Annotated in this window: 68 protein-coding genes and 1 pseudogene (1 of these 69 cut by a window edge); 46 read left to right on the top strand and 23 right to left on the bottom strand. The window is 62.6% G+C overall.

Features of this window, described 5'->3' with window-relative positions:
* The 6 genes and pseudogenes from FXB41_RS22655 to FXB41_RS22630 form a co-directional block, all read left to right on the top strand.
* Positions 1-440, top strand: partial view of an AraC family transcriptional regulator gene (locus FXB41_RS22655; RefSeq protein WP_219683257.1) — the final stretch only. The gene continues 517 nt to the left of window position 1, outside the view; only the last 440 of its 957 coding nucleotides appear in the window; its start codon lies off the left edge, out of view; it ends in the stop codon at positions 438-440.
* Positions 441-570: 130 nt separating this feature from the next.
* Positions 571-1278 carry a nitroreductase family protein gene (locus tag FXB41_RS22650; RefSeq protein WP_246649048.1) on the top strand — a complete coding sequence of 236 codons (708 nt, stop codon included), beginning with the start codon at positions 571-573 and terminating at the stop codon, positions 1276-1278.
* A gap of 34 nt (positions 1279-1312) precedes the next feature.
* Positions 1313-1858 carry a carboxymuconolactone decarboxylase family protein gene (locus FXB41_RS22645; protein ID WP_219683256.1) on the top strand — a complete coding sequence of 182 codons (546 nt, stop codon included), beginning with the start codon at positions 1313-1315 and terminating at the stop codon, positions 1856-1858.
* Between the two features lie 40 nt (positions 1859-1898).
* Complete coding sequence (locus FXB41_RS22640) at positions 1899-2597, top strand: FMN-dependent NADH-azoreductase (protein WP_246649045.1); 699 nt, start codon at positions 1899-1901, stop codon at positions 2595-2597.
* An 87-nt stretch (positions 2598-2684) separates the two neighbouring features.
* Positions 2685-3176, top strand: coding sequence for a DUF3788 domain-containing protein (locus FXB41_RS22635; RefSeq protein ID WP_219683255.1), 492 nt, complete (start codon positions 2685-2687; stop codon positions 3174-3176).
* A gap of 179 nt (positions 3177-3355) precedes the next feature.
* Positions 3356-4101: pseudogene (locus tag FXB41_RS22630) on the top strand (NADP-dependent oxidoreductase).
* 462 nt (positions 4102-4563) lie between these two features.
* Here FXB41_RS22630 and FXB41_RS22625 read toward each other — a convergent pair.
* Positions 4564-5460, bottom strand: a complete 897-nt coding sequence (locus FXB41_RS22625) for a LysR family transcriptional regulator (RefSeq protein WP_219683254.1) — start codon at positions 5458-5460, stop codon at positions 4564-4566.
* Between the two features lie 246 nt (positions 5461-5706).
* Between FXB41_RS22625 and FXB41_RS22620 the strand changes: the two genes are divergently transcribed.
* The 8 genes from FXB41_RS22620 (at position 5707) to FXB41_RS22585 (ending at position 14679) form a co-directional block, all read left to right on the top strand.
* Positions 5707-6459, top strand: a complete 753-nt coding sequence (locus FXB41_RS22620; protein ID WP_219683253.1) for a sulfite exporter TauE/SafE family protein — start codon at positions 5707-5709, stop codon at positions 6457-6459.
* Between the two features lie 75 nt (positions 6460-6534).
* The gene (locus FXB41_RS22615) at positions 6535-7071 is read left to right on the top strand and encodes a peroxiredoxin-like family protein (RefSeq protein WP_219683338.1); all 537 of its coding nucleotides are present in this window, start codon (positions 6535-6537) and stop codon (positions 7069-7071) included.
* A 1135-nt stretch (positions 7072-8206) separates the two neighbouring features.
* Positions 8207-9121 carry a LysR family transcriptional regulator gene (locus FXB41_RS22610; protein WP_219683252.1) on the top strand — a complete coding sequence of 305 codons (915 nt, stop codon included), beginning with the start codon at positions 8207-8209 and terminating at the stop codon, positions 9119-9121.
* Positions 9122-9285: 164 nt separating this feature from the next.
* Entirely contained in the window at positions 9286-10698 is a 1413-nt protein-coding gene (locus FXB41_RS22605; protein WP_219683251.1) for an MFS transporter, read from the top strand.
* Positions 10699-10908: 210 nt separating this feature from the next.
* On the top strand, positions 10909-11613 hold the full coding sequence (locus tag FXB41_RS22600) for a haloacid dehalogenase type II (RefSeq protein WP_219683250.1): 705 nt from the start codon (positions 10909-10911) through the stop codon (positions 11611-11613).
* Positions 11600-12832, top strand: a complete 1233-nt coding sequence (locus FXB41_RS22595) for a CaiB/BaiF CoA transferase family protein (RefSeq protein WP_219683249.1) — start codon at positions 11600-11602, stop codon at positions 12830-12832. Before FXB41_RS22600 ends, FXB41_RS22595 begins: the two co-directional genes overlap by 14 nt.
* Before the next feature lie 12 nt (positions 12833-12844).
* Complete coding sequence (locus FXB41_RS22590; protein WP_219683248.1) at positions 12845-13261, top strand: PaaI family thioesterase; 417 nt, start codon at positions 12845-12847, stop codon at positions 13259-13261.
* On the top strand, positions 13258-14679 hold the full coding sequence (locus tag FXB41_RS22585; RefSeq protein ID WP_219683247.1) for an FAD-binding oxidoreductase: 1422 nt from the start codon (positions 13258-13260) through the stop codon (positions 14677-14679). Before FXB41_RS22590 ends, FXB41_RS22585 begins: the two co-directional genes overlap by 4 nt.
* Before the next feature lie 361 nt (positions 14680-15040).
* Here FXB41_RS22585 and FXB41_RS22580 read toward each other — a convergent pair whose 3' ends face one another.
* Positions 15041-15433: a VOC family protein gene (locus tag FXB41_RS22580; protein WP_007592186.1), complete on the bottom strand. Its 393-nt coding sequence runs from the start codon at positions 15431-15433 to the stop codon at positions 15041-15043.
* A 119-nt stretch (positions 15434-15552) separates the two neighbouring features.
* Here FXB41_RS22580 and FXB41_RS42170 point away from each other — a divergent pair, with 119 nt between their 5' ends.
* From FXB41_RS42170 to FXB41_RS22560, 4 genes are all read left to right on the top strand, one after another.
* Positions 15553-15705, top strand: a complete 153-nt coding sequence (locus FXB41_RS42170) for an integrase (RefSeq protein ID WP_035992850.1) — start codon at positions 15553-15555, stop codon at positions 15703-15705.
* Positions 15705-16088, top strand: coding sequence for a hypothetical protein (locus FXB41_RS22570; RefSeq protein ID WP_007592184.1), 384 nt, complete (start codon positions 15705-15707; stop codon positions 16086-16088). Before FXB41_RS42170 ends, FXB41_RS22570 begins: the two co-directional genes overlap by 1 nt.
* 76 nt (positions 16089-16164) lie before the next feature.
* The gene (locus FXB41_RS22565; protein WP_007592181.1) at positions 16165-16575 is read left to right on the top strand and encodes an SMI1/KNR4 family protein; all 411 of its coding nucleotides are present in this window, start codon (positions 16165-16167) and stop codon (positions 16573-16575) included.
* Between the two features lie 60 nt (positions 16576-16635).
* Entirely contained in the window at positions 16636-17565 is a 930-nt protein-coding gene (locus tag FXB41_RS22560) for an SDR family oxidoreductase (RefSeq protein ID WP_246649042.1), read from the top strand.
* A gap of 122 nt (positions 17566-17687) precedes the next feature.
* On the opposite strand, the gene FXB41_RS22555 is transcribed toward FXB41_RS22560, so the two are convergent.
* From FXB41_RS22555 to FXB41_RS22535, 5 genes are all read right to left on the bottom strand, one after another.
* Positions 17688-18320, bottom strand: a complete 633-nt coding sequence (locus tag FXB41_RS22555; RefSeq protein WP_219683246.1) for a class I SAM-dependent methyltransferase — start codon at positions 18318-18320, stop codon at positions 17688-17690.
* Between the two features lie 11 nt (positions 18321-18331).
* The gene (locus FXB41_RS22550; RefSeq protein ID WP_219683245.1) at positions 18332-18742 is read right to left on the bottom strand and encodes a nuclear transport factor 2 family protein; all 411 of its coding nucleotides are present in this window, start codon (positions 18740-18742) and stop codon (positions 18332-18334) included.
* Between the two features lie 70 nt (positions 18743-18812).
* Positions 18813-19412, bottom strand: coding sequence for an NADPH-dependent F420 reductase (locus FXB41_RS22545; protein ID WP_219683244.1), 600 nt, complete (start codon positions 19410-19412; stop codon positions 18813-18815).
* A gap of 32 nt (positions 19413-19444) precedes the next feature.
* The gene (locus FXB41_RS22540) at positions 19445-20197 is read right to left on the bottom strand and encodes a glucose 1-dehydrogenase (RefSeq protein ID WP_219683243.1); all 753 of its coding nucleotides are present in this window, start codon (positions 20195-20197) and stop codon (positions 19445-19447) included.
* A gap of 56 nt (positions 20198-20253) precedes the next feature.
* Entirely contained in the window at positions 20254-20988 is a 735-nt protein-coding gene (locus tag FXB41_RS22535) for an SDR family NAD(P)-dependent oxidoreductase (RefSeq protein WP_018459185.1), read from the bottom strand.
* Between the two features lie 262 nt (positions 20989-21250).
* Here FXB41_RS22535 and FXB41_RS22530 point away from each other — a divergent pair, with 262 nt between their 5' ends.
* The 3 genes from FXB41_RS22530 (at position 21251) to FXB41_RS22520 (ending at position 22937) form a co-directional block, all read left to right on the top strand.
* Complete coding sequence (locus FXB41_RS22530; RefSeq protein WP_219683242.1) at positions 21251-22147, top strand: LysR family transcriptional regulator; 897 nt, start codon at positions 21251-21253, stop codon at positions 22145-22147.
* A 106-nt stretch (positions 22148-22253) separates the two neighbouring features.
* Complete coding sequence (locus FXB41_RS22525; protein ID WP_007592169.1) at positions 22254-22496, top strand: type II toxin-antitoxin system Phd/YefM family antitoxin; 243 nt, start codon at positions 22254-22256, stop codon at positions 22494-22496.
* A 3-nt stretch (positions 22497-22499) separates the two neighbouring features.
* A complete protein-coding gene (locus FXB41_RS22520; RefSeq protein ID WP_219683241.1) occupies positions 22500-22937 on the top strand; it encodes a type II toxin-antitoxin system VapC family toxin in 438 nt (145 codons plus the stop codon).
* A 49-nt stretch (positions 22938-22986) separates the two neighbouring features.
* Here the strand turns inward: FXB41_RS22520 and FXB41_RS22515 are convergent, their stop codons facing one another.
* Positions 22987-23892: a LysR family transcriptional regulator gene (locus FXB41_RS22515; protein WP_219683240.1), complete on the bottom strand. Its 906-nt coding sequence runs from the start codon at positions 23890-23892 to the stop codon at positions 22987-22989.
* Between the two features lie 111 nt (positions 23893-24003).
* Here FXB41_RS22515 and FXB41_RS22510 point away from each other — a divergent pair, with 111 nt between their 5' ends.
* The 3 genes from FXB41_RS22510 (at position 24004) to FXB41_RS22500 (ending at position 26023) form a co-directional block, all read left to right on the top strand.
* A complete protein-coding gene (locus FXB41_RS22510; protein ID WP_219683239.1) occupies positions 24004-24648 on the top strand; it encodes a DsbA family protein in 645 nt (214 codons plus the stop codon).
* 72 nt (positions 24649-24720) lie between these two features.
* Positions 24721-25617, top strand: a complete 897-nt coding sequence (locus FXB41_RS22505) for an MBL fold metallo-hydrolase (RefSeq protein ID WP_219683238.1) — start codon at positions 24721-24723, stop codon at positions 25615-25617.
* A gap of 1 nt (position 25618) precedes the next feature.
* Complete coding sequence (locus FXB41_RS22500; RefSeq protein WP_219683237.1) at positions 25619-26023, top strand: nuclear transport factor 2 family protein; 405 nt, start codon at positions 25619-25621, stop codon at positions 26021-26023.
* 75 nt (positions 26024-26098) lie between these two features.
* Here the strand turns inward: FXB41_RS22500 and FXB41_RS22495 are convergent, their stop codons facing one another.
* Positions 26099-26743 carry an NADPH-dependent F420 reductase gene (locus FXB41_RS22495; protein WP_007592158.1) on the bottom strand — a complete coding sequence of 215 codons (645 nt, stop codon included), beginning with the start codon at positions 26741-26743 and terminating at the stop codon, positions 26099-26101.
* Between the two features lie 141 nt (positions 26744-26884).
* On the bottom strand, positions 26885-27331 hold the full coding sequence (locus FXB41_RS22490) for an Rrf2 family transcriptional regulator (RefSeq protein WP_219683236.1): 447 nt from the start codon (positions 27329-27331) through the stop codon (positions 26885-26887).
* On the opposite strand from FXB41_RS22490, the gene FXB41_RS22485 reads away from it, so the two are divergent.
* Both FXB41_RS22485 and FXB41_RS22480 read left to right on the top strand, forming a co-directional pair.
* Positions 27330-27554: a hypothetical protein gene (locus FXB41_RS22485; protein ID WP_219683235.1), complete on the top strand. Its 225-nt coding sequence runs from the start codon at positions 27330-27332 to the stop codon at positions 27552-27554. The two genes, FXB41_RS22490 and FXB41_RS22485, sit on opposite strands and share 2 nt — an antisense overlap.
* Positions 27555-27709: 155 nt before the next feature.
* Entirely contained in the window at positions 27710-28168 is a 459-nt protein-coding gene (locus tag FXB41_RS22480) for a suppressor of fused domain protein (RefSeq protein ID WP_219683234.1), read from the top strand.
* A 71-nt stretch (positions 28169-28239) separates the two neighbouring features.
* Here the strand turns inward: FXB41_RS22480 and FXB41_RS22475 are convergent, their stop codons facing one another.
* On the bottom strand, positions 28240-28587 hold the full coding sequence (locus tag FXB41_RS22475) for a hypothetical protein (RefSeq protein ID WP_007592152.1): 348 nt from the start codon (positions 28585-28587) through the stop codon (positions 28240-28242).
* 323 nt (positions 28588-28910) lie between these two features.
* Between FXB41_RS22475 and FXB41_RS22470 the strand changes: the two genes are divergently transcribed.
* The 3 genes from FXB41_RS22470 (at position 28911) to FXB41_RS22460 (ending at position 32090) form a co-directional block, all read left to right on the top strand.
* On the top strand, positions 28911-29792 hold the full coding sequence (locus FXB41_RS22470) for an AraC family transcriptional regulator (protein ID WP_007592151.1): 882 nt from the start codon (positions 28911-28913) through the stop codon (positions 29790-29792).
* 168 nt (positions 29793-29960) lie between these two features.
* Positions 29961-30719 carry an SDR family oxidoreductase gene (locus FXB41_RS22465; RefSeq protein ID WP_007592149.1) on the top strand — a complete coding sequence of 253 codons (759 nt, stop codon included), beginning with the start codon at positions 29961-29963 and terminating at the stop codon, positions 30717-30719.
* 111 nt (positions 30720-30830) lie between these two features.
* On the top strand, positions 30831-32090 hold the full coding sequence (locus FXB41_RS22460) for a serine hydrolase domain-containing protein (RefSeq protein ID WP_219683233.1): 1260 nt from the start codon (positions 30831-30833) through the stop codon (positions 32088-32090).
* A gap of 7 nt (positions 32091-32097) precedes the next feature.
* Here the strand turns inward: FXB41_RS22460 and FXB41_RS40920 are convergent, their stop codons facing one another.
* Together FXB41_RS40920 and FXB41_RS40915 are read right to left on the bottom strand one after the other, a co-directional pair.
* Complete coding sequence (locus tag FXB41_RS40920) at positions 32098-32601, bottom strand: carboxylesterase family protein (protein WP_246649037.1); 504 nt, start codon at positions 32599-32601, stop codon at positions 32098-32100.
* A gap of 99 nt (positions 32602-32700) precedes the next feature.
* Positions 32701-33648: a carboxylesterase/lipase family protein gene (locus tag FXB41_RS40915; protein ID WP_246649036.1), complete on the bottom strand. Its 948-nt coding sequence runs from the start codon at positions 33646-33648 to the stop codon at positions 32701-32703.
* Positions 33649-33896: 248 nt separating this feature from the next.
* Between FXB41_RS40915 and FXB41_RS22450 the strand changes: the two genes are divergently transcribed.
* From FXB41_RS22450 to FXB41_RS22440, 3 genes are read left to right on the top strand one after another with little or no spacing between them, the layout of a single operon-like run.
* On the top strand, positions 33897-34694 hold the full coding sequence (locus FXB41_RS22450) for an AraC family transcriptional regulator (protein ID WP_219683232.1): 798 nt from the start codon (positions 33897-33899) through the stop codon (positions 34692-34694).
* Between the two features lie 56 nt (positions 34695-34750).
* A complete protein-coding gene (locus tag FXB41_RS22445; RefSeq protein WP_219683231.1) occupies positions 34751-35413 on the top strand; it encodes an SRPBCC family protein in 663 nt (220 codons plus the stop codon).
* On the top strand, positions 35413-35775 hold the full coding sequence (locus FXB41_RS22440; RefSeq protein WP_007592142.1) for an ArsR/SmtB family transcription factor: 363 nt from the start codon (positions 35413-35415) through the stop codon (positions 35773-35775). Before FXB41_RS22445 ends, FXB41_RS22440 begins: the two co-directional genes overlap by 1 nt.
* A 38-nt stretch (positions 35776-35813) precedes the next feature.
* On the opposite strand, the gene FXB41_RS22435 is transcribed toward FXB41_RS22440, so the two are convergent.
* The 3 genes from FXB41_RS22435 to FXB41_RS22425 form a co-directional block, all read right to left on the bottom strand.
* Positions 35814-36218, bottom strand: a complete 405-nt coding sequence (locus FXB41_RS22435) for an MAPEG family protein (protein ID WP_219683230.1) — start codon at positions 36216-36218, stop codon at positions 35814-35816.
* 24 nt (positions 36219-36242) lie between these two features.
* A complete protein-coding gene (locus FXB41_RS22430; protein WP_219683229.1) occupies positions 36243-36656 on the bottom strand; it encodes a GFA family protein in 414 nt (137 codons plus the stop codon).
* A 77-nt stretch (positions 36657-36733) separates the two neighbouring features.
* Positions 36734-37231: a peptide deformylase gene (locus tag FXB41_RS22425; protein WP_219683228.1), complete on the bottom strand. Its 498-nt coding sequence runs from the start codon at positions 37229-37231 to the stop codon at positions 36734-36736.
* A gap of 76 nt (positions 37232-37307) precedes the next feature.
* Here FXB41_RS22425 and FXB41_RS22420 point away from each other — a divergent pair, with 76 nt between their 5' ends.
* The 3 genes from FXB41_RS22420 (at position 37308) to FXB41_RS22410 (ending at position 40068) form a co-directional block, all read left to right on the top strand.
* Positions 37308-37892, top strand: coding sequence for a TetR/AcrR family transcriptional regulator (locus FXB41_RS22420; RefSeq protein WP_219683227.1), 585 nt, complete (start codon positions 37308-37310; stop codon positions 37890-37892).
* Positions 37893-37997: 105 nt separating this feature from the next.
* Entirely contained in the window at positions 37998-38576 is a 579-nt protein-coding gene (locus tag FXB41_RS22415; RefSeq protein ID WP_219683226.1) for a DUF308 domain-containing protein, read from the top strand.
* Between the two features lie 271 nt (positions 38577-38847).
* Positions 38848-40068, top strand: coding sequence for an MFS transporter (locus tag FXB41_RS22410; protein ID WP_219683225.1), 1221 nt, complete (start codon positions 38848-38850; stop codon positions 40066-40068).
* Between the two features lie 22 nt (positions 40069-40090).
* Here the strand turns inward: FXB41_RS22410 and FXB41_RS22405 are convergent, their stop codons facing one another.
* From FXB41_RS22405 to FXB41_RS22395, 3 genes are all read right to left on the bottom strand, one after another.
* On the bottom strand, positions 40091-40477 hold the full coding sequence (locus tag FXB41_RS22405; RefSeq protein WP_007592129.1) for an ester cyclase: 387 nt from the start codon (positions 40475-40477) through the stop codon (positions 40091-40093).
* 57 nt (positions 40478-40534) lie between these two features.
* Positions 40535-41407, bottom strand: coding sequence for a bifunctional helix-turn-helix transcriptional regulator/GNAT family N-acetyltransferase (locus FXB41_RS22400; protein ID WP_035992844.1), 873 nt, complete (start codon positions 41405-41407; stop codon positions 40535-40537).
* Positions 41408-41481: 74 nt separating this feature from the next.
* Positions 41482-41835, bottom strand: a complete 354-nt coding sequence (locus FXB41_RS22395) for an MmcQ/YjbR family DNA-binding protein (RefSeq protein ID WP_007592125.1) — start codon at positions 41833-41835, stop codon at positions 41482-41484.
* Positions 41836-42006: 171 nt separating this feature from the next.
* On the opposite strand from FXB41_RS22395, the gene FXB41_RS22390 reads away from it, so the two are divergent.
* The 10 genes from FXB41_RS22390 (at position 42007) to FXB41_RS22345 (ending at position 49092) form a co-directional block, all read left to right on the top strand.
* The gene (locus FXB41_RS22390) at positions 42007-43671 is read left to right on the top strand and encodes an acetolactate synthase large subunit (RefSeq protein ID WP_219683224.1); all 1665 of its coding nucleotides are present in this window, start codon (positions 42007-42009) and stop codon (positions 43669-43671) included.
* 182 nt (positions 43672-43853) lie between these two features.
* Positions 43854-44201: a Lin0512 family protein gene (locus FXB41_RS22385; protein ID WP_007592122.1), complete on the top strand. Its 348-nt coding sequence runs from the start codon at positions 43854-43856 to the stop codon at positions 44199-44201.
* Between the two features lie 4 nt (positions 44202-44205).
* On the top strand, positions 44206-44898 hold the full coding sequence (locus tag FXB41_RS22380) for a GNAT family N-acetyltransferase (protein WP_007592119.1): 693 nt from the start codon (positions 44206-44208) through the stop codon (positions 44896-44898).
* 75 nt (positions 44899-44973) lie between these two features.
* Positions 44974-46158 (top strand): serine hydrolase domain-containing protein, encoded by a 1185-nt coding sequence (locus FXB41_RS22375; protein WP_219683223.1) that lies wholly within the window; start codon positions 44974-44976, stop codon positions 46156-46158.
* A 99-nt stretch (positions 46159-46257) separates the two neighbouring features.
* Positions 46258-46467 carry a YgaP family membrane protein gene (locus FXB41_RS22370; protein WP_007592115.1) on the top strand — a complete coding sequence of 70 codons (210 nt, stop codon included), beginning with the start codon at positions 46258-46260 and terminating at the stop codon, positions 46465-46467.
* Complete coding sequence (locus FXB41_RS22365) at positions 46464-46985, top strand: RNA polymerase sigma factor (protein ID WP_007592113.1); 522 nt, start codon at positions 46464-46466, stop codon at positions 46983-46985. The genes FXB41_RS22370 and FXB41_RS22365 overlap by 4 nt, the downstream gene beginning before the upstream one ends.
* Positions 46986-46988: 3 nt before the next feature.
* Complete coding sequence (locus FXB41_RS22360) at positions 46989-47336, top strand: carboxymuconolactone decarboxylase family protein (RefSeq protein ID WP_007592111.1); 348 nt, start codon at positions 46989-46991, stop codon at positions 47334-47336.
* 34 nt (positions 47337-47370) lie between these two features.
* A complete protein-coding gene (locus FXB41_RS22355) occupies positions 47371-48036 on the top strand; it encodes a DUF429 domain-containing protein (RefSeq protein WP_219683222.1) in 666 nt (221 codons plus the stop codon).
* 114 nt (positions 48037-48150) lie between these two features.
* Complete coding sequence (locus FXB41_RS22350) at positions 48151-48294, top strand: hypothetical protein (protein ID WP_007592105.1); 144 nt, start codon at positions 48151-48153, stop codon at positions 48292-48294.
* Positions 48295-48387: 93 nt separating this feature from the next.
* Positions 48388-49092: a glutathione S-transferase family protein gene (locus tag FXB41_RS22345; RefSeq protein ID WP_035994942.1), complete on the top strand. Its 705-nt coding sequence runs from the start codon at positions 48388-48390 to the stop codon at positions 49090-49092.
* Between the two features lie 2 nt (positions 49093-49094).
* Here FXB41_RS22345 and FXB41_RS22340 read toward each other — a convergent pair whose 3' ends face one another.
* The 3 genes from FXB41_RS22340 to FXB41_RS22330 all read right to left on the bottom strand — a co-directional run bounded on the left by FXB41_RS22340 (position 49095) and on the right by FXB41_RS22330 (position 51103).
* Complete coding sequence (locus FXB41_RS22340) at positions 49095-49877, bottom strand: sulfite exporter TauE/SafE family protein (protein WP_219683221.1); 783 nt, start codon at positions 49875-49877, stop codon at positions 49095-49097.
* 3 nt (positions 49878-49880) lie between these two features.
* On the bottom strand, positions 49881-50513 hold the full coding sequence (locus FXB41_RS22335; protein ID WP_007592099.1) for a TetR/AcrR family transcriptional regulator: 633 nt from the start codon (positions 50511-50513) through the stop codon (positions 49881-49883).
* Positions 50514-50731: 218 nt separating this feature from the next.
* Positions 50732-51103, bottom strand: coding sequence for a tRNA-binding protein (locus FXB41_RS22330; protein ID WP_007592097.1), 372 nt, complete (start codon positions 51101-51103; stop codon positions 50732-50734).
* A 105-nt stretch (positions 51104-51208) separates the two neighbouring features.
* Between FXB41_RS22330 and FXB41_RS22325 the strand changes: the two genes are divergently transcribed.
* Positions 51209-51583: an ArsC family reductase gene (locus FXB41_RS22325; protein WP_007592095.1), complete on the top strand. Its 375-nt coding sequence runs from the start codon at positions 51209-51211 to the stop codon at positions 51581-51583.
* A 3-nt stretch (positions 51584-51586) separates the two neighbouring features.
* On the opposite strand, the gene FXB41_RS22320 is transcribed toward FXB41_RS22325, so the two are convergent.
* Positions 51587-52270: a hypothetical protein gene (locus FXB41_RS22320; RefSeq protein WP_219683220.1), complete on the bottom strand. Its 684-nt coding sequence runs from the start codon at positions 52268-52270 to the stop codon at positions 51587-51589.
* Positions 52271-52315: the final 45 nt, after the last annotated feature.

Genomic DNA, 52315 nt, shown 5'->3' with positions numbered 1-52315 from the left:
GGGCGGGAGGGCGCGCCATTCTCAACGCGCTCTCTTCGGTCCTATTCACTCTCGTCCTGCGCGCCGCGAGCGAATCCGGAAAATCGGCCGAGGGCTTGTTGGCCGTGGCTGGCAATCCGCGACTGGCTCCAGCCGTTGCGGCGATGTTCGCGGATCCAGCGCGGCCTTGGAAACTGCCCGATCTGGCCGATTTGTGCGGGATGTCGCGCGCTACGTTCATGCGCCAGTTCCAGGACAAGCTGGGTCGCTCCGCCCTCGATTTGTTGACCGATCTCCGCATGAGTCTGGCCGCCAACGAGTTGAAGAAGCCAGGGATCAGCACTGAGGCCGTGGCCGAGACCGTTGGGTATCAATCCGTTTCGGCATTCCGGCATGTCTTCGCCGAAAGGATGGGGATGACGCCGGGGGAGTGGCGGCGACTGGCGCACAATGGCGAGTAAGGCGGGCGCCTTGGGATCCAGAAGGCGCGGTTTGATCCTTTCGCGCATCACCTTGAGCCAATCCAGTCTCGAAATTATCACTCGTCCCCGTAAATTAGGCTCCGTAATCACTTGATGAGGGAGCCATCCAATGAACTGCGTCAGCCTTGCCACCACCGGACCCGCAACCCGCGCAGCCGTCGAAATCATCGGGGAGACCGGGAAGAGCGAAAACGCTTTCGCGACGAACGCCGTCATCGAAACGATCCTGAGCCGCAGTGCCGCCAAGTACTATGACCCTACCGCCACGCTGAGCGACGACCAAATCCGCGACCTGGTGCGTATCGGCACGTCCGCGCCGACCTCCTTCCACCTGCAGAACTGGCGCTTCATCGCCGTACGCTCGTCAGAAGCCAAGGCACGGCTGCGTCCGATCGCCTGGAATCAGCCCGCGATCACCGACGCGGCTGTGACCTTCATCATCATCGGTAGGCTGGCCGATGCCAGCACCGTCCCCGACCGGCTGGCGCCCGTGGTGGAAGCCGGCATCATGCCGGCGCACATGGTGCCGGAGTGGGAAATCCCAGCTCGCGGTCTGTATGACAATCAGCCGCAGCGCCAGCGCGACGAAGCCGTGCGCTCCGCGACCTTTGGCAGCGCGGCGATCATCTACGCGGCCCGTTCGCTGGGCCTGGGTTCAACGCCAATGATCGGTTTCGACTCCGATGCGGTGCACGGCGAGTTCGGCCTGGCCGAAGACGAAGTGCCGGTCATGCTGTTGACCGTTGGGCCGGAGCGAGCTGGCAACTGGCCGCAGAAGCCACGCTTGCCCGTGGTTGATGTCCTGGACTTTGCATAATCAATCATCAACTCGAGAGCTTATGGAGACAATGATGTCAAGAATTGCCGCTCTGAAGCCGGAACAGGTGCCGCCTGAATCGAAACCGACTCTCGACGCGTTCACTAAGAACATCGGGTTCACCCCAAATATGATGGCTGCCTTCGCGCAGAGTCCGATCGCGTTCAACTCCTGGGCAACCCTGCTCGGATCCCTGAGCAAAGTGCTCGACGTAAAGACGCGAGACAGCATCGGGCTCGCCGTTTCCGAAGTGAACGGCTGCAACTACTGCCTGACGGTTCACAGCTTTACAGCCGAACATATGGCCAAGCTGGAGGCCGATGACATCATTCTGGCCCGAAGGGGTCACGCCAAGGATCGGAAGCGGGACGCTGCCGTCCAGTTCGCACGCAAAGTCATTGAGACCCGCGGCCACGTCCACGACGCTGATCTGAAAGCCGTCCGCGATGCTGGCTACACCGATGCGAACATCATCGAGATCGTCGCGCTTGTGGCCATGTACTCGCTGACGAACTTCTTCAACAACGTGTTCGATCACGAGAAGGACTTTCCCGCCGTTACGCCGGCCGGCTCGATCTGAGCTCGGTCCCGCACCCTCGTGAAGCTATTGGAACAATCACATGAACATCCTGCATATTGATGTCAGTCCGCGCCTGGAATCGCATAGCCGCCAGCTTTCAGCGGCGATCGTCGAAAGGCTTCTCGAGGTTGCGCCCGGGGCGGGCATCACTCGGCGTGATTTAGGGACTGAACCCTTGCCTCACGCCATGGCTGATTACGCGGTCGCATTGTCGTCGCCGGCCGCCTTGGCGGCCCCACCGAAGGGCGCTCTGGATGTTTCCGAAGCGCTTGTTCAGGAAGTCGAAGCGGCGGATGTGATTGTCATCGGGACGCCCATGCACAACTTTACTATTCCCTCGGTTCTGAAAGCGTGGATCGATCAAATCTTGCGCGTCGATCGCACGATGATGTCGACGCCCGCCGGGAAGGTCGGAATGCTCCCGGACCGTCCGGTGTTTATCGGCGTCGCTTCCGGTGGCGTCTTTTCCGGGGACCGAGCAAACCAACCCGATTTTCTCGCGCCTTATCTGTCTCTGGCATTTGGCTGCATTGGGCTAAAAGCCCTGCAATTTCTCTCGGTACAAGCCACCGGGTTCATTGACCGGGAGCAGGCCACATTCGCTCGAAAGAAGGCCCTGGCAGAGATCGATCTGACGGTCATACGAGAACTTCGACCTCTCGATGATGGCCTGCGGTGCTCTCCGACATCGGTAGACCGTATCGCAATGCAGACGCCCTGCTTGGGAGCGTCGCGCTAGCAGCATTCTGAGGGCGCGCCGCAAGTTCATGACACGCGCGCATCATAACCTCCGGCCTCCGCCGGCCTATCAAGACGAGGTCTTTCGATGATGTTACGTACAGGTACGAGAGTAACAGCCGCTGGCGAGACACTTCCCCAAATCGGCGACAGGATCATCGACAAATCAGCACCGCCCGATGACGGCACCGTCCGCGAATGGATCGGACCAGATGCGTTCGAGTATTGGGCCGAGCTGCGGAACTGGATTGACGAATTCTACCCTGGAGTTTTCGCGCCGGACTGGCTCTACGGGGGCAAGAACCGCGGTTGGTCCCTGCGCTACAAGAAGACCAAGGCGTTCTGCACCTTGGTGCCGGAATACAAGCGGGTTTCGGCCGTGGTGGTCATGGGCGGAGCAGAACGAGAGAAGTTTGAGGAGCGGCGTTATGTCTGGCGCCCGCAATTGGTCAAGCTCTACGATGAAGCCACAACATACATAGACGGGAAATGGCTGACGATTGCCATCTCGTCGGAAAATGATCTGCATGATGTGACAGAGCTTTTGGCTATGAAGCGCCCGCCACCGTCGCGCGGGTGAAGTTCACGAAAATGCTGGTTCGCCGCGCGATGGCTCCTAGGAATGCGAGCGGCGGTCTCGCCGATATCACACAGCAATTCGACATCAAGCTCGTCGCGGAAGGCATCGAACTGGCGACTAATTGAGTGAGAGATCGAAATGACCTCCGCGCCTGCAACATAACTTGAGGAGACAATTCGATGAAAGCAATTGTGGTAACAGACCAGGCTACGGGAGCGGCCGGGATGCAGCTGGTGGAGCGGCCTGAGCCGCAGGCGGCGATAAATGATGTCGTCGTACAGGTCCCGCGGCGGGGTTCGTCAACACCGAACTGGAGTGGCCTTCGACCTGGGCAGATCGGGCTTTCCGCGACCGGACGCCGTCGATCCTCGGTCACGAACTGGCCGGTGTGATCACCGCGCTAGGCTACGGCACCACGGGGCTGTCAATCGGTCAACGGGTATTCGGCCTCTCGGACTGGCATCGCGCGGCCGGTGCCGTCGGTTCGATGGTGACGCAGCTTGCCCGAGAGGCGGGTGCCTATGTCATCGGCACTGGACGCGCCGCCGACCGCCAGAAGGCTCTCGACTTCGGTGCAAATGAATTCGTCGATCTTGTGAATGACACCCTGGAGGACGTCGGCGGCGTCGATCTCGTGTTTGACGTCATTGGCGGGGATATGCAGAAGCGGTCGGCAGCGCTGATCCGTGCAGGCGGCACGCTTGTGACAGTCGTCGGACCGACGGATATTCGACCTGCCGATGGCTTAGCAATCGACTTCGTCGTCGAGGCTGATCGTGCCCAACTGACCGAGATCGTTCAGCGAGTGCGGGATGAAAGACTGCAGACAAATATCGGCAAGGTTTCATCCTTGGACGACGCGGTCGCCACGTTCAATTCGACTGAGCGGCACGCGGGGAAAACGATCATCCGCGTTCGCTCGTGACGTCCGCCGGAGTCAAAGCTGCACAATGTCGTCCGCAAAAGCAGGCGCACATAGGCTTTCGAAGAGTCGATCGAATTGCTGGACCTAAACGGGCCGGACTCGATGCCAGCTGGTGGATGGGCTTGGCGCATCGAGCCATGACGCCGCTGTCTTCCCGTCACCATCTCGGATCTTTGCTGGCTGTGTGCCTTCCACACCGCCGCAGCGAAGCGCACTCATTCGATAGCGTCTTATCAAACGCAAGAGGGCTGATCTTGAATCAAGGGCGAGAAGCAACAAGCACGATGGGTCCGTAGGCCGCGTGCGATAAGCGGTGATGGTATCTTTTCGCGCTGGCCGCACGACGCGCTGCGTGACCGAGGAAGCGAAGAATCGAGCAGGAAAGTCGTGGAGCATGGCATTTTTCATGGCATAGACTGCCTAGCGCCTCTAGATTGTTGATAAATACGCATAATTTTGTTTTTATAATCGAGCGGCAACCTCCGGCTCCATAAGCTTTTGCGCGAGCAAGCCGGCGTGCGGCGTGAGCGCAGAGAAATCACGCGCGCAAAGATAAAGTTTCCTAAGCGCCCAGGGTTCTTGCAGCGGTACTATCGTCAAACCAGGATGCCTCAAATCTTTTGCTGACGCCTCCGATAAGATTGCGATCCCTACACCTGATTCAACCATCATCGCGATGTTCTCGATCCGCCTGAGTTGAATGCGATAGTAAATCTGACGACCTAGACGGGCTGCGCGCTCTCCTAAATGAGCTTCCAGCGCCGCATCGGACAAGCCGACGAACGGCTCACCAACGATTTCCGCAAAGGGTATCGATCGTTGATCGCTGATGCGATGCGTTTCACTCGCCACAACGACGAGTTGGTCTTGCGCGATTAGGCGAGTTTGCAATGCTGTCAAATCTGCGATGTCGGCCACAATTCCCAAATCAGCACGACCTTCTGCGATGGCCAGTGCAATCTCAGTGCTTGGCCGTTCATGGAGATCGATAGAAAGATCCCCATAGGCTACCAAGAACTGGCCGAGTTGATGCGGTAGAAAAGCAGCCAACCCAGCCGTGTTGGACAACAGCCTGATGCGCCCTTTCAGGCCAGTGCCATAGGTGCGCAGTTCTCCACGCATCTGCTCGACTTGGTCCAGGATCAAGCGGGCATGGCGAACGAGGGCGTTACCGGCCGCAGTCGTAGTGACCCCACGCCTATTTCGTTCCAGGAGCTGCGCGCCAAGCGAAGATTCCATTCCGGAAATGCGTTCGCTCACGGAAGCGAGCGCCAAGTTCATGGTCTCTGAGCCTTTGGTGAGGCTGCCTTGCTCCACCACGGTCAGGAACAACCGCATGTCCGTCAAATCGAAGCGCATTCTTTTCCTTCGTCCCTGCCGAAGCCACCCATCGGAAATGGCCAATTGTGACGTTCGGCCGGTGCGCGTACTCTACATCATGCGACGCCATTTTTGTCGATTTGTGACGAGAACACAAGCGATTGGAGAGTGGCGTCTCGGCGAGAACGGGGATTTATCACCAGCCCATCAGGCGATATTAGCGCGGATGCCATCGGCCTGCACGAAGTCTTCAACCGCAATACGGCCCAGACCGAGTGGCTCAGAATGAGTGATTATCTTTCGTCGCATGTTCTGGCTATCGCGCTGACGTTTTTCGTCGCCGGGTTCGTCAAGGGGGTGGCCGGCATGGGCCTGCCAACCGTGGCTATGGGCGTCCTCAGTGCGATCATGTCGCCAGTCAGCGCCGCTTCGCTGCTGGTCATTCCATCCTTTGTCACCAATTTTTGGCAGCTCTTTACGGGGCCGAATTTCCTGGCGCTGATGAAAAGACTTTGGGTGATGATGCTCGGCATCATGGTTGGCACACTCGCCGGCTCATGGCTTCTGATGAGCGCCAATACGGTATTCGCAAGTGTTGGATTGGGTGCCGCCCTGATTGTCTATGCGGTGCACGGCTTGTCTGCGAAGCCATTGTCGGTTCCTGCGCGCTTCGAGGGTCTATTGGCGCCTGTCATTGGGTTGACAACCGGGTTGATCAATGGAGGAACCGGGGTTTTCACGCTTCCCGCCGTTCCCTATCTTCAGGCTCTCGGGCTTTCCAAAGACGATCTTATCCAGGCTCTGGGGCTGTCGTTCACAGTGTCAACAATTGCACTTGCAGCGGGCTTGGCTCGTGGCGGCGCTTTCCATCTTGGAAATGTTACCTTGTCCGCCCTCGCGGTCATTCCTGCGTTGCTGGGCATGCAGGTCGGGACAATGGTCCGCGAGCGCATAAGCGCCGCAACCTTTCGACGCTGGTTCCTTATTCTCCTCGCAGTTCTTGGCCTTGAACTGGCCGTTCATCCATTCTTCCTCTGAGGCAGAATGACGATGCCCCAGATCGTAAGCCCGTCCGTTCCATCAGGTTCACTGAATCTCCGCGAAGGAATTTCCATGCTCGTACCACGCCAGAATGCCCCGGAGCTGATCATCGAAACTCTTGACCATGGACGGTTCAATCTCGCTACGGAAAAACCAGAGCGCCTGACTCTCGTCTGCTTTTATCGCGGTCTGCACTGCCCCATTTGCGCAAACTACCTGAAGGAGTTGGAGCGCCTGACGCCTGCTTTTGCTCAGCGCGGCGTCGAAACGATCGCCGTCAGCTCAGACGGGGAAGTGCGGGCACGCCGGATGGCGGAAAAGATCGCGGCAAAGAACCTGCGAGTTGGTTACGGTTTGGAATTAAGAGCGGCCCGCGAATGGGGTCTCTATATCTCGGCTTCGCGCGGGAAAAGCTCAATCGACATACAGGAGCCGCCGAAGTTTTCGGAGCCCGGCGTTTTTTTGATCGAACCCGATCAGACGATCTACTATCTTTCAGTACAGTCGATGCCGTTCGTTCGACCAAATTTCGGTGAGATGGTGCAAGCCGTCGATTACATCATCAAAAATGACTACCCGGCGAGAGGCGAATACACAGGGCCGGTCTGAACACGTCTCTGAAGGTTGGCGACACTGGAACAATAAACACCGATGCGACCGCAACTCGGGTTCCGTTCAGGACCACGGACGGCGAGGCGCAGATCGTTGCAGATATTCTACTCCAGGGTGATGCGCGATGCGCTAAATGGCCGGTTCGAATTTGAAGGCGGATCTCGCGAGCGAAACACAGCGATCACGCGGGACCATCTTGCTAATTGCCTGGACATCAGCGCGGTATTGCTTGCGCCATCGATTCATCCTCTGCCTCGGCACCCTGGGATCAGGTTGAACCTGGCAGCATCGCGGCGCTGGGAGGATCGGCCGGTCCGCTTCGAGGTCTTCCGGATTGCATCCTTTCCGCGGAGAACTTTTGCTTTCGGGCACAAGGACACTGCAACGAGCAGGCAAGGTTGCGTTCGGCAGTAGAAATTGGGAGCTATTCAACAGCCTCGATTCCATGCTCTCCGGTGAAAAATGCGATGTTTTGATCTATGCGTCCGATCCAGTGCGTCCTGTCAATCCACCCAGTGTCACCTGGGCGGCTCGATATCTTGGTTCATCAGTCGCGAAAAATCGAGCCCACAAACACGGAATGATGTACCGCCCGGAGAGTGCTCTGAAGTATCCCCTCGATAACAAAGGGAATTGGATCCTGTTTTGGGAAGTCGATAGCCTGCGTCTGCTTGAGTCTCCGATCAGGATTTCCAGCCGCCGGGAATCCGAAAACCAAAGCGGTATCTGACCGAGTTCATTCCCCACGGTCCCGTATTGATTGAAGCGCCAGAGATTGCCTAACCCGATCCCCTTCGGCCTCAGCCCGCTCACGCAGTTTCAGTGTACTGCGTCGAACCACAGCGTACAGCAGAGCTGGAGCTGCCTGAGCCGGGGCCTTTATTTGAGGCCGCCCGCGATTGACATTGCGCCTACGGACTGAGTTTCCACAGCGCTGGCAGGAACGATCCAGTCTGCCTCACCCAAGCTGACTTCTATGAGTTCCGGTGCGCGCCGCTCGACCGCCTCCGATCGATTCTTCCGAAACTGGTCACATGGACCTCTCCGAGAGGGGACGTTGACGCCGATTGATCTGGATTTGTATTGTGGATTTTAGCCGTTGCATTATTCGTGATATCAATGACGGTATGTCATGAACCTCAGATCTGTCGATCTCAACCTTCTGGTCGCTCTGAACGCTCTTCTCACAGACCTTCACGTAACCCGTGCTGCCGACAGGATTGGCCTTAGTCAGCCCGCAATGAGCAATGCGCTCTCCAGGCTGCGTCACATCTTCAAGGACGAGCTTCTGGTCCGGACGGCCAACGGCATGCAGGCCACCCCGCGTGCGATCGAGCTGGCGGAGCCGGTGAAGCGGCTTTTGCGGCAGTTGGAGCGCCTTCTGGACAGCGAATCCGCTTTCGATCCGATCACCACCACACGGAGCTTTTCCGTGAGGTTGTCCGATCTTCTCAGCCGTCTCCTTCTTCCCGCCGTCAGCAAGACGTTGGAAACGACGGCCCCCTTCGCGCAGCTCGACGTCGTCCACTATTCGCCGACGCATACGGTGGAGGCCTTGGAGAAGGACGAAATCGACCTTGCGATCTCGATGGGTCTCGCGCATTCGAATTCGATCAAGTCGGTCGTTCTGATGAGGGACCGGATGGTGTGCGTCATGCGCGAAGGCCACCCTTTGGCGCAGCGGCCCCTTACGATGGAGACGTTCCTCGAGGCGGTGCATCTCAAGGTCTCGATATCGCCGACAGACCTCCGCTTCGTCGATGACGTTCTCGCCCGGCAAGGGCTGACCCGTCGGGTCGCGATCAACGTTCCCCATTGGCTGCTGGTCCCGCACATGCTGCGGGATTCCGATCTGTTATCGGTCATGCCGCGGCGCCTGGCCTTCGCGATGGTCGCGGAAGATCTTGCGATCCGAGACCTGCCGTTTGCGTCCGATCCCTTCGAATGGTCGATGTATTGGCACCGAAGGCACGATGCCAGTCAGGACCTGAACTGGTTGCGTTCGATCTTCGTCGATGCCACGCGAGGCCTTCCCGACAACGACTGAGAGAGGGCAGCTCGCCGACCATCTTTTGATAATCCGCAGCAAAAGCAGGATTATTGGTCTGCCAAATAATGGAATAGCGGATTCCGATTAGACGCCGCCATCCCGATCGCCATTCTGCTCCCAAACAATTTCGGTCGATCTCGGTCGACCCTTGGGAGGAATGGATGCAAGCGATTTCGGACGTACAGGCGGCATCGGTCAACGCGGGCGCTCGCCTCGATCGGCTGCCGATTTGCGGCTTTCATTGGCGGATCCTTGCGCTGATCGGCGCGGGCATGTTCCTCGACGCCTTCGACATCTACCTCGCCGGCGGCGTTCTCGGAGCCGTGCTGAAGGAGGGGTGGTCGACACTCGAGCTCAACGCGGCGTTCGTCACCGCGACCTTCATCGGGATGACTTTGGGTGCCTGGTTCTCGGGCATTCTGGGCGATCGCTACGGTCGCCGTTTCTCCTATCAGATCAATCTGGCCATCTTCGGCCTTGCCTCTCTGGCGGCCGCGCTTGCTCCGTCCATGCAGGCACTGATCGCCGCGCGCCTCGTCATCGGGATCGGGCTGGGCGCCGAGATCGTCGTCGGTTACGCAACCCTGACCGAGTTCGTCCCTGCATCATCCCGCGGCCGATGGATCGGTATCCTGGCCGTGATCACCAACTTTTCCCTGTTCGTCTCGTCGATGGTTGGCCTGTGGGTCATTCCGAGCCTCGGATGGCGCTACATGTTCGGCCTCGTTGGCGTGTTGGCGATGATCGTCTGGTTCCTCCGAAAGTCGATGCCGGAGTCGCCCCGCTGGCTAGCCGCTAACGGCCGCGCCGACGAAGCCGAGGCGATCCTCGCTCGCATCGAAGCGGAAGCTGTCAGGAAGGGGCCGCTGCCGCCGGTTTCGACCGTGCAGCGCGTAGAAGACGAGGGCGGATCCGTCTGGCGCCTGTTCGCCCCCCCTTACCTCGCTCGCACCTTGCTCGGCAGCCTCCTGCACATCGTCGTCGGCTTCAGCCTCTACGGCTTCATCGGCTGGTTGCCGACGTTCATGGTGAAGGGTGGCCACAGCGTTGTCTCGTCGCTCGGCTACACGACCTTTATGTCTCTGGGCGGCCCGGTCGGATCGCTCATCGGCTTGGCGCTGGCCGATGCGATCGGTCGTAGACCGTCGATCATCGGATCGTCGATCGCGGCGGCGGCCTTCGGGTTGGCGTATCCGTTCATGCCGGACGGCGCTCCGCTCGTCGTGGTCGGCTTCCTTCTCGTCACCGCGATCTACGTGATGTTGGCCACCGGCTTCGCCATGCACGTTCCGGAGCTCTTCCCGACCCGCTACAGGCTCCGTGGCACGGCTATCTGCGCGACCGCCGGGCGTGTGACGACGGCGTTGGTCCAATTCGCCGTCATCGCGATCTTTGCGTGGAAGGGGTTCGTCGGCGTGCTGGTAACGCTCGCGGGCATTCTTTTCTTCCAGGCGGTGGTCTTCATGATCTTCGGCTTCGAGACCAAGGGTCGCGCCCTTGAGGAAGTCTCGGGCGCGCCGACCGGGACGGAAGCCTCGGCTTCGAGAGAGAAGGTCGTCAGCATCGGAGCCTAGCGGACACGGACCAAAACGAACCCGGAGATTCCCTTCGGGCTCACTGCCGTCGAGCCGTTTGCAGGAGCTGTGACTGACCTGTGGAGCCGCGACGGTAGTCACGACATTCACGTCACGAATGTGCGCAGAAGAACAATCCATTTCGAAAATGGCGATGGATGCGGTCAAATCTGGATCATCCATTCCGCCAATGAGCAAGGGGAAGAAGCAATGACCAACATCCAGAAACTGAAGGACACGGTGAAGGTGTGCATGTTCGACCAGTACGGCACCGTCGTCGACATGCAGGGTGGCCTTGTCAAGATCGCGACGCCGTTCCTCGAGGGGAAGGGCTGGACGGGCAACCCGAACTCCTTCGTCACCTGGTGGCGCCGCACCCATTTCGAGAATTCGATGATCGACGCGCTGCTCCACCGCGAGCACACGCCCTATCGGGAGATCGGTCACCGCGCCGTCTCCCAGGTCATGGACCGGTCGGGCATCAAGTACACGAAGGACGAGGTGAAATACCTGGTGGGTGAGATCGAGAAGCTCGAATGCTTTCCCGAGGTGCCGGCGGCGCTGGCGATGCTGCAGACCAGGTACAAGCTGGTCGTGCTCTCCAACGGCGACCGCGACATGCTTGAGACGGCCAAGAAGTATCACAAGATCCCGTTCGACAACGTGATCTCGGTCGCCGAGGCGAACTCCTTCAAGCCGCACGTCGCGACCTACACGAAGGCCGCCGAGATCCTCGGCCTCAAGATGGATCAGATCCTTTTCGTCGCCAACCATGCGTTCGACGTCATCGGGGCGAAGTCGGCCGGCATGCGTACCGCGATGATCAATCGCCGCGATCGGCCGTTTGAAGAGACGCCGCACAAGCCCGACATCACCGTCCCCACGATGAAGGATCTGGCAGATGCGTTCGTCTAGTGCGGAAGCTCTCTCCGGCATCAAGGTCCTGGACCTGTGCCGCGTCGTCTCCGGCCCCTTCGCCACGATGCATCTCGGTGATCTCGGTGCGGACGTCGTGAAGATCGAAGATCCGCGTATCGGCGACGAAAGTCGCCGATACGGTCCTCCGTTTGTCAACGGGGAGAGTTCGTACTTTCTGTCGGTCAATCGCAACAAGCGCAGCTGCGCGATCGATCTGAAGTCGCCGGCGGGGCGGGACGCGGTAATCGCGCTCGCCAGGGCCGCTGACGTCGTGATCGACAACTTCAGGCCAGGGACCCTCGATAAATGGGGCTTGTCCTACGAAGCGATGGGCGCCCACAATCCCAAGCTCATCCAGTGCAGCATCTCCGGCTTCGGCCGGACCGGTCCGGACGCGAGCCGGCCCGGTTACGACCTGATCCTCCAGGGCGAGTCCGGCGTCATGGACATCACCGGAGATCCGGACGGGCCGCCCATGAAGGTCGGCACGTCCATCGCCGACCTGGTCACCGGGCTCTACGCATCGCAGGCGGTGCTCGCAGCGCTCATGAAGCGCGAGAGGAGCGGCGTCGGCGGACGGGTCGACGTCTCCATGCTGGACGCCATGGCCTCGCTGCTGACGTTCAACGCCGGCATATACTTCGCGTCCGGAGAAAGCCCGAAGCGTCGCGGCAACGTTCACCCCACCATCAGTCCCTACGAAACCTTCGAGGCGATCGACGGCTGGTTCAACCTCGGCGTGGCCAACGACAAGTTCTGGTTGCTGTTCTGCGCCGTCATCGGTCGCAAGGACCTCGAAGCCGACCCCCGCTTCGACACGGCTCCCAATCGGGCGGCGAACCGCGCCGCGCTCGGCGCGATTCTGCGTCCGATCTTCAAGTCCGAGCCGCGCGACCGTTGGCTCGAGATCTTCAGCGGAACCGGCATTCCGTGCGGCGCGATCAGGACGGTCGGCGAGGTCTGCGAAGCGCCTCAGCTCGTTCAGCGCGACATGGTCCAGACCGTGACGCACAGGGTCGCCGGCGAAGTCAAGTTCGTGGCCCGGCCGTTGCGTTTCGACGACAAGCCGCCCGCGCCGTCCACGCCGCCGCCGACTCTTGGCGAGCACACCGTTGAGGTGTTCGAGCACTGGCTCGGTTGGACGCGGAAGGAGGTGTTAGATCTCGCCTCCAAGGGGGCCTTCGGAGATGCCGCGCTGAAGCAGTCGGCCGAATAGGGAGCAGAACGGATGGACGAGGCGCAGGTTCGGGAACTGGTCGTGACAGCCATGGGGGACGGTCGCCATGAATTCGGATCGTTCTTCCTGTCGCGCTTCTTCGGGATGACGGCCTCCTATGAGGCCGACGTCTGCATCGTCTCTCTCGACGTGAGGCCCTACATGTTTAACCCGCAGGACTCGCTCCACGGTGGCGTGCTGGCGACGGCCCTCGACATCTCGATGGGACATCTTCTTAAGCATCAGTTCGGCCCCGGCGCGACGCTCGAGATGAAGGTCCAGTATTTCGCCCCGGCCCGGCGCGGACTGGTCACCTGCTGTGCCAGCTTTCTGAAGAAGGGACGCAAGACCTTCTTCCTGCAGTCGTCGGCCCAGGATGGCGCCGAAGAAACGATCGCGCAAGCGACGTCCACCTGGAAGCAGTTGTGAACGACGTCGTCGCCAGGCTCCGGGAGTTGCTGGGCTCCGATTGCATCACCGATCCGGCGCTGGCGAACGGATATCTCTCGGACTGGCGCGGTCTGCTTCGCGGCAACGCAGCCTGCGTGCTGCGCCCTAGGTCGACAAGCTTGCTCTCGCAGAGTGTCCGCATCTGTCGGGGGGCCGGCGTCGGCGTCGTGCCTCAAGGCGGCAACACGGGGCTCATCGGCGGTTCGACGCCGGACGAAACGGGCCTGCAGGTCGTGATCAACACCGGCGCCATGAAGAAGATCAGGACGGTCGACCAGGTCGACATGTCCGTCATCGCGGAGGCGGGCGCAACCATCGCCGAGCTTCAGAGCGCGGCGGCGGAGGCGGGCGCGTTGTTTCCCTTGTCCTTCGCCTCGGAAGGCACCGCCACGCTCGGTGGCGCACTGGCGACGAACGCAGGCGGCATTTCTGCCGTACGGTACGGGAGCGCGAGAGATCTTCTGCTCGGAATGGAGGTCGTGCTTCCCGACGGACGGATCTGGAACGGCCTGCGCACGCTCCGGAAGGACAACACCGGCTACGCCCTCAAGCACCTCTTTGCCGGTTCGGAAGGAACGCTCGGCATCATCACGGCCGCGGCGATGAAGCTCGCGCCCCTGCCGGTCGGTCGCGAGGTCGCCTTCTGCGCGGTCGAGACCGAGAGCCAGGTGCTGGATTTCTGGATGAAGCTGCGCGCGGCCGCGGACGGGAATGTGCGTGCCATCGAGTACCTCTCGGGCTCGTGCGTCGAGCTGGCGAAGCGCGAAGGGCTTCGTTCGCCCGTCGAGAAGGCGGACCACTACGTCCTTGTCGAACTGACTTCGAGCCGTCCGGGAGCCGGTCTGAAGGACATGCTGGAAGCGTTCCTCGCCGACAGGCTGGAGGACGGCACCATCGTCGATGCTTCGCTTGCCCAAAGCGGAGAGCAACAGAAGCAGATCTGGCGCCTTCGTGAAGACCAGACCGAGCTCCAGAAGAAGGCGGGACGCGACATCAAACACGACGTCGCTGTGCCGGTGGCAAATGTGCCCGAGCTTCTTCGCCGAAGCTGCGCCGACGTCGAAGCCAGCTTCCCTGATGTGACGGTCGTTCCGTTCGGTCATGTCGGAGGCGGCAACATCCACCTGAACGTCGTCCTGCCCGCGGCGCTCGGCGCCGAACGAGCCGCGGAGCAGGGTAGGCAAATCAGCCAGGCGATCTACGATATCGTGCTCTCCCTGGGTGGAGCGTTTTCGGCCGAACATGGCATCGGTCGGGCCAAGGTCGGCCTGCTTGAAAGCAAAAGAGATCCAGTCGAGTTCGATCTTATGCGCCGGATCAAGGCGGCGCTCAACGAGGACGGCTCGTTCAATTCCGGCAAGATATTCCGACCATTGCAACGCGAACCCGCAGAATGACTGCTGACGGTATCGGCTGGAAGTCGGCGAAAGCCCTAGAGGCCGTTCCGACTTGGTGTACCTCTAGTGCGTCGATTGATTCCGATACTTGCTGAAGCTGCCAACCCTCAGAGCCTCGCAAATTTTCCTGTGAATTCAAGACCGAAAAATTCAGGCGGGTATACCGTCGGCATTAGACCGTCAGCTTTGAGAATTTGTGCTTGGAAATCAACGCGAAAACGTCTTCCTAAATCATTGAGTGGGAGTAGGGGGATAGCGGCGCTATCGCCCGATTGGCCCTGTTGATGCCATCGGAGCAATGCTCTGCCACTCGCCAATGAGAACCGCTTTGGTGCAGACGTCCCGGCGCGGATGACGGATGTTAGGAGGGTATCTCCTGTGCGATCTCCCACATATGACCGGATGGGTCGGAAAAGGCGGCGGTGCGGCGACCCCAGGGACGATCGATCGGGCCGTTCACCAAGTCTACGCCGTTTTGCCGGAGCCTCTCACAGGCATCATCGACATCGCCGACTCGAATGGTCATGAGCATGCGAGGTCCGGCGCTCGAAGCAGCCGGCACCACCGGCTGCACAAGCTGCAGTGCCTCCGTCTCCTGTAGCAAATTGACCATTACGCCACCGAGCCCGATCACGCTGCATACGGCGTCGGAATAGATCGGCCTGGCGTCGAACACGGACTCGTAGAATGCCCTCGCGCGCGCGAGGTCGTCAACGAAGAGGGTCACGCACTCTAGATTGTTCAAGCTTTTCATTCGCAGGGCCTCAGTTGACAGGGCAGTCGAGTTTCTTTTGACAAAAAGATAACAACGTATTTGAGAATAATGAAGCAGTACCATGATAGTATCTGGCGGCGAACCGAACGGAGAGTACCTTGTTGACCGATACGGGACTTCCGAAGCTTAAGCCTGGCAAGAAGCTCTACAAGCGCGGCGACCGCGACGGCATGTACGTTACCGTCCTGCCCATCAATAGGCGCAAGCAGATCTGCGAAAGTGGCGACCACTCGATCAAGGTGGTGCATTGATGCGCGCCGCGTTGAAAGTGGTACTGGCCGCAATATTTGTGATGCCGGCTGCGGTGGCTCTGGCGAAGTCTCCGGACTGCGCGAGTTGGCCCACGAACATGGCCCTCGTGCACCTCAAGAACGCCGGCCTGATCGATATTCCATCCGTGATCGAGGCGCAGACCAAGGCCGTTCGTCTCGCATCCGAAAAGATCGGCAAGGACCTCCACCAGGAGGTTTACGACATCACGTTTCACACCAAGGATGGCAAGACAATCGAGGTCATCACGAAAAGCCAGGCATCAAGCGAGGAATGCTCGATGAGCGGCGTCGACGTCTATGTGGTCGCGAAGAAAATCGGCGGGTCGGCAGAGCAGTCATCTGACGGCAGGGCCCAAAAGTGATCCGGCTGACCGAAAGCTCAAGAACGAGGGCGGGATGACGATTGAGCCAGAGCGGGCCGAGCGCTAGCATCGCGTTATGGACGCCGAACGACGAATTGAGAGCTTGGAAGCAGCGCTTGGGGCCAGCTTGCCCGTGACGTATCTCGCCTTCCTGCGGTCACACAGGGAAGAGCCGTCTCGTCCGGTTCAGGTCGTCTCGACCAATCCAGACTACTGGGATGTGAGCTGCATCTTCGAAATCGGGGACGCTGAAGACTACCTCCAACTCGATGGTTGTTATGAACTGGTTGGCGACGTCCTTCCCGAAGGGATGCTGGCAGTTGGCGAAGACCAAGGTGGTAACCTCTACCTTTTGGATTGCCGCATGGGTCCGAGCACCGGAGCCATCTATTGGTGGGATCACGAACAGGAGCCTGGCGAGGACCGCGTGGAGTTGGTCGCGACGAGCTTCCCGGAGTTTCTCGCCGTTCTGGTCCCCGATTCATAGCAGCACGCGCGTGGGCGCCGACGATCAACTTCGCTGTCAGGTCGATGCCCAGCGGCCGGTTTGGAGCTGCTGAAGCCCGCCGCCAAAAGCGAAATCCGTCGCATTCGTATTGGGGCTTGCTGCTGCTGCGCGGCAGCCTCGCCTCGGATCCTCGCGCGCGTCCGCTCCGCACAAGCCGCACCGCGATTTCGTCAAGAAGTCGTTCAATGCTGTGAGCCGCGGGAGCAAGACGAACGGAGACATCGCATGGGCACAGGCAAACTGATCGGAAAAGTCGCGCTGGTGACCGGAGCGTCATCCGGGATTGGAGCAGCAACGGCCGTGGCTCTTGCAGCCGAAGGAGCGCGCGTGGCGATCGCAGCCCGGCGCATGCAGCGCTTGGGAGATCTTGCGGAGCGGATACGCCAAGCCGGCGGCCAGGCGCTTCCGCTCGAAGTCGATGTTTCGGACGAGGCGCAGGTCTCGGCGATGGTGCTGCGCGCTATCGAGGAGTTTGGGCGGCTCGACATGTTGCTCTGCATAGCCGGCGTTGGCGTCGCCGCGCCGTTCCAGAACACCACGACAGCTGAATACCGTCAGATGATCGACGTAAACTTCCTGGGGCTGCTCTACCCGATCCATGCCGCGCTGCCGGGAATGAAGCGGCAAGGTTCGGGGCATATCGTGATCCTCTCATCCGGCACCGGACGCTATATCCATGCCTCAACGGTCTATTCCGGGACCAAGCATGCTGCCAGCGCCATGGCGGAATCGCTTCGACGCGAAGTCGGGAAGGACGGCATCCGCGTCACGACGATCGAGCCGGGGGCCGTCAAAACCGAGTTTGTCGCGCAGATGCGTCCCGATGTCCGCCAGGCGGTGGAGACCAGACTGGGAGACATGGAGCAGCTCGAGAGCGAGGACATCGCCGCTGCCATCCTCTACGCGGTGACGCAACCGCCCAGGGTCAACGTCAACATCCTCACGCTTTATCCCACCCAGCAGGCCTGAGCCCGCCGTCATGCCGGGTAACAAACATTCAGGGATTTGCCGCATCCTGATCGGCGCGGGCATCCCGGCGCGGTCGATTGTGCGGGAGTGAAGGGTCGCGCGCTGCTTTCGCGGGGAAGGCGTCACGGCTTCACGAACCGATAGGCGAAGCGATCGGTGTTGCCTTTGATGGCGGGATCGAACACCTTGATCGTGTGCGGGTCGTCCTTGTTCGCGAGCAGGGTGCTTTGCGCGTCCAGCACGAAGCCGGCCGCCTCCACCTCCTTGCGAACGGATGCAGGCTCGATCCGATGCAGCGACTGGGCCTCGCTCGTGCCCGCCCCGAGCGCGGCAGCGTGGTCGACGATGACGTAGCACCCGCCGGGCTTCAGCCGCTCGTAGACGGCTCGATTGAAGTCGGCCGCCGTCGCGCCCCGGGCCTGGATCAGCGCGGTGTGGAGATCGTGGTAGAACAGGTGCAGCCAGAGGACGTCCGCCGGTCGCGTCGCCTCCGGCATCGCCACGAGGTCCGCCGAGACGGCTTCGACGTTGTCTCGACCCGGCTCCCTTGCAAGCGTCTGGATGCGACCGAGCGGATCGTTCTTGAAGTGCGCGACTTCGGCCGGCACGAAGCTGTCAACCCGTCCTTCGCCTCCCACGATCTCGGAGAAGAGACGGGTCCAGTCGCCGTCGCCCGGGTAAACGTCGATGACGGTGGAGCCCGCATTGATGCGTGCGAACCGGATCAACTCGGACAGCTTGGATTGGTCGTACATCTGGATCTCCTTTAGGCTTGGGCATTCGACACGCGCGCGGCTCGTGCCAGTGCCTGCGTGTCGATGTATTCCCTGATGTTCGTCAGTTTGCCGTTGCGAACGGTGATGGCGAAGACCCAGTCGTCCCTAAACGTCTTGTTCGTGGCTTTGATCTTCCCCTTCGCGAAGCCGACGACCAGGACCCGGTCGCCTTGCGCGACGAACTCCCGGGGTTCGGTGGACGTTTCGACCGACCTGGATGCCGTCTCCAGCAGATCCGTCACCCCGTCGTGCCCGCGATGCGTTCCGGCCAGCGGCCAGTCCTCGCCCGGAATGATCCACTCGATGTCCTCAGTGACCAGCGCCAGCAGAGCCTCTCTGTCGCCACGGCCGATCGCGGCGAAGAAGTCCTTCACGGTCTGGATGTTCTTCTCGATACTCATGGGAATTTCTCCGTTTCGCTCGGATCGGATCGCGCGCGATCCGATCGCATGCTTCGTGTCCCCGTGTTCATCAGCCGAACTTGACCAGATCCTTGAAGATCAGGTGGCCCCAGCTGTTTCCGCGCGCCTGCACGAGCAGTCCGCCTTCGGAAAGCCCGCCGAGTTTGATCGGCGCGAAGCCGAGCTTTTCCGCAAGCGCGCCGATCTCCGCTGCGGCGGCGTCATCGTCGCTGGCCAGGAACACGACTCTCCTGCCGCCATGGACGGCCGGATCCTGACCAAGCACGGCAGCACCCAAATGGTTGAAGCCCTTGACCAGTCGACCGCCGGTGAAGGCTTGCGCGAGGGCCTTGGACGAAGGTTGTCCTCCCAGTTTCTCAAGCGGCACGCCGTAGGCGTTGGTCACATCGATGATGGTCTTGCCCTGCCAAGTGGGCAGCGCCTTCGCGACATCCTGGTGCGACTCGAAACGGACCGCCAAAAAGACGATGTCCGCCTTGACCGCGTCCACCAGCTTTTTGGGAATGATCGAAGGTCCGATCGCGGCCGCGGCGGATGCAAAGCTTTCCGGGTCGCGCGTGGTTGCAACGGATACTTCGACGCCATTGCGGGCAAACGCCCTGGCCAGGGCCTGGCCGATATGGCCGAAGCCGATAATCGCGTAGCTCATGGTGTTTCTCCGATCTTGTGTCGATGGCGCGGTCAGACCTGCGCCATGCCGCCATCGACGGCGAGATCCACGCCGGTGATGTAAGAACTTTCATCGGAGGCGAGGAAAGTGACGGCAGCCGCGATTTCCTCCGGCTTGCCCCTGCGCCCCATCGGGACCTGTGAAGCAAATCCGGCGGCCGCTTGCTTGGCTTGCTCGGCGGTCAAGCCCGTCGTTGTTTCCAGGGCAGGGGTTTCGGTTGGTCCGGGGCTCATCGTGTTGACGCGGATTCTGCGGTCCTTCAGCTCCAGCGTCCAAGCGCGCGAGAAGCTGCGCACCGCCGCCTTGCTCGCGGCGTAGACGCTGAACCCTGGCAGCCCCTTCACGTTCGACACCGAAGAGTTCAGGATGATCGAACCGCCATCCCTAAAGAGGGGAAGGGCCTTTTGCACTGTAAAGAACAGCCCCTTCACGTTGACGTCGAAGGTCTGGTCGAAATGGGCCTCGGTAGCCATCGCGAGCGGTGCGATCGTTCCCGCGCCCGCGTTCGCGAAGAGAATGTCGATGTGACCATGTTTCTCTTTCACGACGGCATAGAGCCGGTCCAGATCTTCCAGGCGCGACACGTCGCCGATGACCGTCGTCACGTTTCTCTCGATGAAGGCCGTGGCTTCCTTCAGTTCTTTCTCGCGTCGCCCGGTGATCACGACATGCGCACCTTCGTCCACGAAGCGCTTGGCTGTGGCCAACCCGATCCCGCTGCTGCCGCCGGTGATGATTGCGATCTTGCCTTCTAGTTTTTTCATGATCTTTCTTCCTTCGTTGTGTGTGTGTGTGGACCAGGCGCGGGACTGCGCCGGGATCAGAGTTGCGCCAGGCCGCCGTCGACGGCGACTTCGCTGGCGGTCATGAAGCTGCTGTCCGATGAGGCGAGAAAGGCGGCCACGGCCCCGATCTCCGCGGGATCGGCCATGCGCTGCAGCGGGGTCATCGCGGCGAACACCTTCTGGCCTTCCTCGCCCAACGCTTCCTTCGCGAGTTCGGTCGCGGTCGCCCCGGGCGACAGCACGTTGACGCGGATGCCGCTGCCCTTCAGGTCCTCCGCCCAGGTCCGCGCGAGGTTGCGTACGGCCGCCTTGCTCGCGCTGTAGGCGCTCATGGCCGGAGCGCCCGTGGTGCCCGCGCTCGATCCGGTCAGGATGATCGAACCGCCCCGGCGCATCAGCGGCAGCGCCTTCTGCACCGTGAAGATCGTACCCTTCACATTGGTGTCGAAGGTTTCGTCGATATGCGCGGCGGTGATCTTGCCGAGCGCAAGCTGGCTTCCCGCGCCGGCATTGGCGAAGACGATGTCGAGGGTTCCGCGCTCGGCCTTCACCGCCGCGTAGAGCCGATCGAGGTCGGCCTCATCCGAGACCGAGCCCTTCACCGCGCGGGCATTGGGGCCGAGGGCGGCGACAGCTGCGTCGAGCGCTTGCTGCCGGCGGCCGAAAATGAAGACGAAGGCACCGTCCTCGATGAAGCGCTTTGCCGCGGCGCGGCCGATGCCGGTCGCGCCACCCGTGATGACTGCAACCTTGCCGTCAAGCTTTCCCATAATTTCTCCTGTCGTGGTGCCGGGACAGCATCTGCCCCCGACGTCCCCGACATAGGTCCGCCGGCGTCAGGCGTTGAGTGCGGAAGCGCGCACATCGGTGGTGCAAAATCGATCCGGCCGCGCGTCCGACGCCAGCCGCGACGGTCCGCCGTTCGGAACTGGGTCGTATTTGTCGGAACTGGCTATGATGACCCCTCGGACTGCTGTAGGAGGCGTCAGATCCGGGCTTTGGAAGGCGCACCGCGCGGTGCGGGATTGCACCATGATCGACTGGGATGACGTTCGCTATTTTCTAGCCGTCGCGCGCGGAGGCTCGGTGCGGGCGGCCGCCGAGCACCTCGGTGTGAACCACGCGACCGTGCTGCGACGCATCGCCCAGCTCGAGGAACGCCTCGGGGTCCAGATGTTCGAAAAGCTGCCTTCGGGCTACCGCCTGACGGCTGCGGGCGAGGAGGTCCTCGAATTCGCGGACCAGATGGAAGCCTCCTCACACCTGCTGGAGACGCGTGTGTTCGGGCGCGACCAGAGCGTGCGTGGGCGTCTGCGGGTGACGCTGGCGCCGCCGCTTGCGACGCACCTGCTGATGCCCGATTTCGCCGATTTTGCGCGCCTGCATCCTGATATCGAGATGGATATCTTGTCGGCCGGCGAGCTGGCTAATCTGACCAACCGGGAGGCCGACGTCGCGATCCGCGTCGTCTATGACCGCAAAACCCTCCCGCAAAATCTTCACGGCATGAAGGGACCGGAGCTGTTCGGCGCCGTCTACATATCCAGGGATCGGCTGGCCGCCTGGCGCGCGGGCGCGCCTGATCCCTTCCGCTGGATCGTCATCAGCATGCACGGCATCCCGGACTGGGCCAGCGCGGGCGAGGTCCGCACCACGGGCGTTCCATTCAGGACCTCAGACGCCGGGACGCAGATCGCTGCGGTCCGGCAAGGGCTCGGGATCACGACGCTGCCGTGCTTCGTCGGCGATGCCGACCCCCTGCTGGTGAGGGTGCCGGGCACCGAGCTACACATGTACGGAACGGTTTGGCTCCTCACACAGGGCGAGACACGCAAGACCAAGCGCGTGCGGCTCTTCACCGAGTTCGTATCCCGCAGGCTCGCCGCGTACGCGCCGCTTCTCGCGGGGCTGTCCGTATCGCGCGACTGACGTGGGGCAGGTCGGTCCATTCGGATGCCGTCCGGTGGTCGGCCGGGAATGCCTTGAAATACAAGCCGCCCTCCTATATGACTACTGTAGTCATATTGGAGGACTCATGCGAGAGATTCAGCTTCGTGACGCAAAGGCTAACCTCTCCGCGGTCGTCGATGAAGCGGTCGATGGCAAGCCCGCGATCATCACGCGTCACGGTAAAAAGCAGGCGGTGGTCTTGAGCTATGAGGAGTGGCGGCGTCTGTCGCAGGTGCCGAGCTTCGGGCGCCTGCTGATGGCGGCCCCCGTGCGGGCCGGCGATGTGCCGACGCGTAATCGCGCCAAGCTGCGCAAGACCGACTTCTGAGACGTGTATCTCGTCGATACCAATGTCATATCTGCCGCCTCGCCGAACCGGCCGACGCCTGCGGCACTCGTCGCGTGGATGGATGCGCAATCCGCCTCCTTGTTCTTGTCCGTCGTGACGATTGCGGAGGTTGAGGACGGAATAGCCAAATTGCGACGCGAGAAAGCCACGCGCAGGAGTAGAGATTTGGCTCAATGGCTGGAAGCCGTGCTGCACCTGTATGAGGATCGAATCCTGGCGTTCGATACCCCCACTGCGCGGATCGCCGGACAATTGTCGGACCGCGCGCGAGGGCAGGGGCATTCTCCGGGATTTGCCGATATCATGATTGCCGCAACTGCGCGTCAGCACTCGTTGACGGTCTTGTCACGCAACGCGAGGCATTTCCTGCCGCTCGGCGTACCCGTGCATGATCCCTTCGACGAGCTGCCGCCGTCCTGATCATCGCGCAGGCATAGGGAGGGCGTGGCCTCTAATTGGCTGCCCACCGCTACTCCGCCCCAACCGAACCCGCCTGTCGCTGAGCCGCGATCAGCATCTCCACGAACGCCGTCACCTTGGGCGGCCGGAAGCGGGCCGCGGGGTAGACCGTGTGAATGCCGCCGGATGGCAGTTGCCATTGCGGCAGGATGTGAATGAGGCGGCCCGCCGCGAGATCGTCGGCCACCAGGAAGTCTGGCACCGCCGAAAGGCCGCCGCCGGCGAGCACGGCCGCGAGTACCCCCGGCGTCGTGTCGATCGCGATGCTTGCTTGCAGCCGCACAGCGCGTCGATCGAGATCGCCGCGCGAAAACTGCCACAGCAGCGGCTCGCGCAGCGCCATGTTGGCGATGAACGGCAGCGTGACGATGTCGTCGGGATCGCGCGCGGCGGCGATCCGATCCGTGAACGCGGGAGCGCCGACCAGACATTGCCGGAACGATCCGATCTTGCGCGCCTGCAGGCTGGAATCGACCAGCCAGCCGACACGGATCGCCATGTCGATCTGGCCTGAGGCGAGATCGACCGTCTGATCTTCGAGCGTCAACTCCACGCGGCAGTTGGGATAGCGCGCCGCGTAGGCGGTGACGACGGCGACGACGACGGCCGTGCCGTAGTCGTTGGGCGCCGTGATCCGCAATGTGCCGGTCGGCGCGGCGGCGGCCTGGGCGAGTTCGTCGAAGGCATCCTCCGCCTCGCGCAGGATCATGGAGCAGCGCGCATGAAACATCCGGCCCGCCTCGGTCGGATGGACCCGGCGCGTCGTGCGCACGAGCAGGCTGGTGCCGAGATCGCGCTCCAGCTGCGCCACCTGCTGGCTGACCACGGCCTTGGTGATGCCGAGCCGCTCGGCCGCCCGCGTGAAGGATCCGGTGTCCACGACGGCTGCGAAATAGGCGAGGCGGTTCAGGTTCATAGGCCCTACCCGGTGAGATCAGACTGTAAGTCTATCACATACATTCTGTATATTTTGTTGATATTTATCTATCAATTCCCGCGTGCCACATTGCGGTTCAAGGAGATCGCCATGTCCGCGCCCATTCCCATCACCTACCTGTTCGATCCGCTCTGCGGCTGGTGCTACGGCGCCGCCGCGCTGCTCGAACAGCTCGTCGCCCGGCCGGATTTCGCTGTCGAACTTGCGCCGACAGGCCTGTTTGCCGGCGAGGGCGCGCGTCCGATAGACGACGGCTTTGCCGCTTATGCCTGGAGCAACGACCAGCGGATTTCGCGCTTGAGCGGCCAGCCCTTCAGCGAAGCCTATCGCCGCGATGTGCTGGGCGACCGCACGCGCCTGTTCGATTCCGGCCCGACGACACTGGCGCTCACGGCAGTCGCGCTCATGGCCCCGGATCGGGAGTTCGCGGCGCTGAAGGCCTTCCAGCTCGTCCGCTATGTCGAAGGACGCGACAGCACGGACATCTCCGTTCTGTCGGACGTGCTGCGCACGATGAATTTGCCTGAGGTTGCCGCGCGTCTGGCGAGCCCCGACGCTGCACTGATCACCGCTTACCGCGCGCGCCTGGAGGCTGCGCGTGCCGAGATGCGCCGGTTCGGTGCCAACGGCGTCCCGGCCCTCATCGTCGGGACGGGCCATGATCGCCGCCTGATGCAGGCGAGCGCGCTGTTCGGCAGCCTCGACGTCCTCGTCGACGGACTCAAGGCGGCCTGAGCGCCGCGCTCAACAGAGACCGGACCATCCAGTTTGAATTTCGCGATCCCAGACCAGCACCAGGAGACCAACATGCCGACAAGGAGAACCATCATGAAGACCACTCTCGCCGCAGGCGCCGCCGCAGTCTTCGCACCCGCAGGCCTCGGCCATGCCGCCGGCGGGCTCGCCTGGAAGCATTTTCCAGCCGGACAGAACGGCTTCTTCCGGGCACCCGTTCTGGTGTCCGGGCCGAGCGAAGCCGTGCTGATCGATGGCGGCTTCACGCTTCCCGACGGCAAGGCTGTTGCCGACGCCATCAAGGCAACCGGCAAGAAGCTCACCACCATCTTTATCAGCCAGTCGGACCCGGATTATTATTTCAGCCTCGGCGCGATCAAGGCGATCTTCCCCGAGGCCCGCGTGCTCGCGGCGCCCGCGACCGTGGCGGCCATTAACGCCAGTGTGGAAAAGAAGCTTGCGGTCTGGGGACCGCAGCTCAAGGCGAACGGCCCGCAGGTGCTTGCCGATGTGGTGATCCCCGAAGCGTTCGACGGCAAGACGCTCAGCGTGGACGGCGAGACCATCGAGATCGTCAGCGCGGACGGCCTGGTCAACCGGCGCTATCTGTTCGTGCCCTCGCTCAACGCGGTGTTCGGCGGCGTGCTGATCTTCTCGGGCGTCCATGTCTGGACCGCCGACACGCCGACCAAGGAGCAGCGCGGGGCCTGGATCGCCAATCTCGAAAAGATCGCGGCGCGCAAGCCGGCGATCGTCGTGCCCGGCCATGTGTCGGTGGATGCAAAAACCGACCTGTCCGGCGTCGAGCACACAATCGCCTACCTCAAGGCGTTCGACGAAGAGCTGGCCAAGGCCAAGGATTCCGCGGCGCTCAAGGCAGCGATGGAAGCGCGCTTCCCCGGCCTCGGCATGGGCGTTGCGCTCGACATCGGCGCCAAGGTCGCCACCGGCGAGATGAAGTGGGGCTGAGATGGGTGCGAATCTCGACCTGATCCGCGCCACCTATGAGGGATCATCGTCGGAACAGAACGGCCGGAATCTCCTGGCCGCTCTCGCGCCCGATGCCGCATGGACCGAAGCGGAGGGGTTTCCATACGCGGGCACCTATGTCGGACCCGACGCGATCATATCAGGCGTATTCCGGCGTCTCGCCACCGAATGGACCGGCTACCGCGCCGATGTTCACACCTATCTCGAAGACGGCGACCGCGTCGCCGCCTTCGGCGTCTACTCCGGGACCTACAACGCGACCGGCAAATCCATGCGCGCGACGTTCGCGCATCTCTATCTGCTGAAAGACGGCAAGATCACCAGCATGACGCAATATGTCGACACCGTGATGGTGCAGAAGGCGCTGGAGCCTGCTGGCCGCTAACAGCCGGCTGACGTCGGAATGTAGAGGAGGGGAGCCCGCGACATGCGGGCTCCCTTTTTTCATTTTTGACGGCTGCTAAACCTTGATGAAGTTGTGTGCGGCCAGCGCGCCGAAGGGCAGGGTTGCCAATCGTCCGCCGACGTCGAGCGATCCCAAATCGACCGGGAAGAAGCCGGTGTCTTCGATGAGCTTGCGGACCTCTGCCTTTGCGGCAGCGTCATTACCCGAATAGAACAGCACGCGCCGGCCACCCGCCGCTTCCGGCTCCGACAGCGCCGCAACGTCGTTATGGTTGAACGCCTTGACCACGCGGGCGCCCGGAACGAATTGGCTGAAGATCTCGCTCGAATGCTTGTCGCCGAGATCGACGGCCTTGATGCCGTAGGCCGCCAGTGGATTGCTCGGGTCCTTCGCATCCGCCGAGTTGGGATCGAGGAATTCCACCGGATTGGTGGCGTCGATGACGATGCGACCGTTCCAGGCCGGCAAGCGGCTGAACACCTTCTCCACATCAGTCCAGCGGATGGCGGCGATGACGATATCGGCGCCGGCTGCCTCTTGCACGGTGCCGGCCTTGATTGAAGGGCCGAACTCCTGAATCAGCGACGCCAGCGATTCCGGTCCGCGGCTATTCGAAATCGTGGCCGATATCCCTTTTTTGGCCAAGGCACGTGCGAGGCTCGAGCCGAGGGCGCCAGAACCGATGATACCAATACTCATGATGGACTCCTGTGAGGTGAGGGGCTTGAAAACCAGGACCGCCGGCGCCCCGAAGGCTGGTCGGCCATCCGCTGATCAATGCCGTTCGGCATCGAAATTATTGTATGTCAATGACACGATTACATTTACAGGCAAAACAAATCACCAGGCGAGCGGAATGGAGAACTTGCCCAGCCGCGCCACCTCGGCTGCAACATCCGCCACTGTCGTTTTTGCGAGTTCAGCCTCGAGCGCTTTGCGCGCGCGGTCTAGGGCGGGTTGTATCGCCGCGATGATGTTGCCGCCGACCGCGCAACTCTCGCAGGGCGGGGTCCGGTGCAGCGAAAACAGCTCGGTGTCCTCGACCGCCGCATAGACATCGAGCAGCCGTATCTTCTTTGCCGGTTTCGCCAGCAAGGAGCCGCCACCCGCTCCGAGCTGCGAACGCGTCAGCCCGGCATCGCTCAGGCGGGACAAAAGCCCGCGGATGACGACGGCACCGGTGTTGGCCGACCAGGCGAGATCCTCGGACCGCAGCGGCTTCCCCTCGCTCACGGCAAGTCCGGTGAGGATATGAACGGCAACGGCGAAGCGGGTGCTGGTCGGCATGACGATCTCGTTTGTGTGTAATCATCACTATTACACACTTTCGGCGGTGTCAACACTGGTGCGTCTGCAAGCGGCTGGATGCGCGGCTGTGCCGGAGCTAAAGGCCAGCGCCTTTGGCGACGCGCGCGTGCACGAGGTCATGGATATGACCACCGGCCCCGTCTATACCGAGGTCGCACGACAGGACAGAGCGATGATCGTATGCTCGCAGTCATCACGGTGAAGATATGACTGCCGACGATCTTGGATTTGACGTGAGGAGCCATGGTGGTTTCGGAAGACAACAGATCTCTCGCCCGCTATTTGAGAGATGCTACGCAGGGCTCACCGACGGTTACGAAATATTGGGATGATGCCCACGTCTGCGACGTCGATATCATGATCATCAAGAACGTCCCGGCAGGAGGCGTTTCCACCTATGCCAGCCTCGCGCTCTCCGACGCGAAGACAGGCCTGACGTCCGGCGGCAAGGCCCTGGGCGTCGAGATTTTGCTGGCTCTGGCGACGGAATGCGCCGAGGGCGCCAACATGATCGCGACCTGCGCTTTCAGCATCAAGAAGGGCGAAATCACACCCTTGCCCGGCGTCGTCATTCCGCGAGCCCTGGAACTGTATGGCGAAGGGCGCAAGATGAAGCACGCCATGCTCATCTCTCCGTTCTTGTGGAACCTTGAAACACAGTCCTTCTCGGCCAAGTCCGTCGCCTGGCTGCAGGTGCTACCTATTTCGGACGCCGAGCGGGACTACGCGCTGGCGAACGGGCCCGAAGCGCTGGAGGATCTGTTCGAGGACCGACAGATCGACGTATTCGACATCGATCGTCCCAGCGCTCTTTGATACCTTGACCGCCGCTATCCTCGTGGACGCCTGCGACTCGCCTGGCCCGAAGGGTATCGCTTCGCGTCTCGCTACCGCGGCGCCAGCCCCGCCCCGTTTTGAAATGCCAACAGCCCAATGCAGAAAATCGCTGCGCCAACCCACAGCACCACCGGCACCAGGTACGGCGACGAAATGACCTCCAGCACCGGGAATGCTTTGTCTGAAACAAACCTTCTGTGCGCCACCCATGCGGTTGCGACGAGGGGCGTAAAGGCGACAACGAAGTAAAGCGCCCCCAGGACCCAGCCAAAGGCGGTCAAATCCCTGGATCGCGTGACCTCTCCCGCAAAGCCAAGCGCGGCAATTGACACGAACGCGCCCAACGCGCTGATGAGGAGCTCGGCAGCCAGGACGACGATGGATAGAGTTGCATTCATGCTTGGATTCCGTTTGCGAATGAGAATTCCCCGAAGCCGCAGCCCGGATGGCCGCTGACCGCATCAGCCACGATTGAAGTCCTCGAGATCGCGGATAAAGCGTTCGAAGTCGGGCGTCAGCTCGTGCATGTTCGGGAAGTCGGCTCGAAGGGGAACGCCACTTGTGGGTCAAGGGGGTTCCGACAGTTTAGCGCGGAGAGGAAGGTGCTTGCAATCGGCGTGGTCATTCGAACTAGGATTGGCCAGACTCGGCCAAACCGCAAGATCGGTCGAGCGTGTCATTGCCGTCAGCGACTAGATGGAGCCGCCACGGAGGAGGGACGATGAAGGCGGCGCTGCAAAACTATCAGGACCGGATGCGACGGGTGCTGGATCATATCGATCGGCATCTCGACGGTGATCTGGATCTGGACACGGTGAGTGCTGTTGCGGCTTTCTCAAAGTATCATTTCCACCGGCAGTTCTCGGCAACCTTCGGATTATCAGTGCATCGCTATGTCCAGCTGGCCCGCATGAAGCGCGCTTCGCATCAACTAGCCTATATGGACGCCCTTGATGTGACGGAGATTGCGATGGATGCCGGTTACGATGCACCGGATGCCTTCGCTCGCGCCTTTCGGCAACGGTTCGGGCAATCGCCGTCGTCCTTCCGGAAGTCTCCCGACTGGGAGCCGTGGCTTGCGGCCTTGGGGCCTCTCGACAATGCCAGGAGCAAGCTCATGCAGAAGATTTTTACCACCAACGACGTGACGATCCGTGATGTGCCCCCGACGCCGGTGGCAATCATGGAGCATCGCGGCGACCCGGCGACGCTTCCCGCCACCATCCAGCGCTTCATCGCGTGGCGCAAGGCGGCGAACCTGCATCCCAGGACAAGTCCGACCTTCACTGTTTGGCATTCCGAGAGGCGTCCGGCGCAGCGGGACGAATACAGCATCGACCTTTGTGTCGGCACCGACCAGCCGATCGCGGCGAACGGCGAAGAGATCAAGACCGGCGAGATCCCTGGCGGGCGCTGCGCGGTGCTGCGCGTCGTCGGCTACACCGACAATCTGGAGCCTGCCGCGCTCTTTCTTTATCGCGACTGGCTTCCAGCCAGCGGCGAGGAAGCCCGCGACTTCCCGATCTATTGCCAGCGGCTGAGCTTCTTCCCGGAGGTGCCGGAGCACGAGACTGTTGCGGACGTTTTCTTGCCGCTGAAGTAGCGACCGCTGACGGCGGCCTGTCGCTTCCAATCACGGAAACCGACAGGCCGCCATTCCCCGATCAAGTCCGCCGCGATCCGCTCCCGCGTTCAACTCGGGAAACGGGTGGCAGCTCGCCGGTGCCTGATGTCTTGTTCGGATCCTGTTTGACATCAGGAGAGTCTCGCGGTGGAACTGGCAAACAAGACGATCATCATAACCGGCGCCAGCAGCGGTATCGGTGCTGCCGCGGCGTCGCTGTTCGCGTTCGAAGGCGCCGATGTGGTGCTCGGGGCTCGTCGCGTCCCCGAGCTGCAGGCGGTTGTTGCAAGCATCGAGAGCGCCGGAGGGCGCGCGACTTTTCTCGCGGGCGACGTTCGGGACACCGGCTATGCTGCCCGCCTTGTCGAGCACGCCGTCACGACGTTCGGAAAACTTGACGGCGCTTTCGACAATGCCGGCATCGTCGGCGAGATGACGCCGGTCCCCGAGATGAGCGTCGAAAACTGGACCGATGTGCTCGCGGTGAATCTCACCTCGGCGTTCCTCAGCGCAAAGGCGCAGATCCCGGCGCTGCGCAAGCAGGGCGGCGGTTCGATCGTTTTCACGTCGTCCTTCGTTGGGTTCAGCAACGGCGGCATGCCGGGAATGGCGGCGTACGCAGCCTCCAAGGCGGGACTGATCGGCCTGGCTCAATCGCTGGGCGCCGAGCATGCGGCCGAAGGCATTCGCGTCAACGCGCTTCTGCCTGGAGGGACCATCACCCCGGCGGCAGGCGAAGGAAATCCCGACGCCCTGAATTTTATCGCCGGGCTCCACCCGATGAAGCGGATGGCGAGTCCCAAGGAGATCGCGCAGGCGGCGGTTTTTCTCCTGAGCGACCGGGCATCGTTCATGACGGGCAGTCCCATGACGGTTGACGGTGGCATGTCGGTGCGCCTGACCTGACGACGAACCCGCCAAGCGCACGACGACGGTCACCTCGGCGCAAACACGGGATGTTCGCCACCAATCGCCATGATACGAAATCCCGTCGTTCGCTTCCGGAGCCCAATATTGATGTCCGCCGCCACCGCCCCGACTCAGCCGCCCGCAAGCGCCGCCGAAACCGATCCCGAAACACTCGGCTGGATGAAAGGCTTCCCGCCTTCCCCCGACCGCACCATCAGTTTCCAGGACGGCTCGTTCCGCAGCTTCCCCGAGCTGCGCTGGGCCTGGAGCAACATCCGCCAGCTGGTGCCGACCGTGAACGTCTGGCGCGGGGCGGGGCCTGCGTCGGCGCTGCCGCGCGAGGACCACGACATCGGCGCGGTCGCCTGCGTCACGATGGACGGGCGTCCCATCACGTTCGCGAAGATGCTCGACGAGACTTACACCGACGGCATCGCCGTGCTGCACCGGGGCAAGCTGATCTATGAGCGCTATTTCGGCGCGTTGAAGCCGCACAAGCCGCATATCGCGATGTCGGTGACGAAGTCGTTCACGGGCGTGCTCGCCGGCATTCTGGTCGCCGAGGGCAAGATCGATCCGCAGGCGCCTGTCGCGGAGTATGTGCCTGAGCTGAAGGCCAGCGCCTTCGGCGATGCGCGCGTGCACGAGGTCATGGATATGACCACCGGGCTCGAATACACGGAGGTCTATACCGACAAGAACTCGCATGTGTGGGGACTGCGGCGCGCCAACGGCATGGCGCCGATTCCACCCGGCTATGACGGTGCGACCACCATCTTCGATTTCCTGGTCGCGCAGAAGAAGCAGGGCGAGCACGGCAAGGCCTTTGCCTACAAGACCGTCAACACCGACGCGCTGGCCTGGATCATCCGCCGCGTCAGCGGCATGACGTTGTCCGATCTGCTCTCCGAGCGGATCTGGCAGCCGATGGGCGCGGAGGAAGACGCGCATTACCACGTCGATCGCATCGGCACCGAAAGCGGCGGCGGCGGCCTGTCGACCACCTTGCGCGACCTCGCCCGCTTCGGCGAGACCATGCGCAATCACGGCCGCTTCAACGGCCGGCAGATCGTGCCTTCGTCTGTCGTCGAGGACATCGCGCGCGGCGGCGATCCCGAAAAATTCAAGCCGGCCGGCTACACCACGCTAACAGGTACGTCCTATCGCAATCAATGGTGGGTCACGCACAACGCCCACGGCGCCTATATGGCGCGCGGCGTTCACGGCCAGGGCATCTATATCGATCCCAAGGCCGAGATGGTGATCGCGCGCTACGCCTCGCACCCCGTAGCGGGCAACGCCGCCAACGACCCCGTGACGCTGCCGGCCTACATGGCGCTGGCGAAGCAGCTGATGGCGGGCGGGTGAGGCCGCCTCACGGCAGCTCCCGCCAGCGCATCGGCAAAATGCCGTCCTGCCTGAAGCTATCGAGGAAGCGGAAGCGGGCGGCTTGCGGATTGGGGCGGGATTCGATCGGTTTGCCCAGGATCTGCACGACGTCGTTCTCGTCATAGGCGGGCCAGGGTGGCAGGTCCGATCCGTTGGGATCGCCATGCGCGGCGAAATTGACCCAATAGGCCATCATGGTCCGCGCCAGCGCGCGGTCCTCTTCGGCCGGCGGTGCCGAGCTGCCGATCACCTGTTGCGGTGTCAGTGTGCCGAACACGAACGGAATTTCAGTGACGTGCGAGGCGATCGGCGTGTAATGCGAGGTATAGCTGAAGTGATAGCCGTAGACCGGCGCTTGTCGCCCGCGCCGATGCAGACGCAGCCACTGCCAGCATTGCTCCCCGACCACATAGTCGCCGTTAAGCGCCGCCGCGGAAGTCCTGGCCTCCGCGTCGGTCGCCGCGGGATAGACCCTCAGGAAATCGGCCATGCGCTCCTTGCCGAACATCGCCTCAGCCGCGGCGACAAAGGCTTGCGCCGATTGGTCGGGGAGTGACTGCGAACGGAAAGGAAATTCTTCGGCGGCATTTCAGCCTGCCAGCAGCGGGATGTGCATCTGTTCGCCGCGAAGGAATCGCCGTGCGGGCACATCAGGCACAACATGACCATCGATACTCGGCGAGAAGGCCGTCACGACCGGGCTGGTCCTGAAACTCCATGGCGCGGCTGCATTCAATCGATCGGCCGGCATGCTGCGCAAAGCTGCGATCGACCCGTTGCCCCGTTGCCGGGCAAAAGCCAGACCACGCGCGCGGGCTTCTTCAAAGCCCTGGAGTGGGCCGTGCTTGCCGTCCCAGAACGCGCCGCTCTGTCCAATGGCCTTGTGAAACAGTCCGTGCGCGAGCGGAGAGGCCATCAAGATGCCGACGGCCATGGCGCCGGCGGATTCGCCGAACAGGGTGACGTTGTCGGGGTCGCCGCCAAAGCCGGCGATGTTGGCCTTGACCCAGCGCAGCGCCGCCAGTTGATCCTGCAGGCCGTAATTGCCTGATGGCGCCTCCATGTCGAGATCGGGATGGGCGAGGAAGCCGAAGATGCCGAGGCGGTAGTTGAAGCTGACGACGACGACACCTTTCACTGCTAGCGCGTTGCCATCGGTTGCAGGATTGGCCGAGGAGCCGAACTGAAAGCCGCCGCCGTGAATCCACACCATCACGGGCCGCTTCTCATCCGCGCGCTTCGCCGCGGTCCAGACGTTGAGATAGAGGCAATCCTCGTCGCGCGGTCCCGGCCGCTGGTCGTTTTCGAGCGCCGATAGACAGCCCGCGCCGAACACGCGCGCATCGCGCACGCCATCCCAGGGCGCCGGCGGTTGCGGTGCGCACCAACGCAGAGGTCCGACCGGCGGTGCTGCGTAGGGAATGCCTTTGAACGCGATCACGCCGCTTGCATCGCGCGGGCCGCCACGCACGAAGCCTGCTTGCGTGCGGACCACTCGTTGCAGCCCGGCTGCTGTCACACTTGTGGAACCATGCATGGTCACATCTCCAGGGCATTCGCACACAAAGCTTGGCCTTCATGGTTCGAGACGCCCGCCTGAGAGGGGCTCCTCACCATGAGGATTTGCGATTGTGCCGCGAAACAAGACCTCATGCTGAGGAGCCCGCCGACGCGGGCGTCTCGAAGGATGGCCACAGCGAAACCGCTGCCACGCCGAGATCCTATCGACTTTCTTGTTCGCTCGATTTAGATATTCTGCCAATCGATTGCTAAAAACCGGCAAGCATGCGGCAGCCGCTCCGTTTTCCATGGCCTGATCTCGACGTGGATGATGTCTCCGCGCCCGTTATCGCGGTGCGCGTCGACGTGATCGGGACCAAGGGCGAGGTGCCCGATCACAGGCACCGGAAGGGGCAACTTGTCTTTGCGCTGGGAGGCGCCGTGACATGCCGCATTCCCACCGGTCTGTGGATGGTGCCGCCGCATTGCGCAGTGTGGGTGCCCGGGGGCATGCTGCACAGCAACCTCGCGACAGAAAATGCCCGGCTGTTCTTCGTCTATATCGAGCCTGACCGCGTGGACCTGCCGGATCGTTGCTGCACGCTCTCGATCTCCCCGCTGCTGCGTGAAGTGATCGTCGAATTGTCCGATCAGATCGCGGATGACGAGGCGAGGGTGGACCTTCTGGCCAGCGTCCTTCTGCGCGAGCTTCCCCGCATGCCCGTTCAGCAGCTTCATCTGCCGCTCTCGCCCGAGCCGCGGTTGAAGAAGATTGCCGCAGCGCTGGCGAAAAACCCTTCCGATCGCAGGACGCTGGCCGAATGGGCCGATCGCGTCGCGCTGAGCGAGAGCAGCCTCGCGCGTCTCGTCGTCCGGGAGACGGGCTTGAGCTTCGGGCGCTGGCGCCAGCAATTGCATCTGATCGTCGCCTTGCGGGAGCTGACGTCCGGCGCGAGCGTCCAGCAGGTGTCCGCCGATCTCGGCTACGACTCCGTCGCGGCCTTCATCACCATGTTCAAGAAGGCACTCGGCAAACCGCCGGGGAAATATCTGAGCGGCATTTTCCCTGAATATAAGAGTTGACTTATATTAGCTTCAACCGATATTCATCCTGGCACGAAACGACGAGGAGGAGCGCCATGGAGATCGACGTCGTCAGGGTATTGGGGCTGGTTACGCGTTCGGTGAGGAATTTCGAGAAGGACGGGAAAGCGGCCAGTGCGGTGATACTGACGCGGCTTTACGAAACCAGCGTCGACGATCTCTGGGACGCAGTGACCAGCGAACAACGCATTCCGCGCTGGTTCTTGCCGGTCGAGGGAGATCTCCGGCTCGGCGGAAAGTACCAGCTCAAGGGGAATGCCGGCGGGACCATCACGGCGTGTACGCCGCCGACCCATTTTGCGGCGACGTGGGAATTCGGCGGCGCGATGAGCTGGATCGACGTCAAGCTGACGGCAGAACGAAGCCAGGCGCGGCTGACGCTTGAGCACACCGCGATGATCGAGGATCATTGGAATCAGTTCGGCCCAGGGGCAGTCGGGATCGGCTGGGATCTCGCCATTGCGGGGCTGGAGCGATATGTTGCGACCGGGGCATCGGTCGACCATGAGACGGCCGAGGCATGGTTGGGCTCTTCCGCGGGCAAGGAATTCATGACGAGCAGCGGCGAGTATTGGCGCGCAGCACATGTCGCAAGCGGCGTGGATCCTGCCTCCGCGAAGCAGCGCTCCGACCGCACCATCGCCTTCTATCGCGGCGAGACGCCGCCCGACGTGGTGCATCCGGGCACAGGAAGCTGATGCAAATCTTCGAGGTCCTCGCCGACCCCGTCCGCCGTCGCATCCTCGAGCTGCTTGCGCCCGGCGAGATGGCCTCCGGCAAGGTCGTCGAAGTGATCGGGGCGGAGTTCGGGATCACGCAGGCCGCCGTGTCGCAGCACCTCAAGGTGCTGCGCGAGAGCGGCTTCGCCACGGTTCGCGCGGAGGCGCAACGACGGCTCTATTCGGTCGATGCTGCGGGGCTCCAAGCGGTGGATGCATGGGTCGGTCAGTTCCGCAATTTCTGGGAGCCGAAGCTGGATGCGCTGGCGACGGAAATCGCGCGCGGCAAACGCGAGCGTCGTAACGCGCCAATGACCAGGCGGGGCGGGAAGCGGGCGTGAAGGCATCGCGGCAAAGGCAAAGTCGCTATCGCGCCGCTTCAGTGAGGGACGAAAGCCGCTGCCAAAACGGCGAGCATGCCAAAGCTGGCGATATTCCAGAACAGCGAGCGGACGAGAGGTATGCCGGATAGGTAAAGCGCGGTGTAGGCGATGCGTCCGCCAAGATAGGCGATCGATCCCCAATAAGTCAGCTCATTGTGAACGCCTGCGGCGTGAGAGATGAGGATCGCTGCGGCAAAGAACGGAAACGTCTCCATGTAGTTGCGGAAATTTCGGTTGAGGCGGCCGGGGATGGGCTTGAGCGGCGGCATCTCGGTGTCGCGCGGGCTCGCAGCCCATCTGAGGCCGTACTGCAGGGTCGCGGCTTGCGCGGCGGCGACAAGCTGTACGAAGCCCCAGACGATTGCGGCGGCCAGCATCGATAGCTCGAAGCTCATCGCCATTGGCTGTCCCTCAATCTGCAAGAATCAGCGCGATCCCGGGTGCCATTCCGGGAGTTTGGGAATCTCGGGATCGAGGTGATCCCAGGCATATCCGCGCGAGCAGAACAGCACGACGGACGGTTTGAACGTGCTGGCATCGTCCAGCGTGCCGACATAGATGCCGATGAACTCCGGCTTCTCGTCCGGCTTGTTGTAGATCGGCGAGCCGCAGTTCGGACAGAACCCTTTGCGCTTGATTGCGCCGCTGTCGGCGGTGCGCTCGATTTCGCGCACCTCGCCTGTCACCGAGACTGCGCTACGCGCGAACACGAAGATGGAGCTGTGGCCGCTGCCGGTATCGCGCTGACAGTCGCTGCACTGACATTGGAAGCCGCGGATCGGCGCGGACGCAATGGTGTAACAAACCGCGCCGCAGGCGCAACGACCTGAATATGTCATTCGTCTCCCTCCCGACGGGGCCGACCGTTCCAATCATATCAGGCTGGTTTGATTTCGCCACATCGAGCAGCCGGCGCTCACTCGCGCGACATCTTCTCGAACTTCTTCACCAGCCGCTCCCGCTTCAGCCGCGACAGCCGCTGGATCCAGAACATGCCGTCGAGCTGGTCGATCTCGTGCTGGTGGCAGACGGCGCGCAAGGAGTCCGACTCCTCGCTGTGCACGTTGCCGTCGAGATCCTGATAGCTGATCCGCACGCGCGCGTGGCGCTGGATGTCGTCGTTGACGCCGGGCATCGAGACACTGCCCTCGCGATGCATGATCATCTCGGGCGAGGCCCATTCGATCTCCGGATTGACGTAGGTCCGCGGTCCGTCCTTCGGGTCGAGTTCGAGCACGACGACGCGCAAGGGCACGCCGACATGCGGCGCCGTGATGCCGATGCCGGGCGCGGCGCGCATGGTCTCGAGCAAATCCGTTGCGAGCTCACGCAAACCGGCGTCGAACGCGGTGACGGGGCGGGCCGGCAGCGCGAGGCGGCGGTCGGGATAGCGGACGATCGGGCGAATGGTCATGCAGGCTCCTAGCACTCACGGATGGTTGAAGCATCCCGTTCTTGACGCCCTACCAACTGGAAGGTAGCTAAGGCCCATGACCAACGTCTCCTCAACTGCCGACGACATCCTGGCCTGCGCGCGCAGCTTGATCATCGCGGGCGGTTATAACGGTTTCAGCTATGCCGACGTGGCCGATGTTGTCGGCATCCGCAAGCCAAGCATCCACCACCATTTCGCCAGCAAGGTCGATCTGGTCCGCACCCTCGTGTCGCGCTACCGCGCCGAAGCCGAGGCGGGACTGTCCGCGCTCGAGCGCAATGTCCCTGATCCGTGCGGCCAACTCGAAAACTATGTCGCGTACTGGAAGGCGTGCATCAATGATGCGACGGCGCCGTTCTGCGTCTGCGCGCTGCTGGCCAGCGAGCTTCCGATCCTGCCGGAGGAGGTTGCGCTCGAAGTCCGTGCGCACTTCCGCTCCCTGGCTTCCTGGCTGACGGCCGTCATGGAGCGCGGCAAGCGGAAAGGGCAACTCAAACTCTCCGGCACAGCCCGCGTCGAGGCCGAAGGATTCATGGCGACCATTCACGGCGCGATGCTGTCGGCGCGTGCCTATGGCGATCCAAAAATATTCGGTGTGATCACCACCCCGCTGCTGGACCGGCTGGCCAACAAGCATTGAGAGACATCGGCGAGACGATCGCGACAGCCCGCAAGCGGGCTGGAGCGAAGTCGGTTTCGCCGCGTGTAAGAAAACTACCAACTAGTAGGTATAGGAGAGACTGCAATGGCGCGATATCAATTGGATCCGGTTCATACCGACCGCGAGCGATGGCTGAAGCAATACTACTTCGTGCGAGCGGCGTTCTCCGTCGCCTGGGTCGCTGCTGCGTTTGCCGCCGGGGCTTCTTCTCCAGTGATCGCCGGCGCCTTGCTCGTCCTCTATCCCGCATGGGACGCTGCAGCCAACTGCGCGGACGCGCTTCGCAGCGGCGGCTTCAATCAGAATCGCACCCAGGTTTTCAACGCTCTGGCGAGCGTTGCGACAACCATCGCAGTCGTTGTCGCTCTGCAAACAAGCATGAACCGGGTTCTCGGAATCTTCGGGGCATGGGCGATTGTGTCCGGACTGCTGCAGCTGGGGACGGCCATCCGCCGCTGGCGGAGTTTTGGCGCGCAGTGGGCCATGGTGCTCAGCGGTGGCCAATCGGCGCTTGCAGGCGGCTTCTTCATCTTTCAGGCGACGACGCCTGCGGTTCCCTCGATCGCGAATGTCGCGGGCTATGCCGCCGTCGGTGCGCTCTACTTCCTGGTCTCTGCGGTCTGGCTCACGGTCGGCGAGTGGCGGCGCGGCGTGGCTGCTTGAAGCCTGTTCGCGAGGGGACGAGATCGATACCGGCGGGATGATGCCATGATGCAGGTGTTTTGCCCGACGAGTCAAACGGGGGTTCCTCGCACGGCAAAGGGCTGCGCTGTAAGTCCTTGATCCCAAAGCGCCCGGCTACTGTGCATGGGGTTGTTTTCGCCGTTTTTGTTTGGCAGGTCACAAAAGCCTGCCGCAAAAACTTGCGTCGGCCTGTCGGTCCACCATGTTCCCATTCGTCTTCCACCCAGACAGACCTGACGGGAGACCAAAAATGAACTCTTCCTCCTATCGCTGGGTGATCGTCGCCGCGGGCGGCTTGCTCGGCTGCGTCGCCATCGGCGGCATGTTTTCGCTGCCGGTGTTCCTGCAGCCGATCGCGAAGGACACCGGCTGGTCGGTGACCGGCATCTCCAGCGCGATGACGATCGGCTTTCTGGCGATGGCCTTCACCAGCATGGCCTGGGGCACGTTGACGGACCGGTTCGGGCCGCGGCCGGTGGTGCTGACGGGATCGACGGTGCTGACCGTGAGCCTGTTCGCGGCGAGCCACGCCACCTCGCTGCTGGCGTTTCAGTTCGTCTTCGGCCTTCTGGTCGGGGCGTCCTGTGCGGCGATCTTCGCGCCGATGATGGCGACCGTGACCGGCTGGTTCGACAACCATCGCAGCCTCGCGGTCTCGCTGGTGTCGGCCGGCATGGGCATGGCGCCGATGACGATGGCGCCGCTCGCGGCCTGGCTCGTCTCCAACCATGACTGGCGCACCGCGATGCAGATCGTAGCGCTGGTGGTTGGCGCCATCATGATCCCGGTCTCGTTCCTGGTGCGCCGCCCGCCGGCGCTCGCGCACGCCTTGGCCGCGCCTGAGGGCGGGGGCGCCGGGCAAGGCGAGATGTCGATGGGGGAGGCGCTGCGCTCGCCGCAATTCCTGATCCTGCTCGCCACTAACTTCTTCTGCTGCGCCACCCATTCCGGCCCGATCATTCACACCGTCTCCTATGCCGTGAGCTGCGGCATCCCACTCGTTGCGGCGGTGACGATCTACAGCATCGAGGGTTTTGCCGGCCTCGGCGGACGCATCGCCTTCGGCCTGATGGGTGACCGCTTCGGCGCCAAGCGCGTGCTCGTCTCGGGCCTGCTGTTGCAGGCGTTCGGCGCGCTGGGTTATGTCTTCGCGCACCAGCTCACGACATTCTACGCCGTCGGGGCCGTCTTCGGCTTCATCTATGCCGGCACCATGCCGCTCTACGCGGTGCTGATCCGCGAGAACTTCCCGCTCAAGATGATGGGCACGGTGATCGGCGGCACCGCGATGGCCGGCAGTCTCGGCATGGCCACGGGCCCGCTCGCCGGCGGCCTGATCTACGATGCGTTATCGAGCTACGCCTGGCTCTATATCGCCTCCTGGGCGATGGGCCTCGGCGCCTTCCTGATGGCGATGAATTTCAAGCCGTTCCCGAAGCCGCGAGCGGAGTTGGCGCCGGCGGCTGCGTAAGCAGCTTCATCGAGGCGCAGCGCTAGAGCTGCGCCTCGATCGCGGGCTTGTCGACGATGGACCACACGTGCCGTATTTTTCCGTCGCGAAATTGATAGAACACGTTTTCGCAGAAGGACACGCGCCTGCCGTTCACATCCAGCCCCAGAAACGTTCCAGCCGGCGTGCAATCGAACGTCAGCCGGGAGGCGATTTGGGGCGGATCGCAGACCAGCAGCTCGATGTTGAAATGCAGATCGGGAATTGAGCGAAAATCCTGCTCCAGCATGGCACGATAGCCGGACAATCCGAACGGTCGCGCATTGTGGACGACGTCACCGTGAACGAACTGTTCGAGGGCGGGCCAATCCTGCCGGTTCAGGCAGGCGATGTAATTGCGGTAGATGTCGGCGAGGTCGGACCTGGTCATGGCGTTGCTCCTGCGGCTCCGGCCATAACGCGGCAACAGGGCGATCGGCGCCGGCGCTCACAGACGTTTTTCGAAGAACAGGTCCGGGTAGGGATCGTCATTGAAGCGGGGGATCTCGCTCCAGCCGCTTCTTCGGTAGAGCTGGCCGGCCTCCGCCAGCGCGCTGTTGGTGTCGAGCCGCAGCAGCTTGATGCCGAGCCCGCGCGCGACATCCTCGCTCGCGTCCATCAGGCGCCGGCCGAGCCGCAATCCGCGCGCCGCCGGTGCGACCCACAGACGCTTGATCTCGGCATAGCCGTGATCCGTGCCTTTCAGCCCGACGCAGCCGACCGGCAGCGTGTCCGACATCGCGACGATGAACGTGCCGCGCGGGCGGCGCATATCCTTGGCGTCAGGATCGCGCGACAGCGAGACGTCAAAGCCCTGCTTGAAGCGGCGGCCGAGCTCGCCATAATATTCGCCGAGGCAATAACGGGCCTGTTCGCTCCGCGGATCCATCTCGTCCAGCGTGACGCGCTCGCGCGTCAATGCGGAAGCAATCAAATCCATCGCCGCCAGCAGCGCCTCGCGTTGTGAATGCTGGGCAAGGAAGCCCTCGGCCTGCGTGTTCGACAGCGCTTCATAGGCCGCGAACTCGCGCCGGCCCGCACGAGTCAACGATACCACGCGGCGGCGCGCATCTTCCTCATGCGCAATGGTCTCGACCAGCCCCTCGTCCTCGAGGCTGCGGAGCAGGCGGCTCATCAGGCCGGAATCGAGGCCGAGATAGTCGCGGATCTCGGCCACGTCCGAACGTCCATGCCCGATCGCGTTGAGCACGCGCGCCGCCCCCAACGGCCGCCCGCGCCCCAGGAATGACGTGTCGAGCGCACCGACAGCGGACGTGACGGCACGGTTGAAGCGGCGGACGCGGGAAACAGGGTCGAGCATGATATATCTGACTTTAGTCAGGCATATCATCGATGTCAATCAGCGCAGGCTTTCGCTTCGGCACCGGCTGCACTTCACTCGAGGCCCAGCGCCTTGCGGGACTTCCGCGTGAGTTTCGCCGCGACCAGCGCGTGCGCCTGCGCCAGATAGCTCGTGAGCTCGGCGTCTGATAGCGCGTTGTTGCCGACGAGCTGCACCCACTTGGCGCGCGCCAGATAGGGCGCCGGCCGCGCAAGGCCGTGCTCGATCAGCATGGCATAGGCCATGTTCGAGACCTTGAACATGTAGCCGCCGGAGCGCGCGGCAAAGCCGCCGCCGAGTGCGAACATCTTGCCGCCGACCTTGAACACGGAGGTGCCCTCCCACTGCACCACCTTGGTGACGGCGGGCAGGCGCAGGCAGCGGGTTTCGAAGGTATTAGGAGTCATCGCCCGAGCGATAGCACAGCGCACGCGGCAAGGACACGAGAGGGACGAGCGTTGTCGCCACGAGGATGGTGCGGTTGCGCGCCTCTTTGTGAGTTGTGCCCGCGCCGCGGACCGTTACCATACGCCGGCTGCCGTGGAACACGGGAGCCGACATTGTGACCGGGAGGCGACATGAGTGGGCAGGAACGCAAAGCAAAAGGATCCGACCTGTTCGTCGCGGCGCTGGAGAACGAAGGCGTCGACCGCATCTTCGGCGTGCCCGGCGAGGAGAATCTCGATCTGGTGGAATCGTTGCGCACCTCCAAAATCGAACTGATCCTGACCCGCCACGAGCAGGCAGCCGCCTTCATGGCCGCGACGCACGGGCGGCTGACCGGCAAGCCCGGAGTTTGTCTTTCGACGCTCGGCCCGGGCGCGCTCAATCTGTCGACGGGCGCGGCATATGCGCATCTTGGTGCGATGCCCATGATCTTGATCACCGGCCAGAAGCCGATCATGAGCAGCCGGCAAGCGCGTTTCCAGATCGTCGACGTGGTCGCCACCATGAAGCCGCTGACGAAACTGTCGCGGCAGATCATCAGCGCCTCCAGCATCCCCACCGTGGTCCGCGATGCGTTTCGCGTGGCGATGGAGGAGCGGCCGGGGCCCGTGCATCTCGAACTGCCCGAAGATATCGCAGGCGATGAAGTGCCTGAGGTCCCGGTGATCCCGGTTCATCCGATCGAGATCCCGGTCGCCCATCGCGCCGCGCTCGACCGCGCCGCCGAGATGATTTTAGCCGCGAAGCATCCGCTGGTGATGATGGGCGCTGCGACCAGCCGGCCGCGCGCGACACACGGCATCGCCAGCTTCGTGCGGCGGACCGGCATTCCCTTCTTCACCACGCAGATGGGCAAGGGCACGGTGCCCGGCGGCACCAATCTCTACATGGGCACCGCCGCGCTGTCCGAGCGCGACTACGTTCATGACGCGATCGACTCCGCCGATCTGATCGTCGCGATCGGTCACGACCCGATCGAGAAGCCGCCCTTTATCATGGGACCATCGGGCCCCAAGGTGATTCACGTCAGCTACACACCGGCCAGCGTCGAGCTGGTCTATTTTCCCGATGCGGAAGTCGTCGGCGACGTCGGCCCCAGCTTGGAGCTGCTCGCCGACCGGCTCGAAGGTAAGCTGCCGCAAGCCGCCGCGCTGCTGCCACTGCGCGAAAAGATCCTTACGCAGATCGCCGACCGCGCCACAGAAGCGCGCTGGCCGCCGACGCCGCAACGCATCGTGCACGACATTCGGCAGGTCATTCCGGAGAACGGCATCGTCGCGCTCGACAACGGCATGTACAAGATCTGGTTCGCGCGCAACTACCGCACCCGCGTCGCCAACACGCTGCTGCTCGACAATGCGCTGGCGACAATGGGCGCCGGGCTGCCGTCGGCGATGATGGCCGCGATGCTCTATCCGGAGCGCCGCGTGCTCGCGGTCGCCGGCGACGGCGGCTTCATGATGAATAGCCAGGAGATGGAGACCGCCGTCCGCCTCAAGCTCAATCTCGTCGTGCTGGTGCTCGAGGACAACGCCTACGGCATGATCCGCTGGAAGCAGGCCGTCGATCACTTCGCCGATTTCGGCATGACCTTTGGCAATCCCGATTTCGTCCTGTACGCGAGGGCTTATGGAGCGAAAGGACATCGCATCGAGAGCATCGACAGCTTTGGCCCGACCTTGGATGCCGCCTTCAAGGAGGGCGGCGTGCATCTGGTCGTGATCCCGATCGATTATTCGGAGAATGTGCGGGTGCTCGTTGAGGAGCTGCGGGCGCGGGAGAAGTCGAAGGCGTGAGTTTGTGCGATGCTGCTGCCCCCGCGTCATTGCGAGCGAAGCGAAGCAATCCAGGTTGTCTCCGCGGGGGCGGCCTGGATTGCTCGGTCGCTTTGCTCCTCGCAATGACGGAGTATGCGGGCCGGCCTGAATACGATAACAAGTCGCGTCCATATCATCCAATCAACCACAGGAATAAGAACATGGCTCGCGTTCGCTGTATCACCGAGATGGGCATGGGCGTCGACGTCCACGGCAGGGACGCCACCAAGGCGGCGAAGCGTGCCGTGTCTGACGCCATCAGGCATTCGAGCCTCGGCTTCTTCCGGATGATCGACAAGACTGCGAACGACATGTTCGTGGACGTCACGATTGCGGTGCCGAATCCCGAAGCCGTCGACAAGGACGCGGTCGCGAAGGAGCTGCCTTACGGCACTGTCACCGTCAACGCGGTGAAGGGCGGGCTAGAGATTCCCTCGGCCCCCGAACAGGGCAACGATCCTATCCTCATCGCCAATGCCGCCGTCATCGTCAGCTTCGAGAAGGAGTGAGACGGTGTCCGACGGTGACGTGACGCTGCTGGATCGCCCGATCTGGAGCGCGCTGACGACCAGCCACAAACATCTGGCCGAGGGTGGCCCGCGAGCGTTGCGCTATCCGGTGGACATGACGCCCTTTGCCGACATGGTCGACATGTCCGAGGCGAGCTTTGCCGCGCTTCGTGATCTCCTGTCGGGCTCGCAGGTCGCCGCGCTGTTCACGCCGGAGGCCGTCGACGTTCCCGCCGGCTTCAAGGTCGTCCTTGCGGAGACCGGCGAGCAGATGATCGGCTCTCCGGCAGACAGTCCGCTTCGCGATGCCGAGATCGTCCGGCTGGGTGCGGCCGATGTTCCCGCCATGTTGGCGCTGACGGAGTTGACGAAGCCCGGTCCATTCGCCCGGCGCACGCACGAGCTCGGGACGTTTCTCGGCATCCACGCCGGCGGCGAATTGGTCGCGATGGCCGGCGAGCGCATGAAGCCGGGCAATTTCGTCGAGATGACGGCCGTCTGCGTCCACCCCGACCATCGAGGCCGGGGCTACGCGCAGGCGCTGCTGGCGGCGGTCGCGCGCCAGATCGAGGCGCGCGGCGAAATTCCGTTCCTGCACGTGTTCTCGAGCAACTCATCGGCCATCGCGCTGTACCAGCGCCAGGGGATGCGGATTCGGCGCCGCCTGCACGTCACTGCGTTCATGAAGCAGGAATGAGCCGCGCCGTCCGGTCAGGCTTCATATCCGGCGAATTCACGCTATATCGATCCCAACCATCATTGGGGGAAGCACATGGACGCCAGAACACCTGATTTTTCCGCCACGCGGACGGCTATGCAGCGTTACGTCGATCAGGAGATCATTCCGGGTGCATCCTGGGCGGTGCTGCGAGGCCGCGAGGTCGTCGATCAGCAGTGTGTCGGTTTCGCCGATCGCGAGGCCAGCACCGCGCTGCGGCCCGATCACATTTTTCGCGCGTTCTCCAATACCAAGGTCTTCGTCACCTGCGCGATCATGCTGCTGGTCGAGGAAGGCCGCATCGGGTTCGATGACGTTGTCGAGAAATTCCTGCCGCAACTCGGCAATCGCAAGGTTCTGAAGCCGGGCGCTTTGAGCCTTGCCGACGTCGAACCGGCGAAGAGCCCGATCACGATCCGGCAGCTTCTGACTCACACCTCCGGCCTCAGCTACGGCGTCTTCGATCCCGGTACGGTGCTGTTCAAAGCTTATAACGAGGCGCGCGTTCTCAATCCGTTGACGCCGCTGACCGGCATGATCGACCAGCTCGCCGATCTGCCGCTGTCCTTTCATCCCGGCACGTCCTGGGAATATTCGGTTGCGACCGACGTGCTTGGGCGTGTCGTGGAGGTGGTCTCCGGCAAGCCGCTCGACGCCGTCCTCAAGGCGCGCATCTTCGAGCCGCTCAGCATGACCGACACCGGCTTCCACGTGCCGGACGCGCAGCAGGGCAGGCTGGTGGCCCTCTACAACGGCGCGGATGTCCTCGATCCCATGAAGCCCGGCCTCACCCGGGCCGATGACCTGCCTTATCCGCAGGCCTATCGGCGGCAATTCCCGCGGCTGTCAGGTGGCGGCGGACTGATCTCGACCTTGCCCGACATGCTTGCTTTGATACGGGCGCTGCTCCCCGGCTCGGATGCTCTGCTGAAGCCGGAGACGCTGCGGTTGATGATGACGAACCAGTTGCCCGCCGGCGAGAACATCCGCTTCGCCAATCTCGGCCCGATCCCCGGCAAGGGCTTTGGCCTCGGCGGCGCCGTCACCTTCGCGCCGACGCCGTTCGATCCCCCGAATTCGACCGGCGAATTCCAGTGGGGCGGCCTTGCCGGCACCCATTGGTGGATCTGCCCGCAGGCCAATACCGCCGGCGTGCTGATGACGCAGCGCTACATGGGCTTCTGGAATCCGTTCTTCTTCGAATTCAAGCGTCTGGCCTATCAGGCCGTCGGAGGCTGATCGCGAAAAAAATCTGCACGTTGCCGCGAATCCTTTCTGGTCGTCGCGCCCTCTCTTGACGGTCGAGGCATTTTGCCTCGGCTCATCTCGGAGGATGTGATGGGTTTTTACAGGAAGAATATCGGCGGCCTGCATCAGGCCGTGCGGATCGCCTTGGGCGTCGCGGTGGCCGTCGCGGCATTCGTGTATCTCACCGGCGCCGCGCTGTGGCTGGTTGCGCTCGGCGGTGCCGGTTTCGCGCTGACCGGCCTCGTCGGTTATTGTCCGATGTGCGCGATGGCCGGTATCGGCAGGGGAGGCGTGTCATGAGCGCCACTGTGATCTCGCCGGACCTGTTCGAGGCCGCGCGCCTCGGCGATCCCCAGGCGATCGCGTCGCTGCTCGAGACGGCGCAACCGAACATCCGCCGCTACGCCCGCGCCACCTGTCGCAGCTCGGCGGATGCCGAGGATGCGACGCAGGAGGCGCTGTGGATCCTGTTTCGCCATGTCGGCACGATCCGCTCCTGGCTGGCGTTTTCGGCCTGGCTGTTCAGTGTGGTCCGCCGCGAATGCCTGCGGCTCGCCCGCAAGGCGGGCCTTGCGCCGGCGATCGACGACGCAGAGGCGGAGGCGCTGCTGCTGTCGCGTCCTGAGGCCGATTTGCGGCTCGACGTCGCGGCGGCCTTCGAGGCGCTGCCGCCGCACTACCGCGACGTCGCGCTGATGCGCGACGTCAAGGAAATGACCATCGACGAAATCGCCGTCGCACTCGGTGCGACCCGGCAGACCGTGAAGGCACGCCTGCATCGCGCCCGCGCTCTGATGCGCGAATATCTGACGAGATGAGCCATGAGCGATTATCAAAGCCCTGACGATCTGAAATCCATCGCGGCCTTCGTGGCGCTCGCGCCGGTCGAGGCCAGCGCCTTCCTTGCGTTCAACCACGCGGTCGAGCGCGAGGATGGATTGATTCCGCCAAAATATCGGGAGCTGATCTCGCTCGCGGTCGCGCTCACCACGCAATGCGCCTATTGCCTCGATGTGCACACGGCGCAAGCGGTGAAGGCCGGTGTAACGCGCGAAGAAATCGCGGAAGCCGCGCTGATTGCGGCGGCGGTTCGCGCCGGCAGCACGCTCGGCCATGCGTTGTTGGCGCAGCGCCTGTTCGAGCGACATCGGGGCGAGGAACCCGGATAAAGGGGCGGGCAGATGTCCGTCGGGGATCAGGAAATTGCCAAACTATCTCGGCCTTGACGGATTTCGCTTCGGCTGGGTCGCCGCCTGGATCGACCACCGCGGCGATCACGGGTTCGACTATTCGCCGGGTCTCGCGCGGCTGCTCGCGCTGCCGCATGCACGCGCGATGATCGACATGCCGATCGGATTGAAATGGAGCGGATACCGCATCTGCGATTTGCGCGCACGCGAGCGGGTCGGTCCCGCCGTGTTTCTCGGCGCGCGCCGTGACCTCTGGCGATTTGCCGATATGGCTGCAGCTAACCGGCACTACTGGGAGCGCGAGGGCAAGGGCAGGGGCGTGTCGGCGCAGCTCTGGAACATCAGGGACAAGATCAGGGACGTCGACGAGATCATGACGCCGGAGCGGCAGGCGACCATCGGCGAAGCGCATCCGGAATTGATTTTTTGGAATCTGGCTGGGCGGGCCCGGCTCGCAAAGAAGGCCTCGGCAGAGGGCCGCGAGCAGCGCATCGCACTCCTGGAGCAGCGCGGCTTCGCGCGTTTGCCGAAATGGCTGACTCAACGACACGGCACCGGCATCGGCCGTAACGATCTCATCGACGCCTGTGCCTGCGCCATCGCGGCACGCGACAGCACGCAGAGGTTCGGCGGAGAGGAGACCGACCCGAGGGGCTTGCGGATGGAGATCAATTATTGAGGCTGTCGGCGTGCGAGGGGCCGGGAAAAAGCTGCAATTTATTTGAAGCTTGCAGGAACAGACGACGGCTGGCCTGCGTTCCTCGTGCGAACCGAACACGGAGAAGCTCGTCCGATGAGGGATGGCAGTCAATTCGCGACCGCGATGCTTGCGCTCGTCTTCACCGGAGCACTGCTGGTCACCGGCCAACTTTTCATCGAGCAACGCGCGCAGCGCGATGTGATGCACGCCACCAACCATTTGCTGCGGCCGCTGTGACCTGTGCGGGAAAATGATCTGACCACTCGACCTTGCGTCGTTCGTCCGCTTGCCTAGACTAGGCGGCATCTCATGAACGAAGCCGGGGTCCTGATGTCCGATCTGTCCGCCTTTCCCATCACCAAGCGCTGGCCGGCCAAGCACCCGGAGCTGCTCCAGCTCTATTCGCTGCCGACGCCGAACGGCGTCAAGGTCTCGATCATGCTGGAAGAGATCGGGCTTCCCTACGAAGTCCATCTCGTCGATTTCGGCAAGGACGACCAGAAGACGCCGGAATTCCTCTCGCTCAATCCGAATGGCAAGATCCCGGCGATCCTCGATCCCGACGGTCCCGGCGGGAGGCCGCTGCCGCTGTTCGAATCCGGGGCGATCCTGCAATACCTCGCGGAGAAGACCGGCAAGCTGCTGCCGCAGGATCCCGCGCGCCGCTACCAGACCCTCCAGTGGTTGCATTTCCAGATGGGTGGTATCGGGCCGATGTTCGGCCAGGTCGGCTTTTTCAACAAATTCGCCGGCAAGGACTTTGAGGACAAGCGGCCGCTCGAGCGCTACGTGGGCGAGGCCAAGCGGCTGCTCGGGGTGATGGAGATGCATCTTGCCGGCCGGCAATGGTTCATGGACGACGACTACACCATCGCCGACATCTCCATGCTCGGCTGGGTGCGCAACCTCATCGGCTTCTACGGCGCCGGCGATCTCGTCGAGTTCAGCCAGTTCAAATCCGTCGCCGCCTGGCTCGAACGCGGGCTGGCGCGTCCGGCGGTCGAGCGCGGGCTGAACATTCCGAAGCGGCCGTAAGATCAGGTTAGCGCCTTGTGGGTCATGTAGAGCGCCATCAGCAGGATGAGGGCGATCATGACCCGGCGCAGTACCGATTTGCCGACGCCATTGGCAGCGCGTGCACCGAGATCGGTGCCGACCCAGAGGCCGGCCAGGATGCCGATGATGGCCGGCCAGCCGACCATGAGCCCCTTGCTCCAATAGATCCACGCGGCCGGAATATTGGTCGGGATGACCGAGAAGACGAGGCTGACGAGCTGCGCCTGATGCTGCGGCACCCGCAGGCCTGCCGCCAGCCCGACGGTAATCGCCAGCCCGCCGCCGATGCCCATGAAGCCGGAGGAAAATCCGGCAAGCATGCCGATGAGGAGCAGCGGCAGCCACGGCAGCTCGTCTCGGTCGCCGGTCTCATTGCTTTTGTCCTCGCGGTCGCGGCGCAGGATCAGGAGAGCGATCAGTGCGACGAGATAGACGACGTAGGTCCATTGCAACACCGCGTCGGAGACTGCGGCCGCAGCGTAGCCGCCGCCGGCGCCGCCGAACAGAAAGCCGATGCCGATCCAGACGATCCACAGCAACGGGCTGCGATTGCCGTTCTGCCAATAGCGGCGAACACCCGCGAGTCCTGTCGGTGGAACCTGCGTGATCAGCGATGTGCCCTGGGCGACGTGTTGCTCGGCGCCGAGCAGCAGCACGCTGAAAATCACGAGACCGCCTCCTGGGCTCGTGCCCATGAAGCCCGATGTCAGCCCGCCGATGAGACCGACCCCAATGCCTGCGAGCAGGTCGTGGACCCACGACATCGCTCAGTTCCTGGTCCGTCGCTTGACGTCGGCCTTCGTGGTGCGAAAACCATCGATCACGCCGGTCACGGCCGCCATGCAGGCCTCGATGTCAAAATCCTGGCCCCAGCATTTTTGCAGCAGAAATCCCTGGAAGATCGCGATCAGCACGCGCGCGATCGCTTCAGGACCGAGATCGCGCTTTATGAGGCCGTCATGCTGGCCGCGCTCGACCAGTGCGACGATCAGGGCGCGCGGCATGTCGATGCCTTGCACGACGCTGGTGCGGACGCGTCGGTTGCGCAGGGCCTCGGCCCAGCCATGGATACCGACACGGCGGCGCGCTTCGCCGGCGGGGTCGGTGAGCCATTGCGCGTAGACGCCGACCAGTGCGTGAAGTCCTTCGATCGGATCGCCCGATCCTTGCGCGACCGAGTTGAGCACGGCCTCGCGCCGGTGCCGGTCGTCGGCGAGTGCCTCGATCAGATCGTCCTTGCTCTGGAAGTAGAGATAGACCGCACCGTGGCTCAGCCCCGACCGTTTGACGATGTCGGCCATCCCGGTCTGGTGAAAACCGTCCTCGGCGAAGCAGGCAAGAGCGGCTTCGAGGATCTGCTGCCGCCGGCTTTCGCGTTGCTTGTCGCTGATCTTGGGCATCCGGCTATCCATAAATAACTGACAGGTCGATCGTTTTATTCGTTCCTCGGAGGAGGTAGTTGATAAGGGCGGCTGAGATAAAAAACGATCAGTCAGTCATTTATATTATCAAAAAAGGATCCCGGTCAATCCCGACGCCCCGGGTCGGGAAACAGGAGGGCTGAACCGTTAAATGGGACGCCGCCGGCGGCCTGGAACCGTCCCTTGATCGCGCGGTGCTAGAACAGCCGTCCGCCGTTCGGCACGGGCTTGCTCGGCTGCACCAGCACGACCTTGCCGTCGGTATCGGGGAAACCGAGGGTGAGCACCTCCGAGACAACCGGGCCGATCTGGCGCGGCGGGAAATTCACGACCGCGGCCACCTGTTGGCCCACCAGCGTTTCAAGCGGATGGTTTTCGGTGATCTGCGCCGAGCTCTTGCGCACACCGATCGCGGGACCGAAGTCGATCCACAGCCGCCAGGCCGGCTTGCGCGCCTCCGGGAACGGCTTCGCATCGACGATGGTGCCGACGCGGATATCGACCGCGAGGAAGGTGTCGAAGTCGATGGTTGGCGACGCAGTCGCGGCTGGATCGTGAGTGACGTGCATGGAGTGTCCGTTCGAAGAGATGGCATCATTCGCAATATTGTCGCGCGAACCGGAGTTGCGTACAACGCCTTGGGATCACGATACGACGGATGCGCGAGGAACGTTTTGCCCAACATCATCTACGGCATCAAGAACTGCGACACCATGAAGAAGGCGCGCGCCTGGCTCGACACCCATGGCGTCGCCTACGCGTTTCACGACTACAAGACGGCGGGCGTGGAGAAGGACAAGCTCAAGCAGTGGAGCGACAAGGTCGGTTGGGAGACGCTGCTCAATCGCGCCGGGACGACCTTCAAGAAGCTGCCCGATGCCGACAAGGAAGGCCTCTCCGAGAAAAAGGCGCTGGCGTTGATGCTAGCGCAACCATCGATGATCAAGCGGCCGGTGCTTGAATTTGGTGGCAAGCTGCTGGTCGGCTTCAAGCCGGACGTCTATGCCAAGGAAGTCAAGACCAAGGAAGCGGCCGCCAAATCGCGCTGAGCGCTAGTTCAGCTCGATGATCTCGCTGGGAAGGCCGGAGCCCTGCTGGTCCGCGAACTCGACCAGCTCGGCCGGCGCGATGCGGCCTGGGGTGCGGTGGAACAGGTCGCGGTCGATCACCGCGCGCAATCTCGGGCGCGGCAGCGCGTCATTTCCGCGCATCAGATTCTTGATCTCGAAGCCGCCGTCCTCGCAGAAGGTCTTGAGCGATGCGATGATGTGACAGACCTTGCCGTCGGTCTGGAACGGCAGCAGCAGGCGCTCATAGGCGACGATACGGCCGTAGATGTCATCGACGTCGGCAACGCTGTAGACTGGCACCCCGCGCGCCACGCATTCATGATAGACCGGCATTACCAGGGGCACGAGACGCGGCCCGATATAGTCGTCGAGCAGAACGCCCTTGCCGGTGTGTCCATAGGCGCGCGAGATGCGCGTACCTTCGCTCTGGATGGTCAGACGCGGTATCGGCGTCGACATGTCCACCGTATAATAGATCAGATCGGAGAGCTCTTCCTCGAGCCGCGCAGGCTGGTACTCCCAAATCGCCGGGGCCGTCTGCTCGCGCGCATAGAGCCGCAGCCACGTGTTCAGGAGATCACGCTGCCTGATCGACTTGACCACGGAAGGAGCGGCGCTTGCAAAATCCAAGACAATATTCCCGGCGAATAGAAATTCCGGACGCATGAAACCCGCGCATGATCCTCGCTGCGGGAAAATTTTCTATGAAGG

The sequence above is a fragment of the Bradyrhizobium canariense genome (assembly GCF_019402665.1).
Lineage (GTDB): Bacteria > Pseudomonadota > Alphaproteobacteria > Rhizobiales > Xanthobacteraceae > Bradyrhizobium > Bradyrhizobium canariense.
This window is presented reverse-complemented; position numbering and strand designations above follow the sequence as displayed.

Bases quoted from the DNA above. Each gene is read 5' to 3' on its own strand.
- FXB41_RS22590 (WP_219683248.1), top strand. From the start codon at position 12,845: ATGGACGAGGCGCAGGTTCGGGAACTGGTCGTGACAGCCATGGGGGAC.
- FXB41_RS22525 (WP_007592169.1), top strand. From the start codon at position 22,254: ATGCGAGAGATTCAGCTTCGTGACGCAAAGGCTAACCTCTCCGCGGTC.
- FXB41_RS22475 (WP_007592152.1), bottom strand. From the start codon at position 28,587: ATGAATGCAACTCTATCCATCGTCGTCCTGGCTGCCGAGCTCCTCATC.
- FXB41_RS22460 (WP_219683233.1), top strand. From the start codon at position 30,831: ATGTCCGCCGCCACCGCCCCGACTCAGCCGCCCGCAAGCGCCGCCGAA.
- FXB41_RS22620 (WP_219683253.1), top strand. From the start codon at position 5,707: ATGAGTGATTATCTTTCGTCGCATGTTCTGGCTATCGCGCTGACGTTT.
- FXB41_RS22425 (WP_219683228.1), bottom strand. From the start codon at position 37,231: ATGACCATTCGCCCGATCGTCCGCTATCCCGACCGCCGCCTCGCGCTG.
- FXB41_RS22610 (WP_219683252.1), top strand. From the start codon at position 8,207: ATGAACCTCAGATCTGTCGATCTCAACCTTCTGGTCGCTCTGAACGCT.
- FXB41_RS22600 (WP_219683250.1), top strand. From the start codon at position 10,909: ATGACCAACATCCAGAAACTGAAGGACACGGTGAAGGTGTGCATGTTC.
- FXB41_RS22420 (WP_219683227.1), top strand. From the start codon at position 37,308: ATGACCAACGTCTCCTCAACTGCCGACGACATCCTGGCCTGCGCGCGC.
- FXB41_RS22485 (WP_219683235.1), top strand. From the start codon at position 27,330: ATGACGATCTCGTTTGTGTGTAATCATCACTATTACACACTTTCGGCG.
- FXB41_RS22395 (WP_007592125.1), bottom strand. From the start codon at position 41,835: ATGACTCCTAATACCTTCGAAACCCGCTGCCTGCGCCTGCCCGCCGTC.
- FXB41_RS22545 (WP_219683244.1), bottom strand. From the start codon at position 19,412: ATGAGCTACGCGATTATCGGCTTCGGCCATATCGGCCAGGCCCTGGCC.
- FXB41_RS22570 (WP_007592184.1), top strand. From the start codon at position 15,705: ATGCGCGCCGCGTTGAAAGTGGTACTGGCCGCAATATTTGTGATGCCG.
- FXB41_RS40915 (WP_246649036.1), bottom strand. From the start codon at position 33,648: ATGCATGGTTCCACAAGTGTGACAGCAGCCGGGCTGCAACGAGTGGTC.
- FXB41_RS22650 (WP_246649048.1), top strand. From the start codon at position 571: ATGAACTGCGTCAGCCTTGCCACCACCGGACCCGCAACCCGCGCAGCC.
- FXB41_RS22615 (WP_219683338.1), top strand. From the start codon at position 6,535: ATGCTCGTACCACGCCAGAATGCCCCGGAGCTGATCATCGAAACTCTT.
- FXB41_RS22430 (WP_219683229.1), bottom strand. From the start codon at position 36,656: ATGACATATTCAGGTCGTTGCGCCTGCGGCGCGGTTTGTTACACCATT.
- FXB41_RS22540 (WP_219683243.1), bottom strand. From the start codon at position 20,197: ATGAAAAAACTAGAAGGCAAGATCGCAATCATCACCGGCGGCAGCAGC.
- FXB41_RS22555 (WP_219683246.1), bottom strand. From the start codon at position 18,320: ATGTACGACCAATCCAAGCTGTCCGAGTTGATCCGGTTCGCACGCATC.
- FXB41_RS22450 (WP_219683232.1), top strand. From the start codon at position 33,897: ATGCGGCAGCCGCTCCGTTTTCCATGGCCTGATCTCGACGTGGATGAT.
- FXB41_RS40920 (WP_246649037.1), bottom strand. From the start codon at position 32,601: ATGGCCGATTTCCTGAGGGTCTATCCCGCGGCGACCGACGCGGAGGCC.
- FXB41_RS22640 (WP_246649045.1), top strand. From the start codon at position 1,899: ATGAACATCCTGCATATTGATGTCAGTCCGCGCCTGGAATCGCATAGC.
- FXB41_RS22350 (WP_007592105.1), top strand. From the start codon at position 48,151: ATGAGGGATGGCAGTCAATTCGCGACCGCGATGCTTGCGCTCGTCTTC.
- FXB41_RS22410 (WP_219683225.1), top strand. From the start codon at position 38,848: ATGAACTCTTCCTCCTATCGCTGGGTGATCGTCGCCGCGGGCGGCTTG.
- FXB41_RS22625 (WP_219683254.1), bottom strand. From the start codon at position 5,460: ATGCGCTTCGATTTGACGGACATGCGGTTGTTCCTGACCGTGGTGGAG.
- FXB41_RS22550 (WP_219683245.1), bottom strand. From the start codon at position 18,742: ATGAGTATCGAGAAGAACATCCAGACCGTGAAGGACTTCTTCGCCGCG.
- FXB41_RS22335 (WP_007592099.1), bottom strand. From the start codon at position 50,513: ATGCCCAAGATCAGCGACAAGCAACGCGAAAGCCGGCGGCAGCAGATC.
- FXB41_RS22470 (WP_007592151.1), top strand. From the start codon at position 28,911: ATGAAGGCGGCGCTGCAAAACTATCAGGACCGGATGCGACGGGTGCTG.
- FXB41_RS22340 (WP_219683221.1), bottom strand. From the start codon at position 49,877: ATGTCGTGGGTCCACGACCTGCTCGCAGGCATTGGGGTCGGTCTCATC.
- FXB41_RS22345 (WP_035994942.1), top strand. From the start codon at position 48,388: ATGTCCGATCTGTCCGCCTTTCCCATCACCAAGCGCTGGCCGGCCAAG.
- FXB41_RS22565 (WP_007592181.1), top strand. From the start codon at position 16,165: ATGGACGCCGAACGACGAATTGAGAGCTTGGAAGCAGCGCTTGGGGCC.
- FXB41_RS22510 (WP_219683239.1), top strand. From the start codon at position 24,004: ATGTCCGCGCCCATTCCCATCACCTACCTGTTCGATCCGCTCTGCGGC.
- FXB41_RS22440 (WP_007592142.1), top strand. From the start codon at position 35,413: ATGCAAATCTTCGAGGTCCTCGCCGACCCCGTCCGCCGTCGCATCCTC.
- FXB41_RS22605 (WP_219683251.1), top strand. From the start codon at position 9,286: ATGCAAGCGATTTCGGACGTACAGGCGGCATCGGTCAACGCGGGCGCT.
- FXB41_RS22385 (WP_007592122.1), top strand. From the start codon at position 43,854: ATGGCTCGCGTTCGCTGTATCACCGAGATGGGCATGGGCGTCGACGTC.
- FXB41_RS22435 (WP_219683230.1), bottom strand. From the start codon at position 36,218: ATGGCGATGAGCTTCGAGCTATCGATGCTGGCCGCCGCAATCGTCTGG.
- FXB41_RS22415 (WP_219683226.1), top strand. From the start codon at position 37,998: ATGGCGCGATATCAATTGGATCCGGTTCATACCGACCGCGAGCGATGG.
- FXB41_RS22390 (WP_219683224.1), top strand. From the start codon at position 42,007: ATGAGTGGGCAGGAACGCAAAGCAAAAGGATCCGACCTGTTCGTCGCG.
- FXB41_RS22445 (WP_219683231.1), top strand. From the start codon at position 34,751: ATGGAGATCGACGTCGTCAGGGTATTGGGGCTGGTTACGCGTTCGGTG.
- FXB41_RS22480 (WP_219683234.1), top strand. From the start codon at position 27,710: ATGATCATCAAGAACGTCCCGGCAGGAGGCGTTTCCACCTATGCCAGC.
- FXB41_RS22490 (WP_219683236.1), bottom strand. From the start codon at position 27,331: ATGCCGACCAGCACCCGCTTCGCCGTTGCCGTTCATATCCTCACCGGA.
- FXB41_RS22580 (WP_007592186.1), bottom strand. From the start codon at position 15,433: ATGAAAAGCTTGAACAATCTAGAGTGCGTGACCCTCTTCGTTGACGAC.
- FXB41_RS22365 (WP_007592113.1), top strand. From the start codon at position 46,464: ATGAGCGCCACTGTGATCTCGCCGGACCTGTTCGAGGCCGCGCGCCTC.
- FXB41_RS22375 (WP_219683223.1), top strand. From the start codon at position 44,974: ATGGACGCCAGAACACCTGATTTTTCCGCCACGCGGACGGCTATGCAG.
- FXB41_RS22535 (WP_018459185.1), bottom strand. From the start codon at position 20,988: ATGGGAAAGCTTGACGGCAAGGTTGCAGTCATCACGGGTGGCGCGACC.
- FXB41_RS22405 (WP_007592129.1), bottom strand. From the start codon at position 40,477: ATGACCAGGTCCGACCTCGCCGACATCTACCGCAATTACATCGCCTGC.
- FXB41_RS22330 (WP_007592097.1), bottom strand. From the start codon at position 51,103: ATGCACGTCACTCACGATCCAGCCGCGACTGCGTCGCCAACCATCGAC.
- FXB41_RS22400 (WP_035992844.1), bottom strand. From the start codon at position 41,407: ATGCTCGACCCTGTTTCCCGCGTCCGCCGCTTCAACCGTGCCGTCACG.
- FXB41_RS22370 (WP_007592115.1), top strand. From the start codon at position 46,258: ATGGGTTTTTACAGGAAGAATATCGGCGGCCTGCATCAGGCCGTGCGG.
- FXB41_RS22360 (WP_007592111.1), top strand. From the start codon at position 46,989: ATGAGCGATTATCAAAGCCCTGACGATCTGAAATCCATCGCGGCCTTC.
- FXB41_RS22320 (WP_219683220.1), bottom strand. From the start codon at position 52,270: ATGCGTCCGGAATTTCTATTCGCCGGGAATATTGTCTTGGATTTTGCA.
- FXB41_RS22635 (WP_219683255.1), top strand. From the start codon at position 2,685: ATGATGTTACGTACAGGTACGAGAGTAACAGCCGCTGGCGAGACACTT.
- FXB41_RS22500 (WP_219683237.1), top strand. From the start codon at position 25,619: ATGGGTGCGAATCTCGACCTGATCCGCGCCACCTATGAGGGATCATCG.
- FXB41_RS22515 (WP_219683240.1), bottom strand. From the start codon at position 23,892: ATGAACCTGAACCGCCTCGCCTATTTCGCAGCCGTCGTGGACACCGGA.
- FXB41_RS22495 (WP_007592158.1), bottom strand. From the start codon at position 26,743: ATGAGTATTGGTATCATCGGTTCTGGCGCCCTCGGCTCGAGCCTCGCA.
- FXB41_RS22645 (WP_219683256.1), top strand. From the start codon at position 1,313: ATGTCAAGAATTGCCGCTCTGAAGCCGGAACAGGTGCCGCCTGAATCG.
- FXB41_RS22530 (WP_219683242.1), top strand. From the start codon at position 21,251: ATGATCGACTGGGATGACGTTCGCTATTTTCTAGCCGTCGCGCGCGGA.
- FXB41_RS22505 (WP_219683238.1), top strand. From the start codon at position 24,721: ATGCCGACAAGGAGAACCATCATGAAGACCACTCTCGCCGCAGGCGCC.
- FXB41_RS22595 (WP_219683249.1), top strand. From the start codon at position 11,600: ATGCGTTCGTCTAGTGCGGAAGCTCTCTCCGGCATCAAGGTCCTGGAC.